Genomic DNA, 43476 nt, shown 5'->3' with positions numbered 1-43476 from the left:
GGTCTTCCTGGCAGTCTGCATGGCAATGATCTCCATCGAGAAAGTTGGGCGCCCTTATCTTTCCAGAGCTAAGGGTGCCGGTCTCCTCCTCATGGAATCTTCACATAGGACGGCGGCATCAGCCGAACGTCATGCCCCAGCTCTTGAAGCCTGCGCCCCCAGTCGTGAGAACCTGTGCAAGCCTCCATGCCGATCAGGCATCGCGGACGCTTCTGGAAAAACGCGAGCAATTGGCTGCGGCGAAGCTGGCGACGTACGAGAACTCGACCGTTCTCGTCTACACCATGGATCTGAAAGACGCTCTTTGCGAGGTCAATACCAACTGTGGCAAGCTCGGACATGGATGGCTCCTCTCCTAGGGACGACAACATCCCAACTATGGCGCAATACGACGCCGGGAGCAGGAGCCATCCACACCATCAATCGAGCCTAGATAAGGTCGTTTTTGTCTTTCGTCGCCTTGGCACGGCGGCGTGTGCCGCTCGTGTCGTTGTCTATTAGCCGCTGTGTCTCAGTGCGCGGAGGATTGCCGATCGCCCCACCCTCGTTGTCCCACCGCTCCAGCGACTTCCGCTTGGTCGTGTCAGATGTGACGGTGATGTCGTAATCAATATCAAAACCTGCAGTGGATGCTTCGCTGGTGAGAGCGTCCAGAAGCTCGACATCCGAGATTTCCAAGTCGGGGAAAATGCGCCGTATCGCACCTAATGCCTCAGACGCCGCAAAGGGCCGGGCTTCTCTCTGGCACTCGTTGAGGAAGGCACCGATTGCGGCACGCACGTCGGGTGGGATGTCGTGTGTCGTGGACATGGGTAATCCTCCCAAACTGGCGACAAGTGGCACCTCGATAAGTGGGCTGCCGGGGGCATCACCCGATGTCTCGCCAATCGCATTCCGCGCGATGATAGCCTGACCGCCATGAGATGCGGGAGCCATCGGATCAATCGAGATAGCGGAGTTGAGCTCCTCCTCAGGTGAAGGGAGCATGTGCTCCTGCCTATGATAGGCTGTGCCTCCTTCGTTCTCCCACCGCTGGTATGATTGTGCGAAACTTCTGTGCGGCTGGACGTGCTCCGCCAGAAGTTCTCGCAATTCGGTTTCAGAACAGATGCCGCTTACAAATGCGTGGATGAGGAGGCGCGCCTGAGCTGTCTTGACGTCGGCACTGGGCTCGGGCCCGGCTTCCCGAACCGCGGCGAGCAAACGCTCGATCATCGTCATGTCGGCGGAAGTAAGAAAGGTGGAAGACATGATGTCCTCCTTTGGTCGGGGCTAGGGCACGAAGGCCACCCTCAATCGGCAGCGCCCGTAAAATGGCTGCCGACAAAAAGACCTTAGGGCATACCGCCTGCATTAGCCAGCGGTCCTTTGACGGAAGCGGCATCGCACTTCGTATTTCCTCAGCGGAGGTGGCTGACGCCGCTGCCTTCGAGCATATAGACGTTCTCAGGTTGAGTGGAACACGGCTCCATGTTCGACACGGAACATGCCGCATTACTACTTCGACACCTGCGATGGGCAGACACTGCTCCCTGACGAGATAGGCCTCGTCCTGCCAGACGCGGCTTCAGCCCGAGATGCTGCACGCCGGAGCTTAGCGGATCTTGCGCGGGAGGCAGTGGTCTCGGGTGAGCGCCACATACTCTCAATCAAGGTCAGAGATGAGGTTGGCAAGGTTCTCGCCGAGGCCAGGATGCTGGTCGAAGTCAAGATTCACCCGGAGTGGGCAGGTTTTCGCTTGGAGGCTGGCCGCTGATTGATTTTGCCTAAAGCTCAATCAGGCGCTCATGCACCTTTGTCCAGCTCTGGGAGGGCGGAAGGATGGCGTTGGCCGCGAACCGCAATAGGCTCCGACTTGGACTTCCCTTTCCTCTGCTGCAGTGGGCTGAACTGGCCACCGATACCAGTCGCGAATGATCTGGAAACACAAAATAAAACCCCTCCTCTGCCCGTTGTATGATAGGTGTATTCATAGGCCCCGAGAAATCACAACAAAAAGGAGGCTGTCATGAACTCACACATTCCTGCGCGATTTTACACGTACAATTACCTTGGCCTATTCGTTCGAGTTTCGGTAGTAGCGGCCATAGCTGTTATCGTTTATTCAACGCTTTTTGGAATTACTTGGTAGTTCGGCACCGCCGTCCAGCTTCGGTCCCATAACTCTGATGCCGCGCTCCCAAGCCGGGTGCGTTCGCGGACGAGCCATCATCGAGCTCTGCCGAAGCTCTCGACCAGCCGAAGCTGACGGCAACGGCTCTACGACGATCTATTTCGGCCCAACCCAGCCGGAGGGGTGAACGAGGCGATTGGATTCAGACCATGTGGTCGAGGTCTCAATGCCGCTGGAAGACGAAGCGGCAGAGCTGCAACTGCCGCTTCTTGAAGCCGTAGATCGACCGGCGCAGATAGCGCTCGTAGAACTCGAAAGTCCCCGGCCTGGTCACCGCCTCGATCTCTCGCTGCCGGGTGCGCAGTCGCTCTAGCCAGACCTCGAGGGTGCGGATGTAGTCGCTGCGGCAGTTCTCCATGTAGATCGGCTCGAAGGTGTCGGCCGACGCATCCAGTACGTCGGTGACATAAGGCGGATCAGTCTCTGGGAAGACGTCCTGCGCCACGATGAAGCTGGTCCTGTCGCGCGGGACATTCCCCCAGGTGATGCTCTGCAGAGAAAGGCGGCTCCCCCGGTTCAGCCAGCCATGGCACCGCTGGAAGAACCGTCGGTAGATCGCGATCTTCTCGGCCGCCGACAGGCCGGGGCGGGTGAAGTGCTCGAAGGCCCCGACTGAGACGATGCCCGAGAACGTGGCCGCCGGCCGATAGTCCTCGTAATTCTCCAGCCGGACCTCGATGCCCGGCAGGTCGAGCGCGCGCAAGAAGTTGTGCTGGTCGGTGCTCAAGGTCAGGCCCGTCGCCGTGGCGACGCCGTATTGCTCGACCGCCCGGCGCAGCAGCGAGCCCCAGCCGCAGCCGACATCGAGCAGACTGTCGCCCGGCCCGACACCGACGGCCCGCAGGTGGAAGTCGAGCTTGGCCTCCTGCGCCAGTTCCAGGCTGACCGGGGTGGCCGCGATTTGGCGCGGATCGCCCCACCGGGCGGCGCTGTAGGTCAGGCTGCGATCAAGCCACAGCCGATAGAATCCGGTGCCGACGTCGTAATGGTATGAAATGGCTTCCACCGACGCGCCGGAGGGGCGGCTTTCGAGGGCTTGCTCGCTCATTGGGTCCGGAACCTCTTGACAACGCGAAGCCATCCTCCGGCGTCCGCGGTTCTTCAATACGGCAGTTATAGCATGTGCTGGGCCTTGACCCATGCGTTAAACGCCCCACAACATTATGACCGCTCGTGGATGCTGCGTCAGAACTAAACAGTCTGATGTATCTCCAGGCTTCTTCCGCGGTGAGCACTGGACTGCTTCGCGATTGCGCTGGCGAAACGGCACGGGATCGCTTCGCCGCTGCCGGCCAAGACAGTGGGACTCTCTCGCGTGCGGAGCACTCGGAAAGGGCAAGCGCGATTGTCTTCGAACGGCTGGCCGGGCTCGTTTCGCGCTATTGCAGAACGTCACTATCCACCAAAAACGCGCTGTTGAAGCTGCTTCTAGGGCACACTGTGATTGTCGACGGCCGAATCGTCATGAGTAATCAAAAAGTCAGAAACGTCGATATGGATGCCGCTCTGGATGAGGCCGAGATACAGGCAAATGCCCTGGTCCGACGGGCCGGGCTTGAGCCACATATTACCCCTCCCGGATGGGGAATGATCCAGCGTACCTTTTGCACGCCCATTGAGTTGCCCGAAGCGCTAAGTCCAAGCACGTGATTACCAGCGGCTGCCACCTTCGTGCACTAGAGAGCGGGACATATCTTACCCATCTAACGCGACTCCTTGGCGCTTACGATATTTTTCGAGCTGTACACAATTAAGCGTACATTGCTGTAGACTATCTTGTTCCTCTGTGGAATCATCGGCCAGTCAGTCGCCGATGCACTGACCCAACGGGAGGTCTGGAAAAGATCGCTGGGAACGCCGATGTCGCTTGCGGAGCGGGGATTTGCGAATGCAACGCGCCGGCAAGCCGAAGACCGAGCCGACCGTGAGATAGCTCGCAATCAACAATAACGTGCCCTGGGAGGAGCCGATGACACGCTATCTGAAAGTTCTGTTGCTTGCCTCATGTGCAAGCTTGGCGTCGGGGGTTGCCACTGCAAATACCCTGCGCGTCGCCGAGGCGCTGGAAATGGCGTCGATGGATCCTCACGCCGCGCGCGAAGACTTTACATTGAGCCTGCTCAACAACGTCTATGAAGGGCTGGTTCGCTGGAACAGCGAACTGAAGATCGAGCCCGCTTTGGCCGAAAGCTGGGAAACCCTGTCCGACACCAAATGGCGGTTCAATCTGCGCAAGGGCGTGACCTTCCATAATGGCAACCCCTTCACGGCCGACGACGTGATCTTCTCCTTCGAACGCGCCGGCTCGCCGGGTTCGCCATTTGCCGGCCTTCTCGAGCCGGTCGCGAAGATCGACAAGATTGACGACCACACCATCGAAGTCACGCTGAAGCGCAAATACGCCATTCTGCTGAACGATTTCGCCGGCTGGTACATTCTTGATAAGGAGTTCCAGGAATCGGTCGGCGCCCAGAAACCGCTTGATTTGTCCTCCAATGCCGGCGGCGCCATGACCACTCAGGGTGTTGGCACCGGGCCGTTCAAGCTGGCTGAGCGGCAGCCTGACGTACGCACCGTTTTCGTGGCGAACGAGAGCTGGTGGGATGAGCGCAAGCACAATATCGACGAGATCGTCTATACGCCGATCTCCAATGCGGCGACCCGGGTGGCGGCCCTGCTTTCCGGCGAGGTGGATTTCATCCGCAACGTGCCGTCGCAGGACATCGCGCGCATAGACTCCACGCCCGGTATGAAGGTCATGCGGGCGCCGCATCTTCGCAACATCTTCTTCGGCATGGACCAGCAGAGTAAGGTGCTGCCGGGCAGCGGCGTGGAAGCCAATCCTCTGGCTGACGTGCGGGTGCGCAAAGCCATCTATCAGGCAATCGACATCGAGGGCATCAAGCGCAGCATCATGCGCGGCAACAGCCGCCCCACGGCCGTGCCGCTCGCGCCGGAACTGCCTTACTATGACGCAAGCCTTGACGAGCGCTTTCCATACGATCCCGAGGCTTCCAAGGCGCTGCTGGCCGAGGCAGGCTATGCCGACGGTTTCACTTTGCCGATGGATTGCCCGGCCGGTTCCTTCATCAATGATGAGCGCATCTGTCAGGCGGTTGTCGGCATGCTGGCCAAGGTCGGCATCAAGGCGCAGCTCACGATGCACACAACCGTGCAAATGGATACCGAGCTGCCGCAAGGGAAATATTCATTTTATCTCCTTGGCTGGGCGGGCCTACCGACCATCGACGCCTACAACATCATGTCGGCGACCTTCCACACTCCGTCGGGCGATCTTGGCGCCTGGAATCCGAAGGGCTACTCCAACCCCAAGGTCGACGATCTGATCGAGCAGATCGGCGAAGAGTACGACACGGTCAAGCGTCAGGCGCTCATCTCGGAGGCGGTGAAGATCCATCGTGACGAGGTCGGCAAGATCATGCTGCACCAGCAGTTTCTAACCTGGGGCATGAGCGACAAGGTCAATGCCATCGTGCCTGCCGATGAATACATGCGCTTCTGGTACTACACGATGAACTGACCATTGCAGTGGGGCGGGCGTCTGCCTGCCCCTTGCATTGTCCGGAGCCCGCGATGATCTCCTTGCTCGCCACCCGTCTTACCAGCGTCGTCCTCGTCATGCTGGTGGTTTCGGCGCTGTCGTTCTGCATCTTCAACTTCCTTGGCGACCCGGTGAACAACATATTGGGCGTCAACGCGACGCTAGAACAGCGGGAGGCATTGCGCGTGGCGCTGGGGCTCGACCAACCGACGCTGGTGCAGTTCTGGCGGTTTGTCGAACGCGCTGTCGTCGGCGATTTCGGCATTTCTTATCGCAACCGCCAGCCCGTGCTGGATATCATCTTGCAGCGATTGCCGGCTACGCTCGAGCTTGTCTTTGCAGCCACGCTGACGGCACTGGCCGTCGGTATTCCGATGGGCGTCTACACCGCGTTGCGGCCGCGCGGTCTCGTCAGTCGTGTCGTGCAGATGGTTTCCCTGGTCGGCATATCGATGCCCCAATTCCTCATCGGCATGCTGCTCATCCTGATCTTTTCGGTCGAACTGCGCTGGCTGTCGGCTTTCGGACGGGGCCAAACAGTCCAGCTTGGCTGGTGGTCGACCGGTCTGTTGACGACCAGCGGGTTGAAAGCACTGATCATGCCGACAATCACGCTTGCGGTGTTTCAGATCTCGATGATCATGCGGTTAGTCCGTGGCGAGATGCTGGAGGTGCTGCGCACTGACTTCATCAAATTCGCGCGTGCCAGGGGCCTGTCGGACAGGGCCGTCTATCTCACCCATGCGCTGCGCAATAGTCTGCTACCGGTCATCACCATCATGGGACTGCAGATCGGTTCGCTGATCGCTTTCGCCATTGTCGTTGAGGCGGTGTTCCAGTGGCCGGGCATGGGGCTGCTGATCCTCCAGGCGATCGAGTTTGCCGACTTCCCTGTGATGGCCGCCTATCTCGCGCTCGTGGGGTTCAGTTTCGTCATGATCAACCTGATCGTTGATCTGATCTACCTCGTCGTTGATCCAAGGCTGCGGGTGAAATGAGCGAACTTATCTTGAAGATACGACAACTGGGCAGCAGCGATCTGGCATGGCGATTCAGGTCGTCGCCGCCGGTGATCTTCGCCACGGCCGTGCTGGCGCTTCTGGTGTTGTGCGCTGCCGGCGCCAATCTGATCGCGCCGCACAATCCGTTTGACCCGGCAACGCTCGACATCATGGATGCGCGTATTCCGCCGGCTTGGGCTGACGGCGGCACCACGAAATATCTGCTTGGGACCGACGAGCAAGGTCGCGACGTGCTCTCGTCGATTCTCTACGGCATGCGCATCTCGATCCTGGTCGGCATGGCCGCGGTGCTGTTTTCGCTCACCATGGGCGTGACCCTTGGTTTGATCGCCGGCTATTTCGGCGGCTGGATAGACACGATCATCATGCGTCTCGGGGACGTGCAGTTGAGTTTCCCCACTATCATGATCGCCTTCTTCATCGACGGCATTGCCAAAATACTGATGCCGATCGATATGCGCGAGGAGATGCGCTTCTACGTGGTGATCCTCGCTATTGGCGTGGCCGATTGGGTGCAGTTCGCCAGGACGGTGCGGGCATCGACGATGATCGAGCGCCGCAAGGACTATGTAGCGGCGGCACGCATCAGTAAGGTCGGCAGCCTGCGCATTGTCGCTTCCCACATCCTTCCCAACACGATCGGACCGGTTCTGGTGTTGGCCACGCTGGGGCTTGGCGTCGCCATCCTGACCGAAGCGATCCTGTCCTTCCTTGGGCTCGGCATGCCGCCCTCGCAACCGTCGCTCGGCACGCTGATCAGGGCCGGCAACGACCTTCTGCTGTCAGGGGAATGGTGGATTTCGCTGTTTCCGGGTGCGGCGCTGGTACTGCTGGTGCTGTCCGTGAACATCGTCGGCGACTGGCTTCGCGACGTTCTCAATCCCCGTTTGCGCTGATCCCGACGGAGCATCATATGAGCGATCTTCTTTTGACCAATGTTCGACCCGACGCGAAGGCCGCTGGTGACATTCTGATCGAGAACGGCCGCATCGCGGCGATCGGCCCCGCCCTTAGGGCCAGGGCGGGGACTAAGGTCATCGACGGCGGCAATGCTATTGCCATCGCGCCCTTTGTCGAACCGCATGTTCATTTGGACAAAATTCTGTGGGGTCTGCCCTGGCACAGCATCAACGTGCCGGCGTCGCTGCGCGCCATGATCGACAATGAGGTGAACATCCGCAAGGAACTGCCCTGGTCGGTCGCCGAACGCGCCGGCAATTTGATGCGCCAATGTGTGTCGATGGGTTCGACCCATATCCGCAGCCATGTCGACATTTCCACCCACTACAAGCTCGACAATTTGCATGGCGTGCTGGAAGCGTGGGAAAAGACAAAGCACGCCGTCGATCTCGAACTGGTGGCCTTCCCGCAAACGGGCATGATGATTGATCCCGGCACCGCGGAACTGATGGAAGCGGCACTCGATGAAGGTGCCTCGATCATAGGGGGTCTCGATCCTGCGAATATCGATGGCGACCCCAAGGGCCATCTCGACACGATCTTCGATATCGCCAGCCGCAAGGGCGCCAAGATCGACATCCATCTCCATGAATTCGGCGAACTTGGCCTTTTTGAGCTTGGCCTAATCGTCGATCGCGCCAAGGCGCTCGGCATGCAAAACCGCGTCATCGTCAGCCATGCCTTCTGTCTTGGAGACGGGCCGCGAGAAAGGGTTCGGCGAATGACTGATCTCATGGCGGAAGCCGGCATCGGCATCATTTCAGCGGTGCCGGGCGAGATACCGTTCCCGCCGATGTTCGAGCTTGCCGCACGCGGCGTGCGCTGCGCCATTGCGTCGGACTCGCTTCGCGACACCTGGAACCCGCATGGCAATGGCGACATGCTGGACCGCTGTTGGTTGCTCGCCTACCGTACCAATTGCCGCACTGACGAGGAACTGATCGCCGCGCTCGACATGGGTACTCGCCGGGGCGCCGAACTGCTCGATCTGAACGATCTGGGATTGAGGCCCGGCGGCGAGGGAAGCCTGGTTCTCATCGAGGGCGAGAACCTCCCGCAGATCGTCGTCGATCGGCCCAGACGCGCACTGGTGATCAAGAGAGGCCGCGTGGTCGCGCGCGACGGCCGCTGGGTCGATGGAGACGCGTGATGGAAGCGGTCGCCGAAAGATCCCTGCTCAAGGTTGCCAATCTCGGCAAGACTTTCGACGTTTCAGCGCCGTTTCTGCAACGCGTGGCCACCGGAGCAGGTCGCAAGATCGTCAAGGCGGTGGATGGCGTCAGTTTCGCGATAGAGCGGGGCACGACCTTCTCCATCGTGGGAGAGTCCGGCTGCGGCAAGTCCACCGTTACACGCCTTGTCGCCGGCTTGGAACGGCCGACCGCCGGCTCTGTTGAGTTCTTGAAACCGGAAGGCGGACAGATCCGCTTGCAGATGGTGTTCCAAGACCCGATCGGCAGCCTTAATCCGCGCTGGCGCATCGGCCGCAGCATTGCCGAACCGATGGGAACTGGCCTTTCGCGGCAAGAGCAGAAAAAGCGTATCGAGGAACTGCTTCTGACGGTCGGTCTCGGGCCGGAGGACAAGAACAAATATCCGCACGAGTTCTCGGGCGGACAGCGGCAGCGCATTTCCATCGCTCGTGCCCTTGCCGCCGACGCGGAACTCCTCTTGCTCGACGAGCCCACCTCGGCCCTCGACGTCTCTGTGCAGGCGCAGGTGCTGAACTTGTTGAAAGACCTCCAGCAGCGTCTCGGTTTGACCTATCTGTTCATCAGCCACAATCTGTCGGTGGTTCGATTTCTCACCGATCGGATCGGCGTGATGTATTTGGGCCGTTTGGTTGAAGAGGGACCGGGCCAGACGATTTTCGATGCGCCTCAGCACCCCTATACGCGGCTGCTGCTGGAAACCATACCCGATATCGAAAACCCAAACCGGGGCCGCGCACCTCTAGCAGGCGATTTGCCGAGTCCGCTCGATCCGCCCTCGGGTTGCGCGTTCCATCCGCGCTGTCCGCTGGCGATGGAAATCTGCGCCAAGACGCGTCCCGAAATGAAGCCGGTGGCAAACGGCGCGAACGTCGCCTGCCACGCGGTGAATTGAAAAACGCATAGAACAAGGCGGTTGCTTGGGCATTGCGGGTAAACGTGTCGATCGCTGTGGCAGCATCGCTTGCAGCAATTGCCGCTAGTTATGCGGTTAGGTTTAGATCGTGAGGTTCGGCGAGCACGGACTATAGGCAGCGGCCATTCCAAAGGCTGGCCCATACCGGCTCAGCTTTGCGTCCTCTACTTTTCAGCGCCGACCACGGCGAACCATGCGCCCTGGGGGTCCTGCGCCACCGCAATATAGGCGGGGCCGGGCACCTCGATCGGGCCGTGGTGGACCTTGCCCCCGGCCGACTTGATGACCTCCACAATCTTGGTCACCGCGCCGTCGACTCCGAAATACGGCAACCATGCCGGCATTGGCGCGCCGCCGAGGCCCATCACTGCCCCGATGTCGACGCCCTTATAGCGGAACAGCTGGTAGGTGCCCATGTCGCCCATATCCATCGCCTCGCCCTTCGTCCAGCCGAACAGCCCGGAGTAGAAGGCGAAGCCGGCCTGCGGATCGGTCGACATCAACTCGTTCCAATTGCCGTGACCGGCTTTCTTCTGGTTGAACGCGCCGCCTTCCTCGGCCTTGGCGCGGTCGGCTTCACTCATCTGGCTCATGTCGGGTTGCAGCAGGCCAAAGACCGCGCCCTGCGGATCGGCGACCACGGCAAAGCGGCCAGTGCCGGGAATGTCGTCGGGCTCCTTGTAGACCTTACCGCCCGCCGCCTTGATGTCGGCGGCGGTCTTGTCGCAATTGTCGACGGCGAAATAGATCAGCCAGTTCGGCGGCGGGTTTCCCTGCTGGCCGGCATTGGACATCATCCCGGCCACCATATCGCCATCGGACTTTGCCAAGTGATATTCGAATCCCTCCATGCCGCTGTCCGCGACCTGCCAGTTGAGAATCCTGCCATAGAAGTCGCCGGCGGCTTTCAGATCGCTGGTGCCCAGCTCGTACCAGCACGGGTTGCCATGATAGCTCATGTCGTTTCTCTCCTCTGTGGTTTCCGGTTCAGGCGGATGCGCCGCGTCGCGCGCGATCGGCAGCCTGCCAGTGAGCCATATGATCGGCCATGGCTTTCCTGAATGCTGGCCGGGCGGTGGCGCGGTCCACATAGTCTGTCAACGCCGGATAGTTGTTCAACTGATCCCAGGATTGCGGGATGCGCAGCACGTCGACCATCATGATGTCGGCCGCAGTGAAAGTGCCTGCAATCCAGTTGCGATCCGTCATCAGCTTCTCCAGCGCGTCCAGCTTGCCATTCATGTTCTGGCGCGCGTGTTCGATTGCTTCGGGCGTTGAAGGGGAGCCAAAGACATCAGGCATCCGCTCGGCCATCGTCATCTCCATCCAGACGCTGCTGGTTATCTCTACGGAATTGAGTGCGGCGATGAGCCATTGTATCACCTCTGCACGGCGATGTGCCGGCAGCAATGGCGTCCCATCAGACAAATGGAGCAGTATCGCGCCGCTTTCAAATAGCGTCAGCTCGCCATCCCTGATCATCGGCACCTGCCCGAACGGCTGCATGCCGCGATGTTCGTCGCTTTTCGGGCTGAGCGGGACCGTGGCGACCTCGTACGGCCGCCCGATCTCCTCAAGTGCCCAACGGACGCGAAGATCGCGCACGAAACCGCGGGGAAACTCGGGCAGCCAGTCGAATGTGTAGACGATGAGGCTCATCAGCTTTTGGCCGAGTCGAAGATCGGTTCGAACCCGCCCCACATCATGCGCATGCCGTCGAAAGGCATTTCGGGGAATTCCTGCCCCTCCATGCTCGCTTCCATCGCCTTGGCCGCGGCGTCGCAGGTCGCCCGGTCGGGCCATGCCGTCCAGCTGAACATCGGCACTTCGCCGTCCTCGGCCTTGGTGGCACGATAGAAATCGGTTTGCTTTCCGTGCGGCACGTCGACACCCCAAGCCTCAACCGTGCCGAGGCAGCCATTGGGTTTGAACGCGTCTTCCCATGCGTCCGCAGCCATCTTGACGTAGGCTGCCTTGTTCCTTTCCGGCACCGCCAGCGCGAAACCCTGCACATAACCCGCGCCCCTGTCGGTGCCTTTCGCGAAGATCGGCTCGAAGCCTCCGAAGATCATGCGGCTGCCGTCGAACGGCATTTGCAGCGTTTCCTTAATGGCCGGATCATTCTGCATCTTTTGCCAGGCGGCATCGGCGGTCGTCTTGTCGGGCCATTCGATCCACGAATAGACGACGGTTTCATCGTCTTTGGCGTTCACCGCGCCATAAAGATCGGTGACCTTTCCCCTTTGTACGTCGACGCCCCAGCTCTCAACCATGCGGGTCGCGCCATAGCTCTGCAGCAGCAGCCAGGTGGCGTTCACGTGTTCGATGTATTTCTGCTTGTTTGCCGTCGGGACGGCTGCGACGGAGCCGGTATAGTAGGTCATGTTCACGTCTCCTCTCGGTCAGACGAAAGCGCCCACCCAACTGCAGCATGCCGCTTGAAGTATGAAAAAGCAACTGGTAGTATCAAAATATGAGTGAACGCGGCGAAACTTCGCGCATCCGCTATGACGAAGGGTGTCTTGCCGCCCATGCGCTGAGCCTGATCGGCGACCGCTGGGCGCTGCTGCTGGTCCGCGAGCTGATGTTCGCGCCCAAACGGTTCCAAATGATCCGCACCGGCCTGCCGGGCATCACTGCCAGCGTGCTGATCGGTCGGCTGACGCAGTTGCAGGAGGCCGGCATCCTCGTGCATGACGAGCGTCTCGGCGTCTATTCCCTCACCGATGCCGGACGAGGGCTGCTGCCGGTGCTGGAGGCGCTGTGCCGGTGGGCGCTGACCGTGCCGGGGCATGATCCCTCGCGCTTCATTAGTCCCTCCGCTCTGATGATCTCGATGGGTGTGAACCTGGTGGGCGAGCGGGCAAGCGGGCGCACAGCGCTGGCAGGCTTCGCCTTCGGCAGGGAAGCCTTCGAGATGCGGCTGGCCGGTGGCCGCCTGTCAACCGCGTCGGTTGCCAAGCTCGACACCCCCTTCGTCCTGTCCGGCAATGGCAATGCGATGGCGGCGGCGGTCTACGGCACGGCGCCGCTGCCTTTGCTGATCGCCAAGGGCTTCATCGGGGCGCAAGGGGATGTTTCGGCAGCGCAGGATTTTGTCGACATGTTCAGGCTGGAACCGCAGCCTTGACCACCGCGCCTGCCAAAGCCTTGCCCCTAAAAAGTAACTGTATTTTTCACCCCTTCGGGTAAGGCTGGAAAATCATCGTGGAGTGTATATGACCGATCAGGATTCTCCGTCCGCACGGATCAACGCGAAGCTCGCGAGCCTTGGCGACTGGCGCGGCGAGGTGCTGGCGCGAATGCGCGAACTGATCCGTGAGGCTGATCCCGAAGTGGTCGAGGCAGTGAAATGGGCCAAGCCCACGAACCCCTCAGGCGTACCAACCTGGGAACACGCCGGGATCATCTGCACGGGTGAGATCTACAAGGCCTACGTCAAGCTCACTTTCGCGCAGGGCGCGGCTCTCAAGGATCCCGCAGGGTTGTTCAACGCGGGCTTCGGCGGCGGCACGCGCCGGGCGATCGACATCCGCGAGGGCGAAACGGTCGACGCCGCCGCGTTCAAGGCGCTGATCCAGGAGGCCGTGACGCTCAACGTCGCGACGCAAAGGTCCAAGGGGTCCTAGAGGATCGATGCAGCACCGCCCCTTCGACATCCGTCGTCTCTGTCCCTCCGACCTTTCACTTGTCCGGCAGTTGAACGCACTGTTCGGCGACGTCTTCGACGACCCTGACACATATGGCGCCGCGCCGCCCGAAGAAGCCTGGCTGACGGGCCTGCTCGCCAAGGAGCATGTGGTGGTTCTTGTGGCGCTGTCAGGCAGGAAGGTTCTGGGCGGGCTCGTCGCTTACGAACTTGACAAGTTCGAGAGGGCGCGCCGCGAGCTTTACATCTACGACCTCGCCGTCACCGCCGACCATCGGCGCCGGGCATCGCGACCGCGCTTATCGAACACCTTCGAACCATCGCCGCGGAGCCTGCGGAACGCATTGCCTTGACCCGTCGCGGAAGTAGAAGCCCATATGCCGCATGATCGTGCCCTCGCGGCACCGCAGGTCGGCCATGGCATCTTCCGGGTTGCGGCGCGTGCTGATCGCGTATGCGGTCGGGCACGTCGTGCCGTGAGTGAGGTCGATGACCAGTGTGAGGACGCCGTCCCGGGATGTTGAAACGCTGGTGAACTCCAGCCGTAAGATTGGCCCGTCTGGCTGCCATTCTTCGTGATGCTCGTCGAATTCGGGCGCTTGTCCCAGAGCAGCGAGCCCCAGCCGAGAATGGCAATGCGCGGTTGGTTTCTGGCCTTAGACATGCGCGGCTGCTGCGATTGAATCGGCGATGAGTCGGGTGCGGTGGCTGAGGGCCGCCATCGTCGACGCGACAAGTTGCTCGGGGAAATCCTTCGGCAGCGCCGCGATAACCGCCTCTGCCTGCCGTTCGGCGTTCGCTGCGATATCTTCAAAGATCGCCTTCATCGCCGGGGTACCGACACCGGCGATGTCCGCCGTTTGCAGGAAATGGCAGGGCACGATGTCATGGATGGCGTAGTGACGGTTCTTTCCGACCGACATGGCGAGTTTGAATTTCTTGCGCGGGATTTGGCCTTCGTCGAGGCTCGGCTGTGCGGCAAGCACATCGTAGAGCGGCGTCATACGGAAGCGCCCGCCCGGGCTGAGGAAAATGCTGAAATTCTTTGCATGGCCGTCGGTCGCGCCCAGCAGCCAGAATATGATGATCGCGCGCATGAACGTCGTGATGTCAGCTTCGGGCGTGTCGCTGCCCTTCAGCAGATTGATGATCTCCCGCATGCCGGGGCCGCCGTCGGACTGGTATTTTTTAGTCGGCGGGATCGACAGGGCCTGGCAAATATCCTCCTGCGGAAGCCGCAGCAGTCGGTCATCCCTCGTCCACAGACGGTCGAAGCGTTCAATAATTAGGGTGCGGCGCTCGCCGAAATCCGCGATTTCGACGGGCGGGGTGGGGATGCCGAAACTGTGCAGCAGTCTCAGGCAGAAATACTCGTTCTCGACACTGTTAGAGAGATCGATGCCGTTGGGCAGTTGGCCGATCTGCGGCTTGAGGATGTGGGTAGTGGCGGTGGTGCCTGTGGGTTTGAACCACTGGCCGTCTTTGCGCAGCAGAGCGGTCTTCTCTTGCGCCCCGGCAATCGAGATTCGGAAATCTTCGTCTTCGCCCATGCCAAGCGGCGCGGCGGCGAGATTCTTGATGATGTCGGCGACCTCGTCGTCGCTGACGGGCTTGCCGTCGGTGTCACCGGCGGCGCCGGGATCAATGCCGTCGGGCAGGAATTGCAGGGCGCCCACGCAGTCGTGACCAAGCGCGGTTAGGAGGCTGAAGGCGTCTGTGCCGTCAGCGCCGACGCGTTCGGCAACACGCTTGCGGATAGGATCGCTGTCAGGCAGCAGGTTGTCGAAGACGTTGATGACCGGAGTTCCAATATAGCGGTCCTCCCGCAGAGGCAGGGACAGCGACACCGGGAATGTGCTGCGCCAGTCCAGCCAGTCGCGCCCGTATTGAAAATCGATCGCGCCTGTGGCCTCGCGGCGCAGAACGCCGACATGGCGGCTGTTCAGGAAAACGTTAAGGGGAACGTGGGCCCCCTTCCTTGCCATCAGAACAGGTCCTCGATGTCGGTGGGGCCGCCTTGGCTGCGCGGGCGGACAACCAGTTCGAGGTTCAGGGCCGAGAGGGCTTCCATCAGGGTGCGCAGCTGGACAGCGGGCTCCCCGGCTTCGAGGCGTGAGACTGTGCCCTGCCGCAGGTGGATTTGTTCGCCGAGCGCACCCTGGCTCAGCCGCGCCTGTTTGCGGGCGCGGCGCAGGATTGCGCCAAGTTGTTTTTCTGTGCGGGCGATCTGTTCGGTCATGGAGCCTCCGTGGACAAATATACGCGATTGCGTATATCATGTCAATATACGGGTTTGCGTATGAAGCTAAAATATACGCATTAGCGTATTAAATGCGATTATACGCGATTGCGTATTGAGCACTTAACGATTCAGTTGCACGAACTGGCATGAGATGACGGCGGCGCTGGATGAGTCGGCCGAAAGAGACGCTACATCTACGACTGACGGCACTTCGCGCAATGCTGCGAACGTAAAACACCTTTTGTCGAAGCCGTTCAGCCGCGCGAGAAATGCGAATTCCTTCTCACGCTGCTCGTAGGTGTGGCCGAGAAGGTTCAGCCGATCGATCACCAGGGGGAGGGGTTTCGACAGGCCTTCTTTATACTCGACCAGCGGCTTCCATTTTGTCTCACCCTCAAAATCCGTCCCATCCTCCTCTCCCGCGTAGTAGTAAGCACGTCGGTGACGCCCCGCTCCCCTTGGAAGAGCGCGGAATGGTCGCGGAAGCCTTGGTTCTTCCCCCAGTCAATTTCTAACCGGCCGACGGCCAGATGAATCATCGATCCCATGACGCATTTTACCTAGGGACGGCCCAATTCCGAAGCGGAGAAAATCATTCCTGCAGGCGGGACCGGGAAAAAAGTGCGGAATAGCAAATACATACGAGTTCCCAGTTTCATCCTCTCGGGTGCGCCCGACGAGAAGAAAATGAGAACGACTGTGTCATTGTGGCCGTAGCGTAATTTCTTCACGACCAGTGACGTACAAGGAGCCCGGCATCTCTTCCTCTGCGTTAGCGCAGAGGAGCATCCACTGTTCGGGCTGGATGAACCGACATGGCGGCAAAATGATCCACCCATCATCGTCGCCGATCGCAACGAAATCACCGATAGCCACGCACAAAGCGGTTAGCGCGCAGACGAATGCTGCCCGGTCGTCATGATTTACAATGGTGTTCAGATCGTGGGCAAGCTGCCGACCGGGAAGGCAGTACTCGAAAAACGAGTGCAGGACGTCCGTAGCTGAAAGGTGCTGAAAGAATGTGTCGGATCTGTCGCCTCTGCGGGCCGCGACGCGCGCCGGCTCCGGAAGCATCATGCCAAGAAAGGAACTAGGAAACGCCTCAACCAGTGCCTTCCGGTCAATCGGCACGCCATGCCGGGCGTCGAGCACGCCTGAACAGGCGGCCACATGGCGGACGCACTCATTGGCATGATAGTTCAGCAGCCTGCCTACCGGCGTGCTGGATTGACCGGGCTTGCCAATCAAAGGACGAAAGCGGCGCGTCAGCATCCGCTCTGTTGTCCGATAACGGCCGACGATATCGAAGCCCCGCCGAAGGGGACCGTCGAAAGCCGCTGCGCTTATCGACCGGCAGCGGCAACGTGCGCGATTGCCGTCTCACGTTCCGGTTCCACAGCGCGGAACCGCATGATTTCCCACGAGATGGTCAAGACGGACCAGTCCAGCCGGCATATTGCGCTTGATCTCCGCGTGGGCGAACATCCAACATCAATGCCGATGACCGAACCCTCCTTCAGATCGATTCCCCCTTTACCCGCCAACGCTGCCGACCTCCTTTCCGTGCTCCGCCAGACGCGCCAAAGCCTGCACGCCATGGGGCGTGCTATCGACAGCGATGACGGCACCGCGACACCTAGGGAGCCCTCCGCTCGATTCTTGTCTTTGGAGCCGGAGAGGTTGCACCCATGGCGTTCGGACTGATTCTGGATCTAACGAACCCGGGAGTCACCCCCCAAACTGGGGCTTGGCATTCGCCTGTTGGGCGTTAGGGGCTTCCAGCACGCTTTTCGCGTTGCTCCTGCCAAACGAGGAAGCACGCCCGAAGGATCTACAAGCCGCCCGACACTCTGAGTACGGTTGCGGTCACGTAGGAGGCTTCGTCTGAAAGGAGCCACAGCACAGCCGAGGCGATTTCGGTCGGGCTTCCGATCCTCCCCATGGGCACGCGGGAGGCGACCCGAGCGGGGCGATCAGGCTCGCCTGCCGCTGCATGAATGTCCGTATATACCGTGCCTGGGGCAACGGCATTGATCCGTATTCCCTTCGCTGCCACTTCCTTCCCGAGGCCTATCGTCATCGCCTCAATCGCTGCCTTGGTGGCGGCATAGTGCACATATTCATTGGGAGCGCCGAGCGTCGATGCGACCGACGAAATGTTGACCATCCGTCCCGGAATGCCTGAACTCTCCCAGCGTCGGATCGCTTCTTGCGCGAGCAGCATTGGGCCCATCAGGTTAGTGTCAACGGTCTGCCGCAGCGTGTCGATCGTAGTGTCCCTAAATTGCCCGATCGGCCCCGTCACGCCGGCGTTGTTGACCAGCATCGTCGCCGTGCCGAATTGGTCTTCTGCGAAGTCGAAGAGGCGACGAGCGAAATCCACATCGGCGACGTCCCCCTGTAGAGCTCGCACGTGACCGCCGGCTTCTGTAGATTGACTGGCCAGAGCAGCTGCGGCTTCGGTGTCTTGGAGGAAGCTGAAACAAACGGGAATTCCCTTGTTTGCGGCCAAGCGCACAACAGCCGCGCCAATGCCACGGCCGCCGCCCGTCACAAGCAGGCAGTGTCCAATTTTGCTAGCAGCTCCCATCTGTCTCTTCCTCCGAACCAGTTCGTATCATTTATCTAGCGATACGAAGAGTACCATTCGTGAGGCAAGAGTCTACTCAGACGACTTCACCTGACGGACTTTGATTGAGATCGGTCAGTATCCTAAGAGCACGCTCCAGACTCGATCTTTGGGGTGGAGCCATCAGGCATAGCCTAACGCCTCCCGCCTTCTCGCCTCCGACCGACGTAGCATCGGGAGGTGTCACCCGAACACCCCGCTCGAGTGCGCGCCGCGCCAACTTCTCGGCAGATGCAGTTGCCATTGGAAGCCAGATGTGTGGTGATCCGTGCGGCATCGGCAGGTCGCTCAGACCAAGCAGCTTACTCGCGAGCGAAACTCTCTGTCGTGCCTCCGCCAAGAGGACGTCCCGAGCTTTCAGATGGACGTCCCCTTCGATGAGGGCGCGCGCCGTCTCGACGTCGATTGGAGATGCTCCCCATGTCTCCGCCCGAATGCGACTTGCCAAGGCAGCCCGGCGCCGGAGCGGAGGGATCAACACACCGACGCGTGCAAGTGGCGTCAGGCATTTGGACAAGCCGTTGAGATAATAGACCCGCTCCGGATCCATCTCATAAAAGGTCTTCCCCTTAGACTGGGTGTAAATGCTGTATATGTCATCTTCGATGATGAATGCGTCGTTGCGGCGGCAAACTTCCAGAACTTCCCTCCGCCTGGGTTCAGACATCTCGAATCCGAAGGGATTCTGGCAGACTGGCGTTAGGTAAATCGCCTTGCAACCGGTGTCCTTGAGCATCTTTTGCAGGTCGGCCGGACGCATGCCCTCGCCGTCGTGATCCACCGCCTTCAACTGGATGCCGAGGTTGTTCGCAGCCGCGATTGCGCCGGAGAACGTCGCGGCCTCCGTCGCGATGAGCTTCGTCACGCCTACGAGGTCAGCCATGGCCAGATGAATGGCATGCTGACCTCCTACAGTGATCAGCATCTCACCAGGATCGGCTTCGAGCCTGGTGGCCGCGAGCCATCCCGCCATGGCGTCGCGTTGATCACGGCCGCCGCCTGGTTCGGGATAGCCGCCGTTCGGCACGCTGCTCAATCGCCCGGCAGCAAGGGTCATTGCCGATCGAAAGGTCGTGTCGTCGATAACCGGCAACGGCGCATTGAAATTCAAATCAATGAGTTGATCGTCGGTCTCTACGGGCAGATTGACAAAAGTACCGCGGCCCGTCTCCCCTCTGAGGATGCCTCGGCTTTCCAGAAAACCGATGGCCTTGGTTACCGTGCCGATCGCGACATTGGCGCTCCGAGCTATCTCCCGATGAGTGGGAAGACGATCTCCACGACCGTACCGCCCCGAAGCGATTAATTGTTCGATAGCCTCGGCAAGCCTTTCATGTAGCGGTGCGCTTCCGTGCGGCAGGGAAAGCTGAACCGTATCGGGCTTACCCACACCGACCTCCAGTGAACATTCCTAAATTGTATCACGGCATAGGATCTTATCGCCTTGCTGTCCAGTTTCCGTCTCCATCGTCTCGCGCACACGGAGCCCACATGAAGTGAACGTTACCCCTTCGATCCGATTCCCATCGGGATCGCGCACGAACGCTGCGAAATAAGCGGGGCTATATTCTGTTCCTAGCCCAACAGCGCCGTCACTACGGCCGCCTGTGGCGAGGGCTGCCGCATGGAAGGATTGTACTGCTTGCGCGGTGTCGGACCGAAGGGCGACATGCATGCCGCTGTCCAAATCATATCCCGCATTTGCCTCTCGGGTGATCAGCCCCCGCAAATCCGAGCGAAGCCAATACGCAATCATAGAACAACATTGCCCTTCGAAAGTCGGACACTGACAGAGACATGATCAATCATGCGCTGTCGCGGCGTTTTTGAGGTTGAGATACGACTTTCAGACTTGGCATCTAACAAACGGTAGGACGCATCGTCCTGGCCTGAATAGCCTTCACGACCGCGGCCATATCCTCATGGCCGAAGCCTAGCCTAACGGTCTCGTCGTAAAGGTCGTGGCTGACGTCGAGGAGCGGAGAGGCCATGTTCGCCGCTCTAGCCGCCTCGGCGACCAATCGGCTGTTCTTCAGCACGTCGGTGATTGCCGCCTGTACCTCGAAATCTTCAGCGAACAGCTTTTGGAGCTTCGCTTTGGAAACCGGACTCGCCATCGGCCCGGCGTTCAACACATTCACGAACTTCGAGAGGTCCAGTCCGTGATGTTCGGCGAAGTGGAAGGCTTCCGCCAGCCCGGTGACCATAGTGATGAGGAACAGGTTCACCGCAAGCTTCATGAGCAGCGCCGATGGAACGGCACCGCAGATCACTGTTTGCCGACACATAGGCGAGAGGAGCGGCCGAACCTCGGCCACCGCCCCGCTATCCCCCGCCAGCATGGCGACGAGTTCGCCGGCTTCTGCAGGCTTTCTCGAGCCGGATACAGGAGCCTCGACATAAAGCCCACCAGCATCGCAAATCTCCGCTTCCAAATTGCGCGAGTAATCGGCTGAATTCGTACCCATGCTGACGATGATGCGGTCCGATACGTTTCGGTTGAAGCCCGGTCCGCCGCGGTCCAAGACAAGGTCGGTCGCAGCACTGTCGACCATCATCAAAATAATAATCCTTGCGCGGGCAAACACCTCTTCGGCTGTCCGGGCAATGTGCGCCCCAGCCTCGCGGAGCGGTTCACACTTCGCGGGGGACCGGTTCCAAACGACAAGCGGGTCCCCGGCCCGCGCAAGGTTCAGGGCCATCGGCTGGCCCATCACGCCCAAACCTATGAATCCGATGCTCATTACGATCTCCTTCGCGGGGTGCCGGTGTCTCTCGCGGGTCTCAATAGGGCGTTCCGTTCTTGCGTCGAAACTGCCAGGTGCCATCAGCACGGACAGCAATCAGATCATCAAAGGGATAGCTCACCTCATCGCCTTCCCTGCGGTCGCCGATTTCGAGATAGCTAACAGGCACCTTGGAGCGGTTTTCCAAGTGGTGGGACGTTCCACCAGCCTTGAACCCCGCGCACATACCAGGCCGCAGCAATACCTCTTGATTGCCCGAAACGAGAACAACTTCTCCTTCGAGAACATAGACAAACTCGTCCTGTCTGCTGTGGACGTGCTGGAGAGCAGATACTGCCCCGGGATCAAGGGTGGTCAGGTTGACACCAAAGTTGACGAGCCCGAAAACGCCGCCAAGCTGCCGCTTGACACGTCCATTCATTCTCACAGCGAACTCGGCTGGATAGTTGGATAGCTTCGCCCGCGGCGCCACGTCATGAGCATTGATTGCAATCGTGTCCGTCATGGTCTCCGTGGATTTCACCATAGCAGCAATCTGCAATACATTTCTTGAACTGTCTATCTGTTTGTATCATTTGTATCGAGATCCATCGAGGAGATGGGGACAGGCCGCAGAACGTTGCCTTCGGAGATTGAGGATGTCATTGAACCAAACGGTGCGGACTGAGATGGATCGTGCAGTGCTTTGTTGGCTGGCCACGGTGTCAGCCGATGGCACTCCGAATCTATCGCCGAAGGAGATCTTCGCGCCCTACGCCAACGACGCCGTCGTGATCGCCGATATCGCGTCGCCGATCAGCGTGACCAACGTGCAGTCGAAGCCAAAGGTCTGCGTTAGTTTCGTTGACGTCTTCCGTCAGCGCGGTTTCAAGCTCGAGGGCGAAGCCAAGGTTGTTGACCGCGAGCATTGCCCGATCCAAGTGGGCCAGCGTTCCCGGTCGAGGCGCGTTCGGTCAGCGCCGTGCCGACAACCAGGTTCCGCTTCTCCCGCTCTCATTGTGGCAAGCACCAACGATCCGTACGGCACGCTTGGCTATTCGAGGTCGCGCCAAACAATGGGAAACTGGTCACGCGACGGTCGGTGCCCTAGGCCACATCAAGCGGGGCCCGGTAAAGGTTCAAAGACATTGAATTGACGTTGGTGATATTATGTTGATATGATAAGTACAAAAAGCCGGAACTTGAACGATATTGTATCACTGAAAGGCTTTTCGCATGTCGACGCAAGCAACACGATCAGAGAATGCCGGACCGAGCTATGCACTGTGAACGTCCCATCCAGATCATTTGCGAAGATGGCGTGAAACTCGGTGGCCACCTCTGGTTGGCAGAGCGCAAGAAGCAGTATGGCCGCGTCATCCTCAATCCGGCAACAGGCGTCCTTGCACGTTACTATCATCGGTATGCGCTCTTTCTCGCTGAGCACGGGTTCGATGTCCTAACGTACGATTATCGCGGTATCGGTGCCTCTCGCCCTTCCTCATTATGGAGATGTGGTTATCGATGGAGCGACTGGGGCGAGTATGATTTTGATGCCGCTGTTCGGCTGATGTGTGAAAAGGATCGCGGCGGCCCCTTGCTCGTCGTCGGGCACAGCATCGGCGGCTTTCTTCCGGGGCTGGCCGAGAGCGCGACGAAAGTCGATCGCATGCTTACAGTTGGCGCGCAGTATGCCTGGTGGCTCGACTACGCGCCGAAGCGTCGTGCGGCGCTCTTCCTGAAATGGCACGTCGCGATGCCGTTTGCGACGGCCATCTGCGGCTACTTCCCCGGCAGACGTCTTGGATGGCTTGAGGACCTACCGGCAGGAGTCGCGAACGAATGGAGCTTCCGGCGCTCGCGTATGGAACTGAGCTATCCTCGTGGTCGGCGCCACGAGGTCCTGGCCAAGTTCGAGGCGGTCACGGCGCCCATTCTGGCAGTCACCGCGTTTGACGACGAGTACGCAACGCTACGGGCTGTTCGCCGCGGGCTCGGCTACTACCGAAATGCTCCCAGCATGGTCGTCGAACTTGGCCGCGAGCGATTTGGTGGGAATGCGTCCGGGCATTTCGGCCTCTTCAACTCCGGGCACAAGACTGGATTCTGGTCTGATACGACCCTGTGGCTTCGGGACGGCATCAACCCGTGGACCGGTTACCCACGGAGCGGAGAAGCAATCGAGCGGAAGAACCGCTCGTGCAGGCCTTCTCAGACTTCTCGCGGGGGTGAGGTTGCGACGGAGCGCCCGCGCGCGAATGGGCTGGCTTAGCCGAAGGGGGGCACATGACAGAACGCTAGAAGCTACTTTCGGCCACGAGCAGCGAGTGAAGGCAGTCTTTGCCAGTCAGTCTTTCCTAGGGCTTCAAATCGTGGAGTTCGCAGATGGCCGGGTGGAACTCACGCTCCCTTTCGGTCCGCCCTCAACCAACAGATCGGATACATCCACGGCGGAACTGTCGCTTCGCTCGCGGATGTCGCCGGCGGCTTCGCGGTGCTGACCCGGTTCGACACGACCTGCTGGATTCTGACCGTCGAGTTCAGGATCAATCATCTTGCGCCAACCTCCGGTGAGCGTCTCATGGCAATCGGCGAGGTGCTGAAGTCGGGTCCACGCTCACCGGATGGCCGCATCGGCGCTCCGCACTGCAATGGTGGCGGTATGGCTGAAGCGGTGATGATGCCGACGGTGCGAGCCGCCTCTAGACAGCCAGAGCCAGTCCGCCATATCGGCTTATCTCCCTCTCGATCTCGGAGATCAGGCTTTCCAGCGCGGGGTTCCGGGCCTTCCTGGCGCGACGCACGACGTAGGCAAGCGCCGGAGGCGCGGGCAGACGGGAATCGATGATTTCCATCTCCGGATGCAGATGGCGGTCGCTCAGCAGCGCGACGCCAAGTCCCGCGTTCACCGCAGCCACGATGCCTGCGGCACTGGAGCACTCGAAAACGGTTTCCAGTGCTGCTCCTCCGTCCTGGCCTATGTCCAACGCCCAGCGTCGATAGAAGCAGTTTTCGTCGAAGGATAGGAATGGGATAGACTCCTTAAAGTCTAGCGACAGTTCACCGGACTTGACCCAATGCAGCTCCTCGCGAAGCAGCACCAAGTCCGTGGGCCGCACCTCATGGGCAAAGACTTGCACTATGGCGACATCCAGCTCCCCACGCTCCAGCATCGAGCGCAGCACCAGGCTCATGCGGACCTTCGCCCGAATGGCCACCTGCGGGTGCAGACGGCGGAAGCGCCCGAGGATGCGCGAAAGGTCGGAACAGGTCGTGTCCTCCGTAAAGCCCAGCAGGACGCGGCCGGCCAGGTCTGACTTTGCCAGGCTGACAAGCGCCTCGTCATGCAGTCCCAGGATGCGCTCGGCATAGTCAAGAAGACCTTCGCCGTCTGAAGTGAAGATGGCGGCGCCGGGCTTGCGGTCCAGCAGCTCGCAGCCGAGGCTGGCCTCCATGCGCTTGACCTTGTGGCTCACCGCGGACTGCGTGAGGTTGAGAGCTTCCGCCGCCCGGGTCACGCCTCCATGCAGCTTGATGGCGCGTAGTGCCCGGAGCGCATCGATGTCGAGCCGCCTGCTGTTCATGTCGCTCATGGGTACGCCAATTTTGATGCTTCTTGAAGTTCAATGATGCAATAAGACTGCATTGGCAACGATGAATTAAACTCTCAGGCGCCTTCTCATGCCGCAATCGAAATTTGTCATGTGCGCAGGGTCCTGCCCGCGGCTATGACCGCATGACTTTGCACAGGCAATCTCATGACCGTTCTCACCTTATCTTCGCCCACGAGCCGATCCCGTTTTCTCTGGCCACTGATGGCCACTCTGCTGGTAATCGGCTGGAGTTCCGGCTTCGTCGGCATCCGCTATGCCAACGAGGAAGCCAGTGTTGCCCTCCTGCTGTTCTGGCGAACGCTCCTGTCCGGAATCATCCTCCTTCCCTTCGCGCTGATTTTCGGACCGAGGATGCGCCTGCGCGCCGTGACCTCACAGGTCGGATTCGGCGTGATGGCCGTCTTCATCTACCTTGGGGGTTTTGCGCTCGCGATCGAGCAGCGCGTCCCGACCGGACTGGTCGCGCTGATCTCCGATCTTGTGCCATTGGCGATCGCGGCCCTGTCTCAACCCATCCTGGGCGAGCGGCTGACCGGGCGGCAGTGGCTGGGCACTGCCATCGCTGTCTCGGGGGTGCTGATTGTCTCCTTCGACAGCTTAAGCTTTGGAGCCGCCCCCTTGTGGGCCTACGCGTTGACTATCGGCTCCATGCTGGTCTTCGCGCTTGCCTCGGTCCTGCGCCGCGGCCGCGAGTCACTGCACATGCCCGTTCACCAAAGCCTCTGCATCCACACTTTGACCGGTGCGGTCCTGTTCGGCGTCTGCGCCCTGGCACAGGGCGGACTCGTACCCCCCATGACCCGCGAGTTCGCCATTGGCATGGTCTGGCTCGTGTTGATCGCCACATTCGCCGCCTACTCGGTGTATTACACCATGCTGCGCATGTTTCCGGTGGCCAAGGTCAGTGCGGCCATTTATCTGAGCCCGCCGGTGACCATGCTCTGGGCCTGGATATTGTTCTCGGAGCCTCTCACACCGGCGATGTTCGTGGGCTTGGCAGTGACGCTCGTGGGGGTCTGGCTGACCTCCCGCGGATAAGTCCTGTGCCTTGCGGTGGGGACGGACGGTGTTATCTCAGCTTCGCTCGAGATGGTGAGGCCGGATGCCAGCTATGCGACCTGAAGAGGTGACCAGCCCACTGCGCCAATGTCCGCTTCTAAAGTACCTGAAGCTGTCAGTCTGCTGCCGGCCTCTCAATAGCCATTCCAGTTATAAGAATGGCCGGTCATGGCGCATCCTTCCCTTCCGATGATTCATGACGGAAGTGCCACAGCGGTGGCCCGTTTCTCCTTTCCCCCAAGCTTCTCTTTGCAGGGTCGTTCGGCCGGGTCCGCGTAAATCCCCCTCTGTTATTTCCACATCTCAGGCGGCGTGGCGTTCCAGTTTTTGATCTCGACCCGTTACACGCAGACCCCGTTGCGCCTATCCCAGACGCGGTCATCATCGGTTCCAATCCGGCGACAGTCGGCTCCGACAGCCCCAATGCCTGCGGAACGCTATGGCTGCACCGGCAGGCACAGCCTGACGGAACTATCAGCGTGATAGCGCGCCAGTCCGTGACCCGGCTGCGCGGACGCCGCCCGTTACAAGTTTGCTGTTGCCGACAGCCTGCAGCCCCCGTTGGCACGAAGGAGGTGAACGACGTTCCGACCCCGCGAGGTCGACGCTGATATGTGACCTGCTGCGCGATACGAGGCCTGGCATGCACATGCGCTTGGCTGCGGCGCACTTATCTTCGACGCGATGGCGTGGGATCCCACCAACCAGGGCCTATGATTGCTCACAGATGCGGACTTGTGAAACCGAGCTTCGACAAACCGGCCCGTACCTCCGGGGCGCTCATGAACAGGCTCCAGAGCAAACCGGATCGGAAGTTCTCGATCATGATGACAATGGGCCCCTGATTAATCGCCAAATAGGTTCGCGCATACCAGTTCCGGCTTTCGGAAAACGCGTCGACGAAGCCGAACCGACCCCAGATGCGGTGACGCTTGGCAAGGAAATAGCGCAGCGCGCGCATGGCCTCGTTCGGCGCATAGGGAAAGCTTGAAAGCGCAGCGCTCGGCGTGATCACTCCGATGTCCTTGTCGGGCGCGTGCGCAACATACCCCTTCGGTCCATGGCTGGACGTCAGCCCCCAGCAGTCCGGCCCATATCCCGTGTGGCCATGGGGATTGCGAACGCAGTGCTCGTAATTGATGCGGGTGTGGCTTACGTTTTGCTGCCAATACTCAGCATGGCGGTCGGTCAGTCCGCGTGGATCCAGGCCGCAGAAGGCGTAGTGGGCGATGAACAGCGGCCCGCCATAATTCATGCCGAGCGGCAGTTCGATTCCGTGGTAACTGCGCCCATTGCGAAAGGCAGGACCTGACGCGAACCCGTCATGATAGACGTCGGCGTCGATGCCGTAATCCGGGGCCCCGGCGGCGAGAACATAGGCCAGGAGACCTTCATTCCAGCCGCAGATTCGGCTGTTCATGGCCCAGCCGTGATTGGGGCTCCAATGCCAGTAAAGCTGATTGCCTCCGTCGCGTCTGTACCAGTTCCATTCCGCCTCAAGCCAGAGATGATTCATGCGGGTCCGAAGGTCTCGCTCCGAAGCGATGTTCTTATCGAAATATTGGCGGGCGCAGAGAAGGCCCTGAAACAGCAATGCGCTCTCGACCACGTCGCCGCCATCGTCCCTCCGGCTGAAGCGGATCGTCTCGCCGGTCCGGCCATTGATGAAGTGCGGGAACATGCCGTGGTATCTAGGCGTCCGCTCCAAGCATGACAGCATCGTGCCGAGGCGGTTGACGGCATCGGCGCGCGAAACCCATCCGCGCTCGACCGCGACAATGATGGCCATGACGCCGAAGCCTGAGCCACCGATGGCGATAAGGTCGTTGTCGGGATCACCTGTCGTCTTCTGCCGGTCGCGGGCCAGCCCGCTTATCGGATGCGCGCCCTCCCAGAAGAAGCCGAACGTCTGTCTCTGAACCAGATCAAGAGATAGGTCATCGATTTCGGCAAGGGGTGGGGAAGGGGTACTCATCCGCAGGTTCATGGGAGACCAATAATGTGAATTGCTGAGATCAACCAGTCAGTAGGGAGCTGTGCGGAGAGCCCACGAGGCGTCGCGCCTACCTGGCGAGTGATCGTTCGCGGTGCGGCAAATAGGAAATTATCCCCTGGGTGATTCCGTTTTGGCATCCACCCCTCCGAATGCCACCTGATCAAGAGCGGCATCGGGCACCGGAAGCGTGGAATCCTATTGCGATCGCAGGTCCGTGGGAGTTCTTCGAAGACGCTGACTGAACCCAGGAGGAGTTCAATCGCGCGTCCCTGGTGGAAGCAAGGCGCTCGGCGCCGGACGAGGAGCAAAACTAGTCGACCGCGCAAATGCCCAAGCTTTCCAGCCAGCACAACGTCGGCGAGCGATCAGGCCCAGGGGGCGGTGGTTTCGCGGTGACCAGATGCGGACGCCCGTCGCTGCTGGGCAACTCGGCTGCCATTCCCGAGCGTTGCGGGAGGCACCCCGCTCCACATGACGAGTTGCGGCTCCCGGCCAACCGCTTCTAACCGCTAGCACTCAGCGTGGACCGGTCTTTCGGCACATTTCGTCACACGTGCTCATGAAAAAATATTTACACAGAGCTAAATCTATGAAATGAGAATTTCTTAGATCGGGAGGGACGTGTGAAAATTCTCGTAGTGAACGTCAACACAACGCAGTCGATGACCGAGCTCATCGGTAATGCTGCACGCAAGGTAGCCAACAGAGATACTGAGATAGTAGCTTTGACGCCGCGGTTCGGTGCCGAAAGCATCGAAGGCAATTATGAAAGCTACATCGCCGCGGTCGCGGTGATGGATTGCGTCCGACACTACCCGGGCTCTTTCGACGCAATCATACAAGCCGGCTACGGCGAACATGGGCGTGAAGGCCTCCAAGAGCTTTTCGACGTACCGGTGGTCGATATCACCGAAGCCGCTGCAGCCACCGCGCTGTTCCTCGGTCATCAATATTCGGTCGTGACAACGCTCGACCGCGCGGTTCCCCTAATTGAGAACCGCCTTCTCCTTTCGGGACTGGACCGGAAATGCGCCTCGGTTCGATCGACCGGGTTGGCGGTTCTGGAGCTGGAGTCCGACCCTGAAGGGGCAATGACGTCCATCGTTCGCGAGGCACAACGCGCGGTCGCGGACGACCATGCTGAGGTTATCTGCCTGGGCTGTGGAGGAATGGCTGAGTTGGATCGTCGGGTGCAAGAGGCCACCGGCGTCCCGGTAGTCGACGGTGTCACCGCAGCCGTCAAGATCGCCGAGTCCCTCGTGCACCTCGGTCTTAAGACATCGAAGATTCGAACTTATGCGCCACCGCGCAAGAAACACATCACCCTGGGAGGAGTGGGATGAAACACGTGGAACTAACTTTGGAAAATCGGGAATCCGAAGTGCGAACAACCGAGAAGCTGGCGGGCATTATTGACCGCATCGGCTTCGGACGAGCGCACAAGCTGATCCTTCTGCTCGTTATCGGAGGAGTGTTCTTCGATGTCATCGAACAGAACGCCGTGGGCGTCGTCGGTCCGGTCTTACGACAGGACTGGGGACTTTCGTCGGGCCAGATCGGTTTCATCAACTCGGTCACCTTCTTCTGCATGTGCGCCGGCGGCATTCTGGCCGGCATGATGGCGGATCGATTCGGCCGGCGTCCGATTCTCATGTTCAACCTGCTCATCTACTCCGTTGGCGCCCTGGCATGCGCACTCGCCCCGAATTACGAGTGGCTGCTGGTCTTCCGCGGCATCGTAGGTCTCGGTCTAGGCGGCGAACTTGCCACCGCCATAACCATGCTGGCGGAATTCTCGCCGACGAAGCACCGGGCGAGCGCCGTCTCGGCTCTAAACGTGGCGGGCGGCGGGTTGGGCAATTTTGCCGCCCCCCTGTATGGCGTCCTGGTGCTTGGTCTCATCGCTCCCGCCATCGGCGCGGGGGACGACGCCTGGCGCTGGGTCTTCGGTCTACTGGTCCTGCCGGTCGTGCTGATGGGCGTTTTCAGGCGCTATCTGCCGGAAACGCCGCGATACTTGCTGGCTACTGGGCAGATCGCCGAATGCAATCGGACGCTGACCATCCTGCAGAGCGGCAGGCTCGTGGCTCGGTCGGAAAAGATCGAGGTGGTCGAGTATCTAACCGACAAGGGCGACATCACACTGCGCGACAGGGCTCCCATCCGGCTGCGCGAAATCTTCGAGAAGCCGTGGCGCAGAAGAACCGTGGCGGTTTCCACCACATACTTCATGGCTTCCGCCGGACAAATCTCCATCTTGACCCTGATGCCCGTCATTCTGGTCAGCCAGGGATTCAGCATCGTTGCCGGCGTCGGCTACACCGCCGTGATGCAGGCGGGTAGCCTCGCAGGCGCCTTGACTGCCGTGCTCCTCAACGCCCGCTTGAAACGCAAGACCGTGATCGCCATAGGCACCCTGGGCGCCATGCTTTCGGCGATCGCTTTCGGGATGTTCACCAGTTCCACTGCGTCCGTCCTGGCGCTCGGAGCCCTCTTCCAGTTCTTCATCCTGATCCTCAACACGACGCTGTGGACGTGGTTGCCCGAGCTTTATCCGACCCGCATCCGCGGATTCGGCACGGGCACGGCCAAGTCTATCGGCATGATGGGGGCGGTGGTGATGACGCCCATTGCCGGCATGATCTTCGATGCCGCCGGCCTGACCGCCATCTTCGTTACGCTGGCCTGCTTGTACCTGATAGCACTCATCGCCGCCATGTTCGGCCCGGAGACCGCCGGCAAGAGCCTCGAAGAACTCAGCGAACAGCCTGCCTGACCTATCCCTCAACGGTTATTCTCAAGGAAAGAAAATGACGAAATTTCGTGTAGCGGCCACAGGCCACAGTGTTAATTATCTCCCGGAATATGTCGCCGCTTCCAATGGCTTTTTCGAAGCAGAAGGTCTTCAAGTGGAAGCGGTGGTCCCAAACCCCTGGGACCTGGTGCTGAAGGAATTGAGCGACGGCACCTCTCACGCGGCGCTGGGAGGCATATGGGTGCCTTCCATGTACAAGGACCGCGGTAAGCAACTGGTCCCGTTCGCCAAGGTCTCCGCGCGGTGCCCGCTTGCCATCGTCGGACGCAAGAAGCAGGAGTTCGCGTTCAACGACTTGCGCGATGCGGTCATGCTTGTACCCGGCGGCAATGGCGCGAGTCCCGGCATGTTCCTTGAGCTGCTGCTGGCCGAACACGGCGTTGACAAGAACTCCGTGAAATTCGTCCAGAACCTTTCGGGATCGATGCTCGCCGAGCTGTTCGTCGGTGGCCTCGGGGACTACATCCTTCTGGATCCGGTAACGGCGCTGCGTGTGGAACGTCAGGCCGCTGCGCACATAGTCGCGCCGTTGGCAAAGATGGGGGGCGCCATCCCGTGGAGCGTCTATTACAGCGAGGCTGGCTCACCGGGGGACGACGCCGAACTGCAGAAGAAATTCGTGCGTGCGCTCAATCGCGGCATCGAGTGGGTCATAGCCACGCCCGCTGGAGATATGCGGGATCTGCTCGCCGGACTGTTCCCGAAGGCGGATGTCGATGACGTCATCAGGCTCGTCAATGATTTCAGGCAGTGGGGCATGTGGGATTCGGCGACAATCGAGGTCGCCTCTTATGATCGCTGGCAGCAAGGCACAGTGGCGGCCTACCTGATCGATGAACCAATCCCGTATTCCAGCCTGGTAAATGCCGCGATCACCAGGGTGTGACCGCACGCCGGCAGGTACATGAAAAAAGTGAGCCGGGCGTAAAGCACTCGGACCTGCCTCTTCTTCTTTCGTTGTCGCAGGGGCATGTCGAACGTGTGAAGGGTCTCACATCGGCAGTTGGAATTCTTTCATCTTGTCGTGCTGGTTGTCGCTCGCCGCCAGTCTCTGGCGACCGGCGGTACCGGTGGTTTCGATCACGCTGCTCAGCAGCAGATGCAGGACGGCCAACGGTGCGACGTGGTTATCCAGTGGCCCGGGCGCATCGCATGGGCATTGAATGTGCCAGCTTACCCGCGCATTGAACGCGAGCTTCTCATCGCTGATGAAAAGGATTTTCGCACCCGTCTCGACCAGCCGTTCGAGAATGACCTGAAGGTGGCCCGGGCGGCGACGCAAACCAATGACGACGACGACGTCGTCTTGCTTGACTGCGCTGAGATACTCTCCAAAGCTTTCACCCGCGCCGGGGAAGATCATGCACTCTTCGCGAACCTGGAAAAGCTGCCATTGAAAATAGGCCGCGAGTGAGCGGCTTGCCCGCGCGCCGGTTATCCAGATTTTGCGGGCGCCTGTTATCGCGCGCGCTATGTCCTGGACGTTCTTTTCATTGAGGCGCGCAAATACGCGTTGCATATTTTCCTGACCCTGGCGCAAATGGGCGGTCAGCATCGTTCCAAGAGAGTCGGTGGCGCGATCTGCCAGGAAGAGGGCGGAGCCTTGTTCCTTCTCCTCCCTGACGTGGCGTCGCGCTTCCTCATAGTTGCGGTAGCCCAACCGCCTGATAAACCGCGAGACGGTCGCACCCGAAACCTCGGCGAGCTTCGCGACCTCGGCCGCCGAATAGCTTGCCAGTTCGCCCGGAAAGTCCAGGATAAATTCCGCCAAACGACGTTCACTCGGATGCAAAGTCGGTAAAGTGTCGCGCACACGACTGAGGAATGCTAGGTCAGCTTCTGTGGATGTCATAGGGTGGGTGAACGTCCGTTGTGACCCAATTGGATACCATGAGTGGACAAGATTGCGATAGCCAACAAAATCTTGCCCGACTGCCCTAACACGAAAGGTCCGTCGTCAGCGACTTCGCAAGCCTTGTGTCCGAGCGGTCATCCACCCCCGAGCCGCCTGGAGACTTCATTGGCGGCTTCAACCACCAATTGCCCGATCTCTGAAACCTTGGTGTTCGTCATCCTGACGATCGGACCAGAGACGGATATGCCCGCAACTGCCTCGCCATAGCTGTTGACAATAGAGGCCGCGACACACCGCATGCCAAGGGTGCGCTCCTCGTCGTCGAAAGAGTAGCCTCGCTGACGTGTCTGGCGGATGGCCTCACGCACCTGCTCGGCATTCGCCACAGTTTTGTCCGTGAATGATACGAGCTTCGCCGTCTTGATGAATGCTTCAACGCGTTCATCGTCGAACGTGCTCAATAAGGCCTTGCCAATTCCGGATGCATGGAGAGGAGCCCGGGTGCCGGGTGGAAAGAAGGCGCGGATTGTTTCATGCGTTTCGACCTGGCTTACAAACAGAACGTGGCCGTCTCGTTCGATGCCGAGATTTGCGGTTTCACCTGTCCTAACGACAAGGTCGCGCATCACTGAGCGACTGCGCTCGACGATGTTGGTGGAGCGCAGGAAAGCTGAGCCAAGACGGAACGCCTCGGGTCCGACGAACCATTCCTGGCGCTCCGGATTGCTTTCCACATATTGGCGATGCTGGAGCGTCGTCAGGACCCGGTACATCGTCGCAGGTGACTGATTGAGGTAGTCGGCCAGCTCAGTAAGGGTGGTCCCGTCGCGCGCTGCAAGCGCTTCGAGCACGTCAAGAGCTCGGTCGAGCGCCTGAATGCCGGAGGATTTCTCAACCGACTTCATGCCTTTGGGTCGTCCGCGCCGCCGAGGAGTCTGCTGCATAGGAATGCCTCACATAAACTGCGGCATGGTAGGAAAAAAGCTTCAATGAAATCAACTATCGCACAGTGAAAAAAGTACAAACCACTGTTTTCGAAAGACAATCTTGTATTTTCACATGCTTTGAAAAATGATTTCAAAAAAATTTACTAAATCGGATTCGCATGGTAGCTATCCTTGAGAGCAGGAGAAGCCGTTATGAGCACCCAGAATCCAATCTTCATTCCCGGCCCGACAAACATCCCCGAGGTGCTGCGCAAGGCCGTGGACATGCCGACCATCGACCATCGCAGTCCTCTGTTCGGCAAAATTCTTCACCCCGCCCTCGATGGCGTGAAGAAGGTGCTGAAGACGCGAGAGGCACAGATTTTCGTATTCCCGTCCACCGGCACCGGCGGTTGGGAAACGGCAATTACCAATGTGCTGTCTCCAAACGACAAGGTTTTAGCCTGTCGCAACGGTATGTTCAGTCATCGTTGGATCGATATGTGCAAGCGCCACGGCCTGGATGTGCAAGTCGTAATGCAGGAGTGGGGAGAGGGGGTCCCGGCCGAAAGATTCGAAGAGATTCTGACTGCCGATAAGTCCCATGAAATCAAGGTGGTTCTCGCCACCCACAACGAGACCGCGACCGGGGTCCGCTCGGACATCGCAGCCGTTCGGCGTGCGCTCGACAATGCAAAACATCCCGCGCTGCTGTTCGTTGATGGCGTCAGCTCAATCGGCTGCTACGATTTCCGTATGGACGAATGGGGCGTTGATGTCGCCGTCACCGGATCGCAAAAAGGGTTCATGCTGCCGCCCGGCCTCGCCATCGTCGGCTTTTCACCTAAAGCCCTGGCTGCGGTGGAGGGCGCCAAACTGCCGCGCACCTTCTTCGACATCCGTGACATGGCGAAGGGCTACGCCGCCAATGGGTATCCCTTCACGCCGCCGGTGGCATTGCTGAACGGCCTCAAGACGGCAACCGCCATGCTGCTGGAAGAGGGGCTGGACAACGTCTTTGCGCGCCACAACCGCATTGCGGAAGGCGTGCGGCGCGCTGTTTCGGCGTGGGGTCTGAAGCTCTGTGCGGCCCGACCGGAACTTTACTCGGACACCGTCAGCGCGATCCTGATGCCACAGGGTTTTGACGCCAACAAGATCGTCGCGCACGCGCTCGACGCTTACGGAGTGGCCTTTGGAACCGGTCTTGGTGACGTCGCCGGCAAAGTGTTCCGCATCGGCCATTTGGGAAGCCTGACGGACGTAATGGCGCTGTCCGGTATCGCCACTGCCGAGATGGTGATGGTGGATCTGGGGCTTCCCGTGACGCTTGGTTCGGGCGTTGCGGCAGCGCAGGAGCACTATCGTCAGAAAGCCTCGAGCACGCAGAAGAATGCTGCGTGATGACGGATAAGCCGATGTACATTCCGAAATTCGAAGACGTGCTCGCCGCACGCGAGCGTATCACGCCCCATATCCATCGCACGCCCGTGCTGACGTCGCGCATGTTGAACGAGCTGACCGGAGCCGAGCTGTTCTTCAAGTGCGAAAATCTACAGAAAGCCGGGGCGTTCAAGGCCCGCGGCGCGTCCAACGCGGTGTTCGGACTTCCTGATGAGCAGGCGAGGAAGGGTGTTGCCACCCATTCCAGCGGCAATCATGGCACCTGCCTCAGCTACGCTGCCGGTCGCAGGGGGATCCCCTGCACCGTGGTGATGCCGCGCACAGCCCCGCAGGCCAAGAAGGATGCCGTTCGGGGGTATGGTGGACGCGTGGTGGAATGCGAGCCGTCCACCAGTTCACGCGAGGCGGTGTTTGCCGAGATCGTGGTCGAAACGGGGGCGGAGTTCGTCCATCCCTACAACGATCCTCGTGTGATCGCCGGTCAGGCCACCTGTTCGGCTGAACTGATCGAGCAGGTCCAAGGGCTGAACGCAGTCGTTGCGCCGATCGGCGGCGGCGGAATGGTCTCTGGCACCTGCCTGACGCTGTCGAACCTTGCGCCCGAAATAAAAATTTACGCTGCCGAGCCCAAGCAGGCCGATGACGCCTATCGCAGCTTCAAGGCCGGCCGCATCATTGCCGACGACGCGCCGGAGACAATAGCCGACGGCCTTAAGGTGCCGCTCAAGGAACTGACCTGGCACTTCGTCCAGAAGCACGTCACCGACATCCTCACGGCCTCCGAGGCGGAGATCGTTGACGCCATGAAGCTGATCTGGAAGCGCCTGAAGATCGTGATGGAACCCTCGAGCGCCGTGCCGCTTGCGACCATTCTGAAGAACCCCGACGTGTTCGCCGGCAAGCGTGTCGGTGTGATCATTACCGGTGGCAACGTCGATCTCGACAAGCTGCCCTGGAACTGAGGAGAGCAACCATGAACGCACATACGGATTTCGCTGGTCTTGAGGTCGGGTACGATGTTCCGGCGCTGCCGGGAATGGACGAGAAAGACATCCAGACGCCCTGCCTGATCCTCGACCTGGATGCTTTGGAGCGCAACATCAAGAAGATGGGTGACTATGCCAAAGCGCATGGGATGCGTCACCGTGCCCATGGCAAGATGCACAAGTCGATCGATGTGCTGAAGCTTCAGCAGGAACTGGGCGGCGCCGTCGGGGTGTGTTGCCAGAAGGTCTCGGAAGCCGAGGTCTTCGTGCGGGGCGGCATCAAAGATGTGCTGGTCTCCAACCAGGTCCGCGATCTCGCCAAGATCGATCGGCTGGCCCGCCTGCCCAAACTCGGCAGCCGAATCATCGTGTGCGTTGATGACGTGGCGAATGTGGCCGACCTGTCAGCCGCCGCGCAGAAGCACGGGACGACCATCGAATGCTTCGTCGAGATCGACTGCGGAGCCGGCCGCTGCGGTGTGAAGACCACCGCCGAGGTCGTCGATATCGCCAAGGCGATCGCGGCTGCGCCAGGGCTCAAGTTCACGGGCATCCAGGCTTACCAAGGCGCGATGCAGCACATCGACAGCTTTGAGGCTCGCAAGGCCAAGCTCGATGCCGCCATCGCGCAGGTGGAGGATGCTGTGGCGATGTTGAAGACAGAGGGGCTTGAGCCGGAACTGGTCTCGGGTGGCGGTACGGGATCTTACTATTTCGAGTCGAATTCGGGCGTCTACAACGAACTCCAGTGCGGGTCCTACGCCTTCATGGATGCCGACTACGGGCGGATCCACGACAACAATGGCAAGCGGATCGATCAGGGCGAATGGGAAAATGCACTGTTCATCCTGACCAGCGTGATGAGCCATGCCAAGCCGAACCTCGCGGTGGTTGATGCCGGGCTCAAGGCGCAGTCGGTCGATAGCGGATTGCCTTTCATCTATGGCCGCGATGACGTCAAATACATCAAGTGCTCGGACGAGCATGGCGTGGTCGACGATCCCAATGGCGTTCTCAACATTAATGAGAAACTGCGCCTCGTTCCAGGGCACTGCGACCCCACCTGCAACGTGCACGACTGGTACGTCGGTGTCCGCAACGGAAAGGTTGAGACGCTTTGGCCTGTTTCTGCTCGCGGCAAAGCCTACTGACTATGCAGGCCAGGGGACGCCGTTGTCCCCCAAGGGATCAACTTCCATGATTATTGTCCCCGAACACGAAATTGCAGAGCTCATCTCGGCCGCCGACTGCTTCGCGGCGGTTGAGCAGGTCTTCGCCTCGATGGCAAACAAGTCGGCTTATAACTTCCCGGTGATCCGCGAGGCCATCGGGCATGCGGATGCGCTTTATGGTTTCAAGTCGGGATTTGATCGTGAGAGTCTCGCGCTCGGCTTGAAGTCCGGTGGCTTCTGGCCGCGCAATACCGCAAAGGGGCTGACCAATCATCAGTCGACGATCTTCTTGTTCGATGCCGACACCGGCCGGTGCCGCGCTGTTGTGGGAGGGAACCTCCTCACCGCACTGCGCACTGCAGCGGCTTCGGCTGTTTCCATCAAGCATCTCGCACGATCTGACGCCAAGGTGCTCGGCATGATCGGCGCCGGGCATCAGTCGACTTTCCAGCTTCGCGCGGCACTCGACCAGCGACCATTCGAGAGAGTGGTCGGCTGGAGCCGCCACCCTGAGGAGCTCCACCGTCTGTCGGCTGTCGCGGTCGAGCGCGACATTCCCTTCGAGGCGGTGGATCTCGATCGACTTGGAACCGAGGCAGATGTGATCATCACCATCACGTCGTCCTTTGCGCCGATCCTCAAAGCGGCGCAGGTCCGCCCGGGGACTCACCTAGCTTGCATGGGCACTGACACCAAGGGCAAACAGGAGACTGAAGCGGAACTTGTCGCTGCTGCTACGCTCTTTACCGACGAGATCGCTCAGTCGGTGACGATCGGTGAGGCGCAGCATGCCGTGGGGCAGGGGCTGATTAATGCCGACAGCATCATCGAGATCGGTGCGGTCATTACCGGTAAGCACCCCGGCCGCTCCTCGGCCGAGGAGATCACGCTGTTCGATGGGACCGGTGTGGGTTTGCAGGATCTGGCTGTGGCCTCTGCTGCGGTCGATCTCGCCATCGCGAAGGGCGTGGCAATCGAGATCAATGTCTAGGAATGCAGCAGGTACGAAAAAGAACTTGTGCGAGGGTGCCGATGACGATGGGCACGTCGCTGCCAAACTGAACCTAATCCGCAGACCATCGCCCCATAAGGAGCTGGTAGAGGGGCGGGGATCGCATCAATGAAGATTGCCATCAACGGCTTCGGCAGGATCGGCCGCTCCATCCTGCGCCTGGCCTTGCGTTCCGATGATGTCGAGGTCACGCTGATCAACGACGTCGCGCCACTTGAGACATGTGGCTACCTGTTCGAGTACGACAGTATCTTCGGACCTTGGCAGGGCCAGGTTACCACGGGCAACGACCGCCTCACGATCAATGGACGCGAGATACCGTTTCACCGGCAGCGAGATCTAGCCGCGCTCGATCTTTCAGGTGTTGATGTTTTTCTCGAATGCACCGGACAGCCGGACCCGGTCGGGCGCGCGCAATGTGGGCTTCGTCGTGGCGCACAACGCGCCCTGATCTCGGGCTCCGCCACCAACGCGGATGTCACACTCGTGCTTGGGGCGAATGAGGGACGCTATCGCGGAGAGAGCATCGTTTCCAACGCCTCCTGTACCACCAACGCACTGGCGCCGATCCTGCGTATCCTCGACAAGGAGTTCGGCGTGATCAGTGGGCAGATGACGACGGTTCACTGCTATACGGGCAGCCAACCGACCGTCGATCAGCCGCGCGAGGATCTCGTCCGCAGCCGAGCAGCGGCGCTGTCGATGGTGCCAACCACGACCAGTGCTCACCGGCTACTTGGCGACGTGCTGCCGAACCTCGCGGGGCGCATAGAAGCCCGAGCGCTTCGGGTGCCCACCGCAAGCGTTTCTGCAATCGATCTAACTGTCGAGGTTCAGCATCGCACTGATGTCGACAGCGCCCGCCGTATCATTAAGGCAGCCGTTGAAACCTGTCCGGTTCTCGCATGGATCGACAAGCCCTTGGTGTCGGTGGATCTGCGTGGGCGCCCGGAATCCCTCATCGTCAGTGGACCGGAATTATCGATAACGGCGAGCGGCGGACTGCTCAGAATTTTCGGTTGGTACGACAACGAATGGGGCTTCGCCAGCCGCATGCTTGATATGGCGCGCCTGCTAAGCCGGCACGAACTGGAGGAGTGGTCATGACGAATGAAGCAAACAAGCAGACCAAACGTCAGGAAGCCCTCGACTATCATGAGTTTCCGCGGCCAGGAAAATTGGAAATTCGCGCGACCAAGACCATGGCGACGGGCCGTGACCTGTCGAACGCCTATTCTCCCGGAGTGGCCGAGGCCTGCCTGGAGATCGAAAACGATGCGGCAAACGCAACACGTTTCACCGCTAAGGCGAACCTCGTCGCCGTTATATCGAACGGCACAGCCGTGCTGGGGCTTGGCGACATCGGCGCTCAGGCGTCGAAGCCGGTCATGGAAGGCAAGGCCGTCTTGTTTAAGAAGTTTGCTGGCATTGACTGCTTCGATATCGAAATAGAGGAGAGGGATCCTAAGAAACTTGCTGATATCATCGTCAGCCTGGAACCCACCTTCGGAGCGGTCAACCTCGAAGATATCAAGGCGCCTGACTGTTTTCTCGTCGAACGGCTGTGCCGGGACCGCATGAACATTCCCGTTTTTCACGACGATCAGCACGGAACGGCAATCGTTGCGTCCGCGGCAGCGCTCAACGCGCTGCACGTAGCTGGCAAGAAGATCGAGGACGTGCGCGTCGTGGCGGTAGGTGGCGGCGCTGCGGGGATCGCCTGCCTCAAGATGCTGATGGTCATGGGATTGCAGGCGCGACACATCACTCTTGTTGACAGCACGGGCGTCGTTCATCAGGGCCGTACCGATCTATCACCTGAAAAGGCGGAATTCGCCAGCAACACCAGCGCACGCACATTGGCCGAAGCCATAGTGGGAGCCGACATATTCCTCGGCGTTTCAGGACCGGACCTGCTCACGCAAGACATGGTTCGAAACATGGCGGCAACGCCGATCATATTTGCCCTTGCCAATCCCAACCCTGAAATCAAGCCTGAATTGGCGCGGGAGGCCTCTCCCGGCGCATTGATCGCAACGGGCCGCTCCGACTATCCCAACCAAGTCAACAACGTGCTGTGCTTTCCTTTTATCTTCCGTGGAGCGCTTGACGTCGGCGCCACCCAAATAAACGACGATATGAAACTGGCATGCGTAAACGCGATTGCCGGCTTGGCGAGAGAGCCGATATCAGCAGAGGTCGGAGCGGCTTATCAGGACGAACGGTTAACCTTCGGTCCTGACTATCTGATACCGAAACCGTTCGACCCTCGCCTGCTTCCAACGATCGCGTACGCAGTCGCGAAAGCCGCACTGGACTCCGGCGTTGCGACACGGTCGATTGATCTTGATACGTACAAAGCCACGCTCCATGCGCAGGTCTTCCGCTCACATAGCATCATGCGGCGCGTTTATGAGTCGGCGCGCATGTCAAAGCAACGAATCGTCTTCGCTGAGGGCGAAGATGAACGCGTCCTGCGAGCCACACGCCTGCTCATAGAGGAAACAGGCAGCAGGCCCATCCTGATAGGCCGGACCGATATCTTGGAAGCGCGAATCGAACGTGAGGGCCTTCAGTTGCGCGCTGGTGACGACTTCGAGATTGTCGATCCGCAAGATGATCCAAGGTACAGGGATTATTGGACAAGCTATCACCGCATCATGCAGCGGCACGGCATCACGCCCGATCTCGCGAAGATGGTTTTGCGCACCAACACGACGGCGATTGGCGCGCTGATGGTGGAGCGTGGCGAGGCCGACAGCCTGATCTGTGGAACGTTTGGCCAATATGACTGGCACCTCCATCATGGGAAGCAAATTCTGGCGAGTAAGGCGCGTCGGCCGGTAGGAGCCTTGTCGCTGATCATTCTTGAAGACGGGCCGCTCTTCTTAGCCGACACCCATGTACACCGTTCGCCTTCCCCGTCGGAAATTGCGGAAATCGCAGTCGCCGCCGCTCGTCACGTACGCCGATTTGGACTGGAGCCGAAGATCGCCATGTGTGCCGACTCCGACTTCGGCTGCCTCGACTCCGTGTCTGGCAAAGCCATGAGGGCTGCTGTCGCGCTGCTCGATGCACAACAGCCGTCCTTTGAGTACGAGGGTGAAATGAGCGTAGACTTGGCACTGAATCCGGAACTGCGCGAAAGGCTGTTTCCCAACGGTCGACTGGCAGGTAAAGCCAACGTGCTGGTGTTCGCGAACGCCGAAGCAGCCGGGACAACCCGCAATGTGCTAAAAACCGTCTCGAAGGGACTTGAGGTGGGACCGATCCTCATGGGAATGGCGAATAAGTTGCATGTCGTAACACCGTCAATCACAGCTCGTGGGTTGCTGAATGTGGCTGCCTTGGCGAGTTCTGCTGTCTCCACCTACAGCTAGAGTATCCGTGTTGGTCAAGGAAGGAATTGGGACCATTTGCGGCCGTCCCTGAGCAATGCGTTTGCGAGCACGATGAGCTTTCGCATGATGGCGTGATGGCGATCTTTGAAGCTTTGCCGGCCGTTTTGAGCTGGTCGTAATTTCGCCTTGAGGTCTGGATCGAAGCGCAAGGCGACAAGCGCCGGCATGTAGAGCGCCTGGCGGACATTGGCGCGGCCGCCGCGTCTTGCGCGCATGCCGTTTGATCGTTCCGTCTTCGATCAGGTTGGCGGGGAGTTTTCCGTTGGCCCTATGCTGATGGCGGCGTTTAAGTCGAACGGGGCGCCGTCGAGGATGGCGGGATAGGAGGCAACATGCAGGCCCTCAAAGTGGTTGAGCGCTTGTTTCCTGCAGTAGAAAGCAGGGTGAAGCCTCAACCATCAGGTGGCGAGTGCCGAGAATCCAACCTCGTCTCATGATCTACAAATGTGAAACCGACCCGAGAAAGGCAGTCACGGTTTTTGTGACCACGTGTACGGACATGCCTCTCTGGCAGGCGGCAGCGTTCGTCGGGCGTAAGGATGAGTGACCCGATGACGTCATGCTCGCAGGTAAGCGTGAGCATTGCCCGGAAATCGAGCTGGCCGATATCGTTCAGGTGGTTGAACACCTTACTCCGGAGCAGACTAGGAAAAAGGCAGCCTATGGCTCACTTTGATTTGGCCGCCCGCTTGAAATCGATGATTTCCGTCTGCCGATATGGTTTCGAGTGCTCGCCCGTCGGCACAGCCTCGATCAGGATGTCGATCGCCAGGCGGGATTTCACGCTGGTTTCGTCATCACCGGGCAATTGGAGCCATGCTTGCTCGAGCAGTTCTCGGGCGTGGCCAAAATTGGATTGCATATGTCGTCTCCAAATCGTGCCCACCACGTCGAAAGAGGTGACAGAACCGGGAGCACGGACGGTAAACGGCCGCGGCCGCATTCGCCTCAAATGGTAGCCAATTGCTGTTAGTTTCCAAGGATGGCGATGGATTGCTGAGCGAAATCAGACGATGGCAATCTCCGGCGGTCGGGCAGAGCGAGAGGACACGAATTGTGGACGACTGGCGGTCAAAATTGAGCGCGAGATCGACGTTTTGAGCGGTCACCGCTCAGGGGGCGGGCGAAGCACGGCACATGGCAAATCATGTTATAATCGCAGCGTCCCGACATGTCGTCGTATGGTGCGAGCAACGACCAATGGACGGCGACTCGGGTCATTATAGGCTACCGTGCCAGCTTGATGGCAGGTGGCCTATATTCGGGACAAAGGAGACCAGCATGGCCGAACCTCAACTTTCTGTGCGAAGTGCCAAGGCGCGAGACCTTGCTCACCGGCTTGCCCGTCGCGAAAATCGCTCGATCGCGGACGTTGTTGAGCGCGCGCTGGAGTCCTACGAGGTCCGTGAAGCCGGTCGCGAACCGGCTGCAACGTTCTACGCGCGCATGTCGACTAACAACGGCACTGATATTGATCTCGAAGCGATCATCAGAGAGGGGCGCAAAGTTCACACCGGACCTGAGCTTTGATCTTTCTCGATACCAATGTGATTTCGGAGACGCTGAAAAAGGCGCCAAGCCCGGCCGTCATGGCTTGGCTCGTGCGGCACGATGCCGAGCTTGCATTGCCCACCGTAACGATTGCGGAGATCGCTTTCGGGATTCAGAAGATCGTGCCCGATCAGCGTGCCGGGCGGCTGGAGCAGGGACTTTCCGATTGGCGCCGTCGTTTTGCAGACCGGATATTCGGGCTGACCGAAGAGGCAGCCCTTGCCTATGGTGAAATCATGGGAACCGCCTCGCGCAAGGACGAGGCATGTCGGCACCGGATGGGATGATCGCCGCCATCGCGCGAGTGAATGGCGGACGCTTGGCGACCCGTAGTCTGACTGACTTCGGCACGACTGCCCTCGAGCTGATCTCTCCGTGGGAGTTCTGAACCGTAGAAAGCGGCCTCATTCGTCATAGCAGCAGGGCAGGGGAGGGGCCTTGTTTGCCGCTACAGCCCGCTTGCCTTTGTGAGGTTCCGGCAAACTTCTGCGCCCGCTCGCCTTCGGCAAGATCGCCGCGCACACCGGCGGCCAGCGCGGCGCGCTTTACCAGGCGGGCGACCTCCTGGGCATTGAGGCGCTCGGCGCCCGTCTTC

41 protein-coding genes and 5 pseudogenes are annotated in these 43476 nt (G+C 59.8%); 25 read left to right on the top strand and 21 right to left on the bottom strand.

What is annotated here, in order from left to right; translation table 11 throughout:
* Positions 1-98 precede the first annotated feature (98 nt).
* Together ACLKMW_RS23105 and ACLKMW_RS23100 are read right to left on the bottom strand one after the other, a co-directional pair.
* Positions 99-341 (bottom strand): annotated as a pseudogene (locus ACLKMW_RS23105) (IS110 family transposase); the annotation flags it as partial.
* 88 nt (positions 342-429) lie between these two features.
* Positions 430-810, bottom strand: a complete 381-nt coding sequence (locus ACLKMW_RS23100) for a hypothetical protein (protein WP_415726886.1) — start codon at positions 808-810, stop codon at positions 430-432.
* A gap of 676 nt (positions 811-1486) precedes the next feature.
* On the opposite strand from ACLKMW_RS23100, the gene ACLKMW_RS23095 reads away from it, so the two are divergent.
* Entirely contained in the window at positions 1487-1756 is a 270-nt protein-coding gene (locus tag ACLKMW_RS23095) for a DUF6894 family protein (protein WP_415726879.1), read from the top strand.
* 580 nt (positions 1757-2336) lie between these two features.
* Here the strand turns inward: ACLKMW_RS23095 and ACLKMW_RS23090 are convergent.
* Positions 2337-3221 (bottom strand): class I SAM-dependent methyltransferase, encoded by an 885-nt coding sequence (locus ACLKMW_RS23090; protein ID WP_415726878.1) that lies wholly within the window; start codon positions 3219-3221, stop codon positions 2337-2339.
* A gap of 155 nt (positions 3222-3376) precedes the next feature.
* Between ACLKMW_RS23090 and ACLKMW_RS23085 the strand changes: the two genes are divergently transcribed.
* From ACLKMW_RS23085 to ACLKMW_RS23060, 6 genes are all read left to right on the top strand, one after another.
* Positions 3377-3823, top strand: a complete 447-nt coding sequence (locus ACLKMW_RS23085) for a hypothetical protein (RefSeq protein ID WP_415726877.1) — start codon at positions 3377-3379, stop codon at positions 3821-3823.
* A 319-nt stretch (positions 3824-4142) separates the two neighbouring features.
* Positions 4143-5714 (top strand): ABC transporter substrate-binding protein, encoded by a 1572-nt coding sequence (locus ACLKMW_RS23080; RefSeq protein ID WP_415726876.1) that lies wholly within the window; start codon positions 4143-4145, stop codon positions 5712-5714.
* A 53-nt stretch (positions 5715-5767) separates the two neighbouring features.
* On the top strand, positions 5768-6733 hold the full coding sequence (locus ACLKMW_RS23075; RefSeq protein WP_415726875.1) for an ABC transporter permease: 966 nt from the start codon (positions 5768-5770) through the stop codon (positions 6731-6733).
* Positions 6730-7653: an ABC transporter permease gene (locus ACLKMW_RS23070; protein ID WP_415726874.1), complete on the top strand. Its 924-nt coding sequence runs from the start codon at positions 6730-6732 to the stop codon at positions 7651-7653. The genes ACLKMW_RS23075 and ACLKMW_RS23070 overlap by 4 nt, the downstream gene beginning before the upstream one ends.
* 17 nt (positions 7654-7670) lie before the next feature.
* The gene (locus ACLKMW_RS23065; RefSeq protein WP_415726873.1) at positions 7671-8867 is read left to right on the top strand and encodes an amidohydrolase family protein; all 1197 of its coding nucleotides are present in this window, start codon (positions 7671-7673) and stop codon (positions 8865-8867) included.
* Positions 8864-9823 (top strand): ABC transporter ATP-binding protein, encoded by a 960-nt coding sequence (locus tag ACLKMW_RS23060; protein WP_415726872.1) that lies wholly within the window; start codon positions 8864-8866, stop codon positions 9821-9823. The genes ACLKMW_RS23065 and ACLKMW_RS23060 overlap by 4 nt, the downstream gene beginning before the upstream one ends.
* A gap of 185 nt (positions 9824-10008) precedes the next feature.
* On the opposite strand, the gene ACLKMW_RS23055 is transcribed toward ACLKMW_RS23060, so the two are convergent.
* Genes ACLKMW_RS23055 through ACLKMW_RS23045 form a run of 3 tightly spaced genes read right to left on the bottom strand, consistent with a single transcriptional unit; the run spans position 10009 to position 12228 of the window.
* Positions 10009-10803 (bottom strand): VOC family protein, encoded by a 795-nt coding sequence (locus ACLKMW_RS23055; RefSeq protein WP_415726871.1) that lies wholly within the window; start codon positions 10801-10803, stop codon positions 10009-10011.
* Positions 10804-10831: 28 nt separating this feature from the next.
* Positions 10832-11503: a glutathione S-transferase family protein gene (locus ACLKMW_RS23050; protein ID WP_415726870.1), complete on the bottom strand. Its 672-nt coding sequence runs from the start codon at positions 11501-11503 to the stop codon at positions 10832-10834.
* Positions 11503-12228 (bottom strand): DUF1428 domain-containing protein, encoded by a 726-nt coding sequence (locus ACLKMW_RS23045; protein WP_415726869.1) that lies wholly within the window; start codon positions 12226-12228, stop codon positions 11503-11505. Before ACLKMW_RS23045 ends, ACLKMW_RS23050 begins: the two co-directional genes overlap by 1 nt.
* 89 nt (positions 12229-12317) lie before the next feature.
* Between ACLKMW_RS23045 and ACLKMW_RS23040 the strand changes: the two genes are divergently transcribed.
* The 3 genes from ACLKMW_RS23040 to ACLKMW_RS23030 all read left to right on the top strand — a co-directional run bounded on the left by ACLKMW_RS23040 (position 12318) and on the right by ACLKMW_RS23030 (position 13846).
* Positions 12318-12974, top strand: coding sequence for a winged helix-turn-helix transcriptional regulator (locus ACLKMW_RS23040; RefSeq protein ID WP_415726868.1), 657 nt, complete (start codon positions 12318-12320; stop codon positions 12972-12974).
* 88 nt (positions 12975-13062) lie between these two features.
* Positions 13063-13473 carry a DUF1801 domain-containing protein gene (locus ACLKMW_RS23035; protein WP_415726867.1) on the top strand — a complete coding sequence of 137 codons (411 nt, stop codon included), beginning with the start codon at positions 13063-13065 and terminating at the stop codon, positions 13471-13473.
* 7 nt (positions 13474-13480) lie between these two features.
* Entirely contained in the window at positions 13481-13846 is a 366-nt protein-coding gene (locus ACLKMW_RS23030; protein WP_415726866.1) for a hypothetical protein, read from the top strand.
* A 303-nt stretch (positions 13847-14149) separates the two neighbouring features.
* On the opposite strand, the gene ACLKMW_RS23025 is transcribed toward ACLKMW_RS23030, so the two are convergent.
* The 8 genes from ACLKMW_RS23025 to ACLKMW_RS22990 form a co-directional block, all read right to left on the bottom strand.
* Positions 14150-15478, bottom strand: coding sequence for a type II toxin-antitoxin system HipA family toxin (locus ACLKMW_RS23025; RefSeq protein WP_415726865.1), 1329 nt, complete (start codon positions 15476-15478; stop codon positions 14150-14152).
* On the bottom strand, positions 15478-15732 hold the full coding sequence (locus tag ACLKMW_RS23020) for a helix-turn-helix domain-containing protein (RefSeq protein WP_415726863.1): 255 nt from the start codon (positions 15730-15732) through the stop codon (positions 15478-15480). Before ACLKMW_RS23020 ends, ACLKMW_RS23025 begins: the two co-directional genes overlap by 1 nt.
* Before the next feature lie 329 nt (positions 15733-16061).
* Positions 16062-16274, bottom strand: a complete 213-nt coding sequence (locus tag ACLKMW_RS23015; protein ID WP_415726885.1) for a hypothetical protein — start codon at positions 16272-16274, stop codon at positions 16062-16064.
* Positions 16275-16437: 163 nt separating this feature from the next.
* Positions 16438-17007, bottom strand: a complete 570-nt coding sequence (locus ACLKMW_RS23010) for a hypothetical protein (RefSeq protein ID WP_415726862.1) — start codon at positions 17005-17007, stop codon at positions 16438-16440.
* A gap of 559 nt (positions 17008-17566) precedes the next feature.
* Positions 17567-18325 carry an SDR family oxidoreductase gene (locus ACLKMW_RS23005; protein WP_415726861.1) on the bottom strand — a complete coding sequence of 253 codons (759 nt, stop codon included), beginning with the start codon at positions 18323-18325 and terminating at the stop codon, positions 17567-17569.
* A 76-nt stretch (positions 18326-18401) separates the two neighbouring features.
* Complete coding sequence (locus tag ACLKMW_RS23000; RefSeq protein ID WP_415726860.1) at positions 18402-19754, bottom strand: aminotransferase-like domain-containing protein; 1353 nt, start codon at positions 19752-19754, stop codon at positions 18402-18404.
* Between the two features lie 469 nt (positions 19755-20223).
* Positions 20224-21108, bottom strand: a complete 885-nt coding sequence (locus ACLKMW_RS22995) for an NAD(P)-dependent oxidoreductase (protein ID WP_415726883.1) — start codon at positions 21106-21108, stop codon at positions 20224-20226.
* Between the two features lie 40 nt (positions 21109-21148).
* A complete protein-coding gene (locus tag ACLKMW_RS22990; protein WP_415726859.1) occupies positions 21149-21616 on the bottom strand; it encodes a cupin domain-containing protein in 468 nt (155 codons plus the stop codon).
* Here ACLKMW_RS22990 and ACLKMW_RS22985 point away from each other — a divergent pair.
* The 3 genes and pseudogenes from ACLKMW_RS22985 to ACLKMW_RS22975 form a co-directional block, all read left to right on the top strand.
* Complete coding sequence (locus ACLKMW_RS22985; protein ID WP_415726882.1) at positions 21615-22247, top strand: pyridoxamine 5'-phosphate oxidase family protein; 633 nt, start codon at positions 21615-21617, stop codon at positions 22245-22247. The genes ACLKMW_RS22990 and ACLKMW_RS22985 overlap by 2 nt on opposite strands.
* Before the next feature lie 122 nt (positions 22248-22369).
* Positions 22370-23362: an alpha/beta hydrolase family protein gene (locus ACLKMW_RS22980; protein ID WP_415726858.1), complete on the top strand. Its 993-nt coding sequence runs from the start codon at positions 22370-22372 to the stop codon at positions 23360-23362.
* Positions 23363-23524: 162 nt separating this feature from the next.
* A pseudogene (locus ACLKMW_RS22975) lies at positions 23525-23650 on the top strand (PaaI family thioesterase); the annotation flags it as partial.
* A 142-nt stretch (positions 23651-23792) separates the two neighbouring features.
* Here ACLKMW_RS22975 and ACLKMW_RS22970 read toward each other — a convergent pair.
* On the bottom strand, positions 23793-24683 hold the full coding sequence (locus ACLKMW_RS22970; RefSeq protein ID WP_415726857.1) for a LysR family transcriptional regulator: 891 nt from the start codon (positions 24681-24683) through the stop codon (positions 23793-23795).
* 165 nt (positions 24684-24848) lie between these two features.
* On the opposite strand from ACLKMW_RS22970, the gene ACLKMW_RS22965 reads away from it, so the two are divergent.
* The gene (locus tag ACLKMW_RS22965) at positions 24849-25742 is read left to right on the top strand and encodes a DMT family transporter (RefSeq protein WP_415726856.1); all 894 of its coding nucleotides are present in this window, start codon (positions 24849-24851) and stop codon (positions 25740-25742) included.
* 742 nt (positions 25743-26484) lie between these two features.
* On the opposite strand, the gene ACLKMW_RS22960 is transcribed toward ACLKMW_RS22965, so the two are convergent.
* Positions 26485-27738 (bottom strand): glucoamylase family protein, encoded by a 1254-nt coding sequence (locus tag ACLKMW_RS22960; RefSeq protein WP_415726855.1) that lies wholly within the window; start codon positions 27736-27738, stop codon positions 26485-26487.
* 644 nt (positions 27739-28382) lie between these two features.
* Between ACLKMW_RS22960 and ACLKMW_RS22955 the strand changes: the two genes are divergently transcribed.
* The 3 genes from ACLKMW_RS22955 to ACLKMW_RS22945 are packed head-to-tail and all read left to right on the top strand — an operon-like array spanning position 28383 to position 31460.
* Positions 28383-29102: an aspartate/glutamate racemase family protein gene (locus ACLKMW_RS22955; protein WP_415726854.1), complete on the top strand. Its 720-nt coding sequence runs from the start codon at positions 28383-28385 to the stop codon at positions 29100-29102.
* 38 nt (positions 29103-29140) lie between these two features.
* On the top strand, positions 29141-30535 hold the full coding sequence (locus ACLKMW_RS22950) for an MFS transporter (RefSeq protein ID WP_415726853.1): 1395 nt from the start codon (positions 29141-29143) through the stop codon (positions 30533-30535).
* Between the two features lie 34 nt (positions 30536-30569).
* Positions 30570-31460 carry an ABC transporter substrate-binding protein gene (locus tag ACLKMW_RS22945; protein WP_415726852.1) on the top strand — a complete coding sequence of 297 codons (891 nt, stop codon included), beginning with the start codon at positions 30570-30572 and terminating at the stop codon, positions 31458-31460.
* A 105-nt stretch (positions 31461-31565) separates the two neighbouring features.
* Here the strand turns inward: ACLKMW_RS22945 and ACLKMW_RS22940 are convergent, their stop codons facing one another.
* Both ACLKMW_RS22940 and bhcR read right to left on the bottom strand, forming a co-directional pair.
* Positions 31566-32426, bottom strand: a complete 861-nt coding sequence (locus tag ACLKMW_RS22940) for a MurR/RpiR family transcriptional regulator (protein ID WP_415726850.1) — start codon at positions 32424-32426, stop codon at positions 31566-31568.
* A 137-nt stretch (positions 32427-32563) separates the two neighbouring features.
* Positions 32564-33373: an HTH-type transcriptional regulator BhcR gene (gene bhcR, locus ACLKMW_RS22935; RefSeq protein WP_415726849.1), complete on the bottom strand. Its 810-nt coding sequence runs from the start codon at positions 33371-33373 to the stop codon at positions 32564-32566.
* A gap of 195 nt (positions 33374-33568) precedes the next feature.
* Here bhcR and bhcA point away from each other — a divergent pair, with 195 nt between their 5' ends.
* The 6 genes from bhcA to ACLKMW_RS22905 all read left to right on the top strand — a co-directional run bounded on the left by bhcA (position 33569) and on the right by ACLKMW_RS22905 (position 41309).
* Complete coding sequence (bhcA, locus tag ACLKMW_RS22930; RefSeq protein ID WP_415726848.1) at positions 33569-34759, top strand: L-aspartate--glyoxylate aminotransferase BhcA; 1191 nt, start codon at positions 33569-33571, stop codon at positions 34757-34759.
* A gap of 14 nt (positions 34760-34773) precedes the next feature.
* Entirely contained in the window at positions 34774-35721 is a 948-nt protein-coding gene (bhcB, locus tag ACLKMW_RS22925) for a beta-hydroxyaspartate dehydratase BhcB (RefSeq protein WP_415726881.1), read from the top strand.
* Positions 35722-35732: 11 nt separating this feature from the next.
* Positions 35733-36896 carry a 3-hydroxy-D-aspartate aldolase BhcC gene (bhcC, locus tag ACLKMW_RS22920; RefSeq protein WP_415726847.1) on the top strand — a complete coding sequence of 388 codons (1164 nt, stop codon included), beginning with the start codon at positions 35733-35735 and terminating at the stop codon, positions 36894-36896.
* A 46-nt stretch (positions 36897-36942) separates the two neighbouring features.
* Positions 36943-37908 (top strand): iminosuccinate reductase BhcD, encoded by a 966-nt coding sequence (bhcD, locus tag ACLKMW_RS22915; RefSeq protein ID WP_415726880.1) that lies wholly within the window; start codon positions 36943-36945, stop codon positions 37906-37908.
* Positions 37909-38037: 129 nt separating this feature from the next.
* Entirely contained in the window at positions 38038-39036 is a 999-nt protein-coding gene (locus ACLKMW_RS22910; protein ID WP_415726846.1) for a type I glyceraldehyde-3-phosphate dehydrogenase, read from the top strand.
* Positions 39033-41309, top strand: a complete 2277-nt coding sequence (locus ACLKMW_RS22905) for an NADP-dependent malic enzyme (protein WP_415726845.1) — start codon at positions 39033-39035, stop codon at positions 41307-41309. Before ACLKMW_RS22910 ends, ACLKMW_RS22905 begins: the two co-directional genes overlap by 4 nt.
* Before the next feature lie 14 nt (positions 41310-41323).
* On the opposite strand, the pseudogene ACLKMW_RS22900 reads toward ACLKMW_RS22905, so the two are convergent.
* Positions 41324-41548: pseudogene (locus tag ACLKMW_RS22900) on the bottom strand (transposase); the annotation flags it as partial.
* 449 nt (positions 41549-41997) lie between these two features.
* Positions 41998-42192: a hypothetical protein gene (locus tag ACLKMW_RS22895; RefSeq protein ID WP_415726843.1), complete on the bottom strand. Its 195-nt coding sequence runs from the start codon at positions 42190-42192 to the stop codon at positions 41998-42000.
* 419 nt (positions 42193-42611) lie between these two features.
* Between ACLKMW_RS22895 and ACLKMW_RS22890 the strand changes: the two genes are divergently transcribed.
* The gene (locus tag ACLKMW_RS22890; protein WP_415726842.1) at positions 42612-42860 is read left to right on the top strand and encodes a plasmid stabilization protein; all 249 of its coding nucleotides are present in this window, start codon (positions 42612-42614) and stop codon (positions 42858-42860) included.
* Positions 42857-43269, top strand: a pseudogene (locus ACLKMW_RS22885) (PIN domain-containing protein). Before ACLKMW_RS22890 ends, ACLKMW_RS22885 begins: the two are co-directional and overlap by 4 nt.
* Before the next feature lie 23 nt (positions 43270-43292).
* Here ACLKMW_RS22885 and ACLKMW_RS22880 read toward each other — a convergent pair.
* Positions 43293-43476 (bottom strand): annotated as a pseudogene (locus ACLKMW_RS22880) (hypothetical protein); the annotation flags it as partial.

Origin of the sequence: Borborobacter xinjiangensis, from assembly GCF_047739745.1 — a bacterium.
Taxonomy (GTDB): Bacteria; Pseudomonadota; Alphaproteobacteria; order Rhizobiales; family Rhizobiaceae; genus Pseudaminobacter.
This window is presented reverse-complemented; position numbering and strand designations above follow the sequence as displayed.

Excerpts from the sequence above, each read along its gene's own strand:
- ACLKMW_RS23100 (WP_415726886.1), bottom strand. The coding sequence starts at position 810 with ATGTCCACGACACACGACATCCCACCCGACGTGCGTGCCGCAATCGGT.
- ACLKMW_RS23095 (WP_415726879.1), top strand. The coding sequence starts at position 1,487 with ATGCCGCATTACTACTTCGACACCTGCGATGGGCAGACACTGCTCCCT.
- ACLKMW_RS23090 (WP_415726878.1), bottom strand. The coding sequence starts at position 3,221 with ATGAGCGAGCAAGCCCTCGAAAGCCGCCCCTCCGGCGCGTCGGTGGAA.
- ACLKMW_RS23085 (WP_415726877.1), top strand. The coding sequence starts at position 3,377 with ATGTATCTCCAGGCTTCTTCCGCGGTGAGCACTGGACTGCTTCGCGAT.
- ACLKMW_RS23080 (WP_415726876.1), top strand. The coding sequence starts at position 4,143 with ATGACACGCTATCTGAAAGTTCTGTTGCTTGCCTCATGTGCAAGCTTG.
- ACLKMW_RS23075 (WP_415726875.1), top strand. The coding sequence starts at position 5,768 with ATGATCTCCTTGCTCGCCACCCGTCTTACCAGCGTCGTCCTCGTCATG.
- ACLKMW_RS23070 (WP_415726874.1), top strand. The coding sequence starts at position 6,730 with ATGAGCGAACTTATCTTGAAGATACGACAACTGGGCAGCAGCGATCTG.
- ACLKMW_RS23065 (WP_415726873.1), top strand. The coding sequence starts at position 7,671 with ATGAGCGATCTTCTTTTGACCAATGTTCGACCCGACGCGAAGGCCGCT.
- ACLKMW_RS23055 (WP_415726871.1), bottom strand. The coding sequence starts at position 10,803 with ATGAGCTATCATGGCAACCCGTGCTGGTACGAGCTGGGCACCAGCGAT.
- ACLKMW_RS23050 (WP_415726870.1), bottom strand. The coding sequence starts at position 11,503 with ATGAGCCTCATCGTCTACACATTCGACTGGCTGCCCGAGTTTCCCCGC.
- ACLKMW_RS23045 (WP_415726869.1), bottom strand. The coding sequence starts at position 12,228 with ATGACCTACTATACCGGCTCCGTCGCAGCCGTCCCGACGGCAAACAAG.
- ACLKMW_RS23040 (WP_415726868.1), top strand. The coding sequence starts at position 12,318 with ATGAGTGAACGCGGCGAAACTTCGCGCATCCGCTATGACGAAGGGTGT.
- ACLKMW_RS23035 (WP_415726867.1), top strand. The coding sequence starts at position 13,063 with ATGACCGATCAGGATTCTCCGTCCGCACGGATCAACGCGAAGCTCGCG.
- ACLKMW_RS23030 (WP_415726866.1), top strand. The coding sequence starts at position 13,481 with ATGCAGCACCGCCCCTTCGACATCCGTCGTCTCTGTCCCTCCGACCTT.
- ACLKMW_RS23025 (WP_415726865.1), bottom strand. The coding sequence starts at position 15,478 with ATGGCAAGGAAGGGGGCCCACGTTCCCCTTAACGTTTTCCTGAACAGC.
- ACLKMW_RS23020 (WP_415726863.1), bottom strand. The coding sequence starts at position 15,732 with ATGACCGAACAGATCGCCCGCACAGAAAAACAACTTGGCGCAATCCTG.
- ACLKMW_RS23015 (WP_415726885.1), bottom strand. The coding sequence starts at position 16,274 with ATGATTCATCTGGCCGTCGGCCGGTTAGAAATTGACTGGGGGAAGAAC.
- ACLKMW_RS23010 (WP_415726862.1), bottom strand. The coding sequence starts at position 17,007 with ATGCTGACGCGCCGCTTTCGTCCTTTGATTGGCAAGCCCGGTCAATCC.
- ACLKMW_RS23005 (WP_415726861.1), bottom strand. The coding sequence starts at position 18,325 with ATGGGAGCTGCTAGCAAAATTGGACACTGCCTGCTTGTGACGGGCGGC.
- ACLKMW_RS22995 (WP_415726883.1), bottom strand. The coding sequence starts at position 21,108 with ATGAGCATCGGATTCATAGGTTTGGGCGTGATGGGCCAGCCGATGGCC.
- ACLKMW_RS22985 (WP_415726882.1), top strand. The coding sequence starts at position 21,615 with ATGGTCTCCGTGGATTTCACCATAGCAGCAATCTGCAATACATTTCTT.
- ACLKMW_RS22990 (WP_415726859.1), bottom strand. The coding sequence starts at position 21,616 with ATGACGGACACGATTGCAATCAATGCTCATGACGTGGCGCCGCGGGCG.
- ACLKMW_RS22980 (WP_415726858.1), top strand. The coding sequence starts at position 22,370 with ATGCACTGTGAACGTCCCATCCAGATCATTTGCGAAGATGGCGTGAAA.
- ACLKMW_RS22970 (WP_415726857.1), bottom strand. The coding sequence starts at position 24,683 with ATGAGCGACATGAACAGCAGGCGGCTCGACATCGATGCGCTCCGGGCA.
- ACLKMW_RS22965 (WP_415726856.1), top strand. The coding sequence starts at position 24,849 with ATGACCGTTCTCACCTTATCTTCGCCCACGAGCCGATCCCGTTTTCTC.
- ACLKMW_RS22960 (WP_415726855.1), bottom strand. The coding sequence starts at position 27,738 with ATGAGTACCCCTTCCCCACCCCTTGCCGAAATCGATGACCTATCTCTT.
- ACLKMW_RS22945 (WP_415726852.1), top strand. The coding sequence starts at position 30,570 with ATGACGAAATTTCGTGTAGCGGCCACAGGCCACAGTGTTAATTATCTC.
- ACLKMW_RS22940 (WP_415726850.1), bottom strand. The coding sequence starts at position 32,426 with ATGACATCCACAGAAGCTGACCTAGCATTCCTCAGTCGTGTGCGCGAC.
- bhcR (WP_415726849.1), bottom strand. The coding sequence starts at position 33,373 with ATGCAGCAGACTCCTCGGCGGCGCGGACGACCCAAAGGCATGAAGTCG.
- bhcA (WP_415726848.1), top strand. The coding sequence starts at position 33,569 with ATGAGCACCCAGAATCCAATCTTCATTCCCGGCCCGACAAACATCCCC.
- bhcB (WP_415726881.1), top strand. The coding sequence starts at position 34,774 with ATGTACATTCCGAAATTCGAAGACGTGCTCGCCGCACGCGAGCGTATC.
- bhcC (WP_415726847.1), top strand. The coding sequence starts at position 35,733 with ATGAACGCACATACGGATTTCGCTGGTCTTGAGGTCGGGTACGATGTT.
- bhcD (WP_415726880.1), top strand. The coding sequence starts at position 36,943 with ATGATTATTGTCCCCGAACACGAAATTGCAGAGCTCATCTCGGCCGCC.
- ACLKMW_RS22910 (WP_415726846.1), top strand. The coding sequence starts at position 38,038 with ATGAAGATTGCCATCAACGGCTTCGGCAGGATCGGCCGCTCCATCCTG.
- ACLKMW_RS22905 (WP_415726845.1), top strand. The coding sequence starts at position 39,033 with ATGACGAATGAAGCAAACAAGCAGACCAAACGTCAGGAAGCCCTCGAC.
- ACLKMW_RS22895 (WP_415726843.1), bottom strand. The coding sequence starts at position 42,192 with ATGCAATCCAATTTTGGCCACGCCCGAGAACTGCTCGAGCAAGCATGG.
- ACLKMW_RS22890 (WP_415726842.1), top strand. The coding sequence starts at position 42,612 with ATGGCCGAACCTCAACTTTCTGTGCGAAGTGCCAAGGCGCGAGACCTT.